At 61.6% G+C, this 56,336-nt stretch carries 54 protein-coding genes (2 of these 54 only partly in view); 21 read left to right on the top strand and 33 right to left on the bottom strand.

The window, feature by feature from the left end; translation table 11 throughout:
• The 3 genes from AC0KW6_RS15700 to AC0KW6_RS15690 all read right to left on the bottom strand — a co-directional run.
• Nucleotides 1–873, bottom strand: partial view of an ABC transporter substrate-binding protein gene (locus AC0KW6_RS15700; RefSeq protein ID WP_323776872.1) — the 5' portion only. It extends 411 nt beyond the left edge of the window; only the first 873 of its 1,284 coding nucleotides appear in the window; its start codon is at nt 871–873; the stop codon falls past the left edge of the window.
• A gap of 92 nt (nt 874–965) precedes the next feature.
• Entirely contained in the window at nt 966–2,042 is a 1,077-nt protein-coding gene (locus tag AC0KW6_RS15695; RefSeq protein ID WP_024088394.1) for a branched-chain amino acid ABC transporter permease, read from the bottom strand.
• 74 nt (nt 2,043–2,116) lie between these two features.
• On the bottom strand, nt 2,117–2,380 hold the full coding sequence (locus tag AC0KW6_RS15690; RefSeq protein WP_323776871.1) for a hypothetical protein: 264 nt from the start codon (nt 2,378–2,380) through the stop codon (nt 2,117–2,119).
• A 102-nt stretch (nt 2,381–2,482) separates the two neighbouring features.
• Here AC0KW6_RS15690 and AC0KW6_RS15685 point away from each other — a divergent pair, with 102 nt between their 5' ends.
• The gene (locus tag AC0KW6_RS15685; RefSeq protein ID WP_323776870.1) at nt 2,483–2,815 is read left to right on the top strand and encodes an SHOCT domain-containing protein; all 333 of its coding nucleotides are present in this window, start codon (nt 2,483–2,485) and stop codon (nt 2,813–2,815) included.
• A gap of 27 nt (nt 2,816–2,842) precedes the next feature.
• On the opposite strand, the gene AC0KW6_RS15680 is transcribed toward AC0KW6_RS15685, so the two are convergent.
• On the bottom strand, nt 2,843–3,829 hold the full coding sequence (locus tag AC0KW6_RS15680) for a branched-chain amino acid ABC transporter permease (RefSeq protein WP_323776869.1): 987 nt from the start codon (nt 3,827–3,829) through the stop codon (nt 2,843–2,845).
• Between the two features lie 102 nt (nt 3,830–3,931).
• The gene (locus AC0KW6_RS15675) at nt 3,932–4,750 is read right to left on the bottom strand and encodes an ABC transporter ATP-binding protein (protein WP_323776867.1); all 819 of its coding nucleotides are present in this window, start codon (nt 4,748–4,750) and stop codon (nt 3,932–3,934) included.
• A 55-nt stretch (nt 4,751–4,805) separates the two neighbouring features.
• On the opposite strand from AC0KW6_RS15675, the gene AC0KW6_RS15670 reads away from it, so the two are divergent.
• Entirely contained in the window at nt 4,806–5,024 is a 219-nt protein-coding gene (locus tag AC0KW6_RS15670) for a hypothetical protein (RefSeq protein WP_474035348.1), read from the top strand.
• Nucleotides 5,025–5,077: 53 nt separating this feature from the next.
• On the opposite strand, the gene AC0KW6_RS15665 is transcribed toward AC0KW6_RS15670, so the two are convergent.
• A complete protein-coding gene (locus AC0KW6_RS15665; protein ID WP_323776913.1) occupies nt 5,078–7,042 on the bottom strand; it encodes an AMP-binding protein in 1,965 nt (654 codons plus the stop codon).
• Between the two features lie 445 nt (nt 7,043–7,487).
• Here AC0KW6_RS15665 and AC0KW6_RS15660 point away from each other — a divergent pair, with 445 nt between their 5' ends.
• The 3 genes from AC0KW6_RS15660 to AC0KW6_RS15650 all read left to right on the top strand — a co-directional run bounded on the left by AC0KW6_RS15660 (nt 7,488) and on the right by AC0KW6_RS15650 (nt 10,595).
• Nucleotides 7,488–9,389, top strand: coding sequence for a hybrid sensor histidine kinase/response regulator (locus AC0KW6_RS15660; RefSeq protein WP_474035347.1), 1,902 nt, complete (start codon nt 7,488–7,490; stop codon nt 9,387–9,389).
• A complete protein-coding gene (locus AC0KW6_RS15655) occupies nt 9,386–10,090 on the top strand; it encodes a response regulator transcription factor (RefSeq protein WP_323776863.1) in 705 nt (234 codons plus the stop codon). The genes AC0KW6_RS15660 and AC0KW6_RS15655 overlap by 4 nt, the downstream gene beginning before the upstream one ends.
• A gap of 277 nt (nt 10,091–10,367) precedes the next feature.
• Complete coding sequence (locus AC0KW6_RS15650) at nt 10,368–10,595, top strand: WGR domain-containing protein (protein WP_474035346.1); 228 nt, start codon at nt 10,368–10,370, stop codon at nt 10,593–10,595.
• 84 nt (nt 10,596–10,679) lie between these two features.
• Here AC0KW6_RS15650 and AC0KW6_RS15645 read toward each other — a convergent pair whose 3' ends face one another.
• On the bottom strand, nt 10,680–11,879 hold the full coding sequence (locus tag AC0KW6_RS15645; RefSeq protein WP_323784126.1) for a hydantoinase/carbamoylase family amidase: 1,200 nt from the start codon (nt 11,877–11,879) through the stop codon (nt 10,680–10,682).
• A 144-nt stretch (nt 11,880–12,023) separates the two neighbouring features.
• Between AC0KW6_RS15645 and AC0KW6_RS15640 the strand changes: the two genes are divergently transcribed.
• The 4 genes from AC0KW6_RS15640 (at nt 12,024) to AC0KW6_RS15625 (ending at nt 15,657) form a co-directional block, all read left to right on the top strand.
• A complete protein-coding gene (locus tag AC0KW6_RS15640) occupies nt 12,024–12,674 on the top strand; it encodes a histidine phosphatase family protein (RefSeq protein ID WP_323784128.1) in 651 nt (216 codons plus the stop codon).
• Between the two features lie 23 nt (nt 12,675–12,697).
• Nucleotides 12,698–13,312, top strand: a complete 615-nt coding sequence (locus AC0KW6_RS15635) for a glutathione S-transferase family protein (protein WP_323784130.1) — start codon at nt 12,698–12,700, stop codon at nt 13,310–13,312.
• A gap of 11 nt (nt 13,313–13,323) precedes the next feature.
• Nucleotides 13,324–14,373: a saccharopine dehydrogenase gene (locus AC0KW6_RS15630; protein ID WP_474035345.1), complete on the top strand. Its 1,050-nt coding sequence runs from the start codon at nt 13,324–13,326 to the stop codon at nt 14,371–14,373.
• A 141-nt stretch (nt 14,374–14,514) separates the two neighbouring features.
• A complete protein-coding gene (locus tag AC0KW6_RS15625; protein WP_474035344.1) occupies nt 14,515–15,657 on the top strand; it encodes a saccharopine dehydrogenase family protein in 1,143 nt (380 codons plus the stop codon).
• Between the two features lie 67 nt (nt 15,658–15,724).
• Here AC0KW6_RS15625 and AC0KW6_RS15620 read toward each other — a convergent pair whose 3' ends face one another.
• From AC0KW6_RS15620 to mutL, 4 genes are all read right to left on the bottom strand, one after another.
• Nucleotides 15,725–16,048 (bottom strand): DUF3775 domain-containing protein, encoded by a 324-nt coding sequence (locus AC0KW6_RS15620; protein ID WP_323783347.1) that lies wholly within the window; start codon nt 16,046–16,048, stop codon nt 15,725–15,727.
• Nucleotides 16,049–16,135: 87 nt separating this feature from the next.
• Nucleotides 16,136–17,440, bottom strand: coding sequence for an adenylate/guanylate cyclase domain-containing protein (locus AC0KW6_RS15615; RefSeq protein ID WP_474035343.1), 1,305 nt, complete (start codon nt 17,438–17,440; stop codon nt 16,136–16,138).
• Entirely contained in the window at nt 17,441–18,823 is a 1,383-nt protein-coding gene (locus AC0KW6_RS15610) for a DNA recombination protein RmuC (RefSeq protein ID WP_323783351.1), read from the bottom strand.
• 31 nt (nt 18,824–18,854) lie between these two features.
• Nucleotides 18,855–20,786, bottom strand: a complete 1,932-nt coding sequence (gene mutL, locus AC0KW6_RS15605; RefSeq protein ID WP_323783353.1) for a DNA mismatch repair endonuclease MutL — start codon at nt 20,784–20,786, stop codon at nt 18,855–18,857.
• Nucleotides 20,787–21,026: 240 nt separating this feature from the next.
• Between mutL and deoC the strand changes: the two genes are divergently transcribed.
• Together deoC and AC0KW6_RS15595 are read left to right on the top strand one after the other, a co-directional pair.
• On the top strand, nt 21,027–22,016 hold the full coding sequence (gene deoC / locus AC0KW6_RS15600; RefSeq protein ID WP_474035342.1) for a deoxyribose-phosphate aldolase: 990 nt from the start codon (nt 21,027–21,029) through the stop codon (nt 22,014–22,016).
• 11 nt (nt 22,017–22,027) lie between these two features.
• A complete protein-coding gene (locus tag AC0KW6_RS15595; protein WP_474035341.1) occupies nt 22,028–24,364 on the top strand; it encodes an aldehyde dehydrogenase family protein in 2,337 nt (778 codons plus the stop codon).
• Between the two features lie 183 nt (nt 24,365–24,547).
• On the opposite strand, the gene rpsO is transcribed toward AC0KW6_RS15595, so the two are convergent.
• The 3 genes from rpsO to AC0KW6_RS15580 all read right to left on the bottom strand — a co-directional run bounded on the left by rpsO (nt 24,548) and on the right by AC0KW6_RS15580 (nt 26,583).
• Nucleotides 24,548–24,817: a 30S ribosomal protein S15 gene (gene rpsO, locus AC0KW6_RS15590; protein ID WP_024088374.1), complete on the bottom strand. Its 270-nt coding sequence runs from the start codon at nt 24,815–24,817 to the stop codon at nt 24,548–24,550.
• Nucleotides 24,818–24,978: 161 nt separating this feature from the next.
• A complete protein-coding gene (locus AC0KW6_RS15585) occupies nt 24,979–25,986 on the bottom strand; it encodes a calcium-binding protein (protein ID WP_474035340.1) in 1,008 nt (335 codons plus the stop codon).
• An 84-nt stretch (nt 25,987–26,070) separates the two neighbouring features.
• Nucleotides 26,071–26,583, bottom strand: coding sequence for a DUF1643 domain-containing protein (locus tag AC0KW6_RS15580; protein ID WP_323777910.1), 513 nt, complete (start codon nt 26,581–26,583; stop codon nt 26,071–26,073).
• Between the two features lie 126 nt (nt 26,584–26,709).
• Here AC0KW6_RS15580 and AC0KW6_RS15575 point away from each other — a divergent pair, with 126 nt between their 5' ends.
• A complete protein-coding gene (locus AC0KW6_RS15575; protein WP_323777876.1) occupies nt 26,710–26,904 on the top strand; it encodes a hypothetical protein in 195 nt (64 codons plus the stop codon).
• A 296-nt stretch (nt 26,905–27,200) separates the two neighbouring features.
• Here AC0KW6_RS15575 and truB read toward each other — a convergent pair whose 3' ends face one another.
• On the bottom strand, nt 27,201–28,112 hold the full coding sequence (gene truB, locus AC0KW6_RS15570) for a tRNA pseudouridine(55) synthase TruB (protein ID WP_323777878.1): 912 nt from the start codon (nt 28,110–28,112) through the stop codon (nt 27,201–27,203).
• Between the two features lie 159 nt (nt 28,113–28,271).
• Here truB and AC0KW6_RS15565 point away from each other — a divergent pair, with 159 nt between their 5' ends.
• The gene (locus AC0KW6_RS15565; RefSeq protein WP_323777880.1) at nt 28,272–28,925 is read left to right on the top strand and encodes an RluA family pseudouridine synthase; all 654 of its coding nucleotides are present in this window, start codon (nt 28,272–28,274) and stop codon (nt 28,923–28,925) included.
• Nucleotides 28,926–28,934: 9 nt separating this feature from the next.
• Here the strand turns inward: AC0KW6_RS15565 and AC0KW6_RS15560 are convergent, their stop codons facing one another.
• Nucleotides 28,935–29,483 (bottom strand): helix-turn-helix domain-containing protein, encoded by a 549-nt coding sequence (locus tag AC0KW6_RS15560; RefSeq protein ID WP_323777882.1) that lies wholly within the window; start codon nt 29,481–29,483, stop codon nt 28,935–28,937.
• 117 nt (nt 29,484–29,600) lie between these two features.
• Between AC0KW6_RS15560 and AC0KW6_RS15555 the strand changes: the two genes are divergently transcribed.
• Complete coding sequence (locus tag AC0KW6_RS15555; protein WP_323777911.1) at nt 29,601–30,308, top strand: AzlC family ABC transporter permease; 708 nt, start codon at nt 29,601–29,603, stop codon at nt 30,306–30,308.
• A complete protein-coding gene (locus AC0KW6_RS15550; RefSeq protein ID WP_323777884.1) occupies nt 30,301–30,594 on the top strand; it encodes an AzlD family protein in 294 nt (97 codons plus the stop codon). Before AC0KW6_RS15555 ends, AC0KW6_RS15550 begins: the two co-directional genes overlap by 8 nt.
• A gap of 298 nt (nt 30,595–30,892) precedes the next feature.
• Here AC0KW6_RS15550 and AC0KW6_RS15545 read toward each other — a convergent pair whose 3' ends face one another.
• Nucleotides 30,893–32,332 carry an aldehyde dehydrogenase family protein gene (locus AC0KW6_RS15545; RefSeq protein ID WP_323777886.1) on the bottom strand — a complete coding sequence of 480 codons (1,440 nt, stop codon included), beginning with the start codon at nt 32,330–32,332 and terminating at the stop codon, nt 30,893–30,895.
• A 288-nt stretch (nt 32,333–32,620) separates the two neighbouring features.
• Here AC0KW6_RS15545 and AC0KW6_RS15540 point away from each other — a divergent pair, with 288 nt between their 5' ends.
• Nucleotides 32,621–33,274 carry a peroxiredoxin gene (locus AC0KW6_RS15540; RefSeq protein WP_323777888.1) on the top strand — a complete coding sequence of 218 codons (654 nt, stop codon included), beginning with the start codon at nt 32,621–32,623 and terminating at the stop codon, nt 33,272–33,274.
• Between the two features lie 67 nt (nt 33,275–33,341).
• Here AC0KW6_RS15540 and AC0KW6_RS15535 read toward each other — a convergent pair whose 3' ends face one another.
• From AC0KW6_RS15535 to AC0KW6_RS15490, 10 genes are all read right to left on the bottom strand, one after another.
• Entirely contained in the window at nt 33,342–34,502 is a 1,161-nt protein-coding gene (locus AC0KW6_RS15535; RefSeq protein WP_323777890.1) for a rhamnan synthesis F family protein, read from the bottom strand.
• Between the two features lie 41 nt (nt 34,503–34,543).
• Nucleotides 34,544–35,404, bottom strand: coding sequence for a glycosyltransferase family 2 protein (locus AC0KW6_RS15530; RefSeq protein WP_323777892.1), 861 nt, complete (start codon nt 35,402–35,404; stop codon nt 34,544–34,546).
• 100 nt (nt 35,405–35,504) lie between these two features.
• On the bottom strand, nt 35,505–37,649 hold the full coding sequence (gene pnp, locus AC0KW6_RS15525; protein ID WP_323777894.1) for a polyribonucleotide nucleotidyltransferase: 2,145 nt from the start codon (nt 37,647–37,649) through the stop codon (nt 35,505–35,507).
• Nucleotides 37,650–37,893: 244 nt separating this feature from the next.
• Nucleotides 37,894–39,213 (bottom strand): M16 family metallopeptidase, encoded by a 1,320-nt coding sequence (locus AC0KW6_RS15520; protein WP_323777896.1) that lies wholly within the window; start codon nt 39,211–39,213, stop codon nt 37,894–37,896.
• Entirely contained in the window at nt 39,210–40,553 is a 1,344-nt protein-coding gene (locus AC0KW6_RS15515) for a M16 family metallopeptidase (protein ID WP_474035339.1), read from the bottom strand. Before AC0KW6_RS15515 ends, AC0KW6_RS15520 begins: the two co-directional genes overlap by 4 nt.
• Before the next feature lie 165 nt (nt 40,554–40,718).
• Nucleotides 40,719–41,240, bottom strand: coding sequence for a DUF3035 domain-containing protein (locus AC0KW6_RS15510; RefSeq protein WP_474035355.1), 522 nt, complete (start codon nt 41,238–41,240; stop codon nt 40,719–40,721).
• Between the two features lie 55 nt (nt 41,241–41,295).
• Nucleotides 41,296–41,778 carry a signal peptidase II gene (gene lspA / locus AC0KW6_RS15505; RefSeq protein WP_323777900.1) on the bottom strand — a complete coding sequence of 161 codons (483 nt, stop codon included), beginning with the start codon at nt 41,776–41,778 and terminating at the stop codon, nt 41,296–41,298.
• 17 nt (nt 41,779–41,795) lie between these two features.
• The gene (gene purH, locus AC0KW6_RS15500) at nt 41,796–43,385 is read right to left on the bottom strand and encodes a bifunctional phosphoribosylaminoimidazolecarboxamide formyltransferase/IMP cyclohydrolase (protein WP_474035338.1); all 1,590 of its coding nucleotides are present in this window, start codon (nt 43,383–43,385) and stop codon (nt 41,796–41,798) included.
• 24 nt (nt 43,386–43,409) lie between these two features.
• Entirely contained in the window at nt 43,410–45,152 is a 1,743-nt protein-coding gene (locus AC0KW6_RS15495; protein WP_474035337.1) for a heparinase II/III family protein, read from the bottom strand.
• A 100-nt stretch (nt 45,153–45,252) separates the two neighbouring features.
• Complete coding sequence (locus tag AC0KW6_RS15490) at nt 45,253–46,515, bottom strand: RsmB/NOP family class I SAM-dependent RNA methyltransferase (protein WP_474035336.1); 1,263 nt, start codon at nt 46,513–46,515, stop codon at nt 45,253–45,255.
• A gap of 78 nt (nt 46,516–46,593) precedes the next feature.
• Here AC0KW6_RS15490 and AC0KW6_RS15485 point away from each other — a divergent pair, with 78 nt between their 5' ends.
• Nucleotides 46,594–46,785, top strand: coding sequence for a DUF1674 domain-containing protein (locus tag AC0KW6_RS15485; protein ID WP_323777908.1), 192 nt, complete (start codon nt 46,594–46,596; stop codon nt 46,783–46,785).
• Between the two features lie 81 nt (nt 46,786–46,866).
• Here the strand turns inward: AC0KW6_RS15485 and dapB are convergent, their stop codons facing one another.
• On the bottom strand, nt 46,867–47,676 hold the full coding sequence (gene dapB, locus AC0KW6_RS15480; protein ID WP_323784386.1) for a 4-hydroxy-tetrahydrodipicolinate reductase: 810 nt from the start codon (nt 47,674–47,676) through the stop codon (nt 46,867–46,869).
• Nucleotides 47,677–47,762: 86 nt separating this feature from the next.
• Between dapB and rbfA the strand changes: the two genes are divergently transcribed.
• Both rbfA and AC0KW6_RS15470 read left to right on the top strand, forming a co-directional pair.
• The gene (gene rbfA / locus AC0KW6_RS15475; protein WP_024088352.1) at nt 47,763–48,158 is read left to right on the top strand and encodes a 30S ribosome-binding factor RbfA; all 396 of its coding nucleotides are present in this window, start codon (nt 47,763–47,765) and stop codon (nt 48,156–48,158) included.
• Nucleotides 48,155–48,904, top strand: coding sequence for a phosphodiester glycosidase family protein (locus AC0KW6_RS15470; RefSeq protein ID WP_474035335.1), 750 nt, complete (start codon nt 48,155–48,157; stop codon nt 48,902–48,904). Before rbfA ends, AC0KW6_RS15470 begins: the two co-directional genes overlap by 4 nt.
• 3 nt (nt 48,905–48,907) lie before the next feature.
• On the opposite strand, the gene rarD is transcribed toward AC0KW6_RS15470, so the two are convergent.
• The 5 genes from rarD to mutM all read right to left on the bottom strand — a co-directional run bounded on the left by rarD (nt 48,908) and on the right by mutM (nt 54,132).
• Nucleotides 48,908–49,810 (bottom strand): EamA family transporter RarD, encoded by a 903-nt coding sequence (gene rarD / locus AC0KW6_RS15465; RefSeq protein WP_323779587.1) that lies wholly within the window; start codon nt 49,808–49,810, stop codon nt 48,908–48,910.
• A 186-nt stretch (nt 49,811–49,996) separates the two neighbouring features.
• Entirely contained in the window at nt 49,997–51,412 is a 1,416-nt protein-coding gene (dnaA, locus tag AC0KW6_RS15460) for a chromosomal replication initiator protein DnaA (RefSeq protein WP_323779585.1), read from the bottom strand.
• 548 nt (nt 51,413–51,960) lie between these two features.
• Nucleotides 51,961–52,224 carry a 30S ribosomal protein S20 gene (gene rpsT, locus AC0KW6_RS15455; protein WP_323779583.1) on the bottom strand — a complete coding sequence of 88 codons (264 nt, stop codon included), beginning with the start codon at nt 52,222–52,224 and terminating at the stop codon, nt 51,961–51,963.
• A gap of 216 nt (nt 52,225–52,440) precedes the next feature.
• Nucleotides 52,441–53,217, bottom strand: a complete 777-nt coding sequence (locus AC0KW6_RS15450) for an enoyl-CoA hydratase (protein WP_323779581.1) — start codon at nt 53,215–53,217, stop codon at nt 52,441–52,443.
• A 63-nt stretch (nt 53,218–53,280) separates the two neighbouring features.
• Nucleotides 53,281–54,132 (bottom strand): bifunctional DNA-formamidopyrimidine glycosylase/DNA-(apurinic or apyrimidinic site) lyase, encoded by an 852-nt coding sequence (gene mutM, locus AC0KW6_RS15445; protein WP_323779579.1) that lies wholly within the window; start codon nt 54,130–54,132, stop codon nt 53,281–53,283.
• Between the two features lie 86 nt (nt 54,133–54,218).
• On the opposite strand from mutM, the gene ubiE reads away from it, so the two are divergent.
• Together ubiE and ubiB are read left to right on the top strand one after the other, a co-directional pair.
• A complete protein-coding gene (ubiE, locus tag AC0KW6_RS15440) occupies nt 54,219–54,971 on the top strand; it encodes a bifunctional demethylmenaquinone methyltransferase/2-methoxy-6-polyprenyl-1,4-benzoquinol methylase UbiE (RefSeq protein ID WP_323779577.1) in 753 nt (250 codons plus the stop codon).
• Between the two features lie 3 nt (nt 54,972–54,974).
• Nucleotides 54,975–56,336: the 5' portion of a 2-polyprenylphenol 6-hydroxylase gene (gene ubiB, locus AC0KW6_RS15435; RefSeq protein ID WP_323779575.1), read on the top strand. 168 nt of this gene lie beyond the right edge of the window; only the first 1,362 of its 1,530 coding nucleotides appear in the window; the start codon lies at nt 54,975–54,977; its stop codon lies beyond the right edge, outside the window.

The raw sequence follows: 56,336 nt of genomic DNA, 5'->3' as shown, positions 1-56,336 counted from the left end.
GACATACTTCTGAATGTCGTCGAACACCGGAAAGTTGCGGCCCACGTTGTGAAAGGTCACAGCTTTGTAACCATCGGCCTTGTCGCCCGCGGGCATTACGTCATGTTCCGCACCGGACCACCAAACGCCGATGAAGTTCTCCATCGGGAAACGAATGTTGGCGGCTTCCTGGATCGCCACCTGGTTCATTACACCCCAGCCCCACATCACGACATTGTCGGGACGCTCGCGGCGGATTTGCAGCCATTGCGATTTCTGCTCCTGGCCCGGGTGGTCCACCGGCAGGGTAACCAGCTCAAAGCCATGTTTCTTCGACAGTTCCTCCAGCGTGCGGATCGGCTCCTTGCCATAGGCGGAGTTGTGATAGACCAAAGCGATCTTCTTGCCGCTCAGATCACCGCCGTTTTCCTCCAACAAATAGCTGATCACCCCTGAGGCACCGTTCCAGTAGTTCGCCGGATAATTGAACACATGGCTGAACACTTCGCCGTTTGCAGCCGAGGTACGGCCGTAACCCATGGTGTGCAGCGGGATATTGTCAGCCGTCACCTTGGGGATCAGCTGGTAGGTGATGCCGGTGGACAGCGGTTGATAGATCAGTGCGCCCTGACCCTTGGTGGATTCATAGCATTCCACACCTTTTTCGGTGTTATAGCCGGTTTCGCATTCAATCACTTTGGCCGGCACGCCGCCGATGCCGCCATCGCGTTCATTCAGCAGGGTGAAATAGTCGTTGTAGCCGTCCGAAAACGGAATACCGCCAGCGGCATAAGGCCCGGTCCGATAGCTGAGATCCGGGAACACCAGGTCCGCCATTGCCGGACCGGCTGCCATCGCGGTGCCCAGCACCAGTGTGGTCAGTGTCTTTTTCATCGGCTTAAATCCTCCCTTTGGTCTTATCCGATGGTTTTCTAAAACGGGGGTGGTCTTGCCCTTCTCCCCGCCAGCGTTTGTACCGCCCCGCATCAATGCGGGAAGGGCCAGAGTCTCAGTTTCTCCTTGGCGACGCGCCACAGCTGCGCCATCCCGTGCGGCTCTGCGATCAGGAAAACGATGATCAGCGCCCCCACGATCACCAGCTGGAAATGCGCCACAATGTCAGTGGGCCAGTTCAGCAGGTCCACGCCCACCACCTTCAGGATCACCGGCAACAGCACTAGGAAGGCCGCGCCGGCGAAAGAGCCGAAGATCGAGCCCAGCCCCCCGATGATCACCATGAACAGCACCAGGAATGACTTGCTGATGCCGAACGCCTCGCCGACCTCAACCGCGCCCAGGTACACCGCAAAGAACAAGGCGCCGGAGATGCCGATGAAGAAGCCGGAGACGGCAAAGGCGGTCAGCTTGGCTTTCAGCGGGTTCACCCCGATGATCTCCGCCGCGATATCCATGTCCCGGATTGCCATCCAGCTTCGGCCAACGGTGCCGCGGGTCAGGTTGCGGGCAACCAGCGCGCAGAACGCCAGGAAGATCAGGCAGAAAAGATATGTGGCCCAGGCCGGTGCATTGGGGCCGGTGATCAAAATGCCAAAAGTATCCCGCTCTGGCGCGTTAATCTGCCCCGAAGCCGAATAGTTGTAGAACCAAGGCACCCGGTTGAACAGCCAGACCAGAAAGAACTGCGCCGCCAGCGTCGCCACCGCCAGGTAGAAGCCCTTTATGCGCAATGACGGCAGGCCGAAGGCAACACAGACCACTGCAGTAATGCCGCCTGCCAGCAGCACATGGATGAACATGCTGACCTCGGGAAAGGCAGTCATCAGCTTGTAGCAGGCGTAAGCCCCCACCGCCATGAACCCGCCGGTGCCCAAGGAGACCTGCCCGCAGTAACCCACTAGGATGTTCAGCCCGATTGCAGCGATCGAATAGATCAGGAATGGCAGCAGGATCGCATTGGCCCAGTAGTCGTTGATCAGGAAGGGGATGATGCCAAAGGCCACCGCCAGCACCGCGTAATAGCGGACACGGTCGAATTTGATCGGGAAGGTCTGGCTGTCATCGGCATAGGAGGTTTTGAAGTCTCCGGCTTCACGGTAGAACATGTCTCAGATGCTCCCTTTCTGTTGCAAACGGGGCCCGGTCCGGGTGTTTGTCTTGAATGTTTCAGCAGAGGCAGTCATTCGATCTGCCCCCATTGTGCCTGCGCCGCGTCGCGCTGCGCGCGGGTCATCCGGTTCGACGGTTTGGCATAACCGCTCTGCTCGCTGCCGCGCACCAGCCGCAAATAGGCGATGATCCCGGTGATCAGCCCCGCAGAAGCCAGCAGCGCAGCGGTCACGATCTGGGTTTCTGTAAACCCCTCCGCAGTCAGCGCCAGAAACCCAAATGCCCAAAATCCCGCCCAGGCGATCACGTTGATTATGGCAACCGCCTTGCTCATGCCGCACCGCCGGCGTTAACCAGTTTGTCAGAAATCCGTGCTTGGCCACATTTTGCCCATTTCTTTCTGCCACCCTTTGCTTGGGTAAAGTGAGTGGGATCAATGACCGCGATTTTCGAGGAAATCCGGCGGCTGGAGGCCGCGCGGAAGAAGGGTGATATAACTGCTGCCGCATTTGCAGAGGCCAAGGGCCGGCTGCTGGAAACGGTGGAAGACGCAACCGTGCTGCCGCCGTTCGAGCCGGCACCGCAACCGCGGCGGAGTGCCAGTGCCGCTCCGGGTCCTTGGGGGCTGATGCTGATGGGGCTTTGCGGTGCAGGGCTGCTGACATTTTTGACCGGGCGATTGATCGGTGACCTGACCATTGCCTTCACGCTGGTTGCCACAGTATTCGCCGCCATCGTCATCGCCGCCTTCCGCAAGCTGGAAGGCTGAGCAGGCAGGGAGCAGATCATATGAGCGTTAAACCCGTTCAATGATCTTCTCCCCGAACAGGCCCTGCGGGCGGAACACCAGGAAGATCAGCGCCAGCACATAGGCGAACCAGTTCTCGGTGGCACCGCCGACCATCGGGCCGATGGCGAATTCGAACAGCTTCTCGCCGACACCGATGATCAACCCGCCCACAATGGCGCCCGGGATCGAGGTGAAGCCGCCCAGCATCAGAACCGGCAGCGCCTTCAGAGCGATCAGCGACAGTGAGAACTGAACGCCGGACTTGGTGCCCCAGACGATGCCTGCTACCAGCGCCACGAAACCGGCGATTGACCAAACCAGCACCCAGATGAAGTTCAGCGAAATGCCGACCGACAGCGCCGCTTGGTGATCATCCGCAACCGCGCGCATCGCCCGGCCCTGCTTGGTGTACTGGGCAAAGCAAACCAGCCCGGCCACCAGCAGAGCGGCAATCACCGTCGCAACAATGTCCAGATTGTCGATAAAGAAGCCGTAGCCGAAAATGTTGAAGGTGACCTCGTCGAGCCACAGGTTGATCCCCTGCGGCAGGCCCACGTCCAGCGCCTTGATCTCGGAGCCCCACATCAGGTCGGCAACTCCTTCGAGGAAATAGGCAAGCCCAATAGTGGCCATGAACAGGATGATCGGTTCCTGCCCGACCAGATGCTTCATCACCAGCACTTGCACCAGCCAGGCCAGCAGCACCATCACCGCAACCGTCAGCGCAATTGCCAGCACGCCGGGCACGTTCCAGCCGAAATGGGTGATATGGCCGCCAAAGACCGCATTGATTACATGCGAGAACGGCACCTGCCCCTGCATGATCCCCACCAGCGTCATCGCCGCAAACAGCGCCATCACACCCTGGGCATAGTTGAAGATACCGGAGGCCTTGTAGATCAGGACAAACCCCAGCGCGACCAGCGCATAAAGCACGCCTGCCATCAGGCCGTTCAGCGTCACTTCCATCGCAAAGACGAGTTGTTCGGGCATTAGAGGCTCTCCTCGGAGTTCTGCGCTGCGGCGGTGCACAGGGGGTGCACAGGGGGTGTACGGGTGTCACCCCGCCGGAGCCGGGTGTTGCTGCATTGCAACTCAGTCATGGCTGACCCCCAGATAGGCGTCGATCACATCCTGGTTATTGCGCACCTCGTCGGGGGTGCCGTCGCCGATCTTCTTGCCGTAATCCATCACCACGACCCGGTCGCTGAGATCCATCACCACGCCCATGTCGTGTTCGATCAGGGCGATGGTGGTGCCGAATTCGTCGTTCACGTCCAGGATGAAGCGGGACATGTCCTCTTTCTCTTCGACGTTCATGCCGGCCATCGGCTCATCCAGCAGCAACAGCTTTGGCTCTGCCGCCAGCGCTCGGGCCAGCTCAACCCGCTTCTTCAGACCATAGGGCAACCGCGCGACCGGCGTCTTGCGGATATGCTGGATCTCCAGAAAGTCGATCACCCGCTCCACAACTTCGCGGTTTTCGGTCTCTTCCCGCTCGGCCTTCCCCTTCCACAGAGCCTGTGCAAAAAGACCTGTTTTCATATAGTTAAGGCGACCTGTCATAACGTTATCCAAAACACTCATGCCTTCAAACAGCGCGATGTTCTGAAAGGTGCGGGCGATACCCTGACGGGCCACCTCATAAGGGCGCATCGGCGGGCGCTTCTTGCCGTGAAACAGCACCTCGCCTTCCTGCGGCACGTAAAAGCCCGAAATCACGTTCAGCATAGAAGACTTGCCAGCACCATTAGGGCCGATAATTGCGCGGATTTCGCCCTCGCGGATGTCAAAGGAGATATCCTTGATCGCCACCACGCCGCCAAAGCGCAGGGTGATGTTTTTCATTTCCATCACCACACCGCCGATGGTGCGGCCGTCTTCGGTGACATAGCTTAAGGAATTGTCAAGCATAACAACGGCCTCCCTTTTTTTGCCACATAGAAATTTTAAGATATCCGTGCGATACTTGAAGAAAACGAGCAGCAAGGAGATCGAAGTTATGTTTGGCGAACTTGAGCATTCCTGCCTTTTGACAATGGCCATTGAATGCAAGCAGATGGGCCTGTCGCAATCCGAAAGCCTGGCCTCCATTCTCAAACAGACCCACGGGTTCAGCTCCACTTTCAAAATTCAACAGGTGGTCCACACGGCCTTCAACCCTGGACTCAATCCTGACCTGATCTGAGACCACCCGGACCTGCTGGGCACAGGGCGGGAAAGTATTCGGGCGCATGTGCATCATTCCGCGGCCACCTGGTGAATTGCCGCCGGCTTTACATCCGCATCGACAATTGTCAGCGTTGCGCTGATGGAGCCCTTGCGGCCATCCTCATAGGTCACTTCCGTAACTGTTGAGACCTGTTCCGAGCCGTTGTACAGCGCGGTGATTATATCGTCGAACTTCTCCTCAACGATTCGGCGGCGCACTTTACGAGTGCGGGTCATTTCGCCGTCATCCGCATCCAATTCCTTGTGCAGAACCACAAAGCGGTGAATCTGGCAGCCCGACAGCATCGGATCCTCAGCCACCGACTGGTTCACCGCCCCCACATGCCCGCGGATGCTTTCCAGAACCTTCGGATGACCGGCCAGTTCCTGATAGGAGGCATAGGCGATATTATTGCGTTCTGCCCAGTTGCCCACTGCCGTCAGGTCGATGTTGATAAAAGCAACGCAGCGGTCTCTGCCGTTGCCGAATAGTACTGCTTCCAGAATATCCGGATAAAATTTCAGCTTGTTTTCTACATACTTGGGCGCAAACATCGCACCGTCGGCCATCTTACCAACGTCCTTGGCACGGTCGATGATCCGCAGATGCCCTGACCCTTCCTCAAAGAAGCCGGCATCACCTGTGGCCACCCAGCCTTCGGCATCCTTGGTCGAGGCGGTGGACTCCGGGTTTTTGAAATACTCCACAAAAGTGCCCGGCGAACGGTAGAATATCTCGCCGTTATCGCCGATCTTGATCTCTACTTCCGGGGCCGGCACGCCCACGGTATCAGCCCGCACTTCGCCATCCGGCTGCACGGTGATGAACACGGTGGCTTCGGTCTGGCCGTAAAGCTGTTTCAGATTGATACCCAGCGAGCGGTAGAAATCAAAGATCTCCGGCCCGATCGCCTCCCCCGCCGTGTACCCCACGCGGATACGGCCATAGCCCAGCGTATCCTTCAGCGGCCCGTAAACCAGCAGATCGCCCAGCGCGTATTTCAGCCGGTCGATCAGACCCACCGGTTTGCCGTCCAGAATGTCGCCGCCGACCTTCTTCGCATGGGCCAGGAAATGATGGAACATCTTGCGCTTCAGCGCGCTTGCATCCTCCATCCGGATCATCACATTGGTCAGCTGGCCCTCGAACACGCGGGGCGGCGCGAAGAAATAGGTCGGACCGATCTCGCGCAGGTCGGTCATCATGGTGTCGGCGCTTTCCGGGCAGTTGACACAGAAGCCGCACCAATAGGCCTGGCCGATCGAGAAGATGAAATCCCCCACCCAGGCCATCGGCAGGTAGGACAGGATGTTTTCGCCCTGGGTCAGCCGGTCGAACTCGGCCGAGTTCTTGGCACTTTGGATCACGTTGCGGTTCGACAGCACCACACCCTTGGGCTTGCCGGTGGTGCCGGAGGTGTACAACATCACACAAGTGCTGTCGTACGTCAGCTTAGCCTGGCGCGCCTGCAGCTCGCTGGCCAGTTCGTCACGCGCCGAGCGGCCCTGATCCTGAATATGGCTGAACTGATGCAACTGCGTGTGGTCGTATTTCCGCATCCCGCGCGGATCAAGATAGATCATATGCTCAAATTGTTGCAGCTGATCCTGGATCTCGATCACCTTGTCTGCCTGCTCCTGATCACCCACAATCACAAAGCGCGCACCGCAGTGCCCCAGCACATAGGCCATCTCCTCAGCCACCGCATCCTGATAGAGCGGCACTGGAACAGCTCCAACGGCTTGCGCGGCGACCATCGACCAGTAGAGATAGGGGCGGTTCCGGCCGATGATGGCAACGAAATCGCCCTCGTTCACGCCAAGGTTGATGAAGCCCAGCGCCAGTGCCTCGATTTCCTTTGCCGTTTCGGCCCAGGTCCAGCATTGCCAAATGCCGAATTCCTTTTCCCGATAGGCCGGTGCACTTGCGAATTGCGCCGCATTGCGTTGAAGCAGCGCCGGCAGGGATAGTTTCCCTTCGGCGCCCATCTGCATCTGAGCCAACTTTTTTTCCTCCCTTTCCGGCTTTACTACCGGACCGACCGCTGGCCGCGGTTCTGCCCCGATTAGGGTCAACGACATGCTAGCCAGTCAACTTTTTCCTGAAGTTTTCCCAAATCTTACGAATTGTAACAGCCATCTCCTCCCTGTTTCACAGGCCAACGCACAAGGTGCCGTGGATCCGGACACAGAAAACCCTGCAGCAATTGCTGCGGCGCCATCGCAAAGCCCGCCGGATGCGCATGAATCGGCCGGAATCCGCTTCAAACGCAGCGGCCAGCCTCGCCAAATTCCGCATCTAATGCGCCATCTGCTGAATGCTGCGTCCGGCAATCAAAAGACAATTGGCGGCATTACACGGCGGTACGGTCTCCTCCCGCGGCCGAATAGCAATTTGCCCCGCTACCGCCGCGGTGCTAGCCATGAAGCGGGGAGAACCATGAACCGAACAAGCAAGCCGCACGCCGCCATGACCACCGCCGGGCTGAACCTGATCGCCCAGGCTCTGTCGATCTATGACAACGATTTGCGGCTCGCCGTCTGCAATCGCCGTTTCCAGGAAATGTTCAACCTGCCGGAGCACTTGGTGCAACCCGGCGCCGCCTTTGCCGAGACAATCCGCTTCCTGGCTGAAAACGGGGAATACGCGCCGGAAACGGATATCGAAGCGATCGTGCAAAGCCGGGTCGAGCAGGCTCTGGACTTCGTGCCCCACTACTTGGAGCGCGAACGCCCCAACGGGCAGATGATCTCCATCGAAGGCTCGCCGCTGCCACAGGGCGGTTGGGTCACGGTCTATACCGATATCACCCGCACCAAACAGGCCGAGCAGCTGCTGCGCTCCCGGTCGGAGGAACTGTCCGAGAAGCTGATCACCCATACCGAGGAGCTGTCTGCCGCCAACCGCCAGCTGGAGGCCACGAATACTGCGCTGGAAGAGGCCAAGCGCCAGCTGACAGAGATCGAAGGCCGTACCCGGCTCACGACGGAAATGATGCCCGCCCATATCGCCCACGTCGATGCGGACGGCTTTTACACCTATACCAACCGCCGTCTCAGCTCGGTGTTTCCCAGCCGCCCCTCTGATATCCTCGGTATGCATATTGCAGACGCACTGGGGGAGACTGCCTTTGAGCGGATCGAGCCGCATCTGCTGGCCGCTTACAAAGGTGGCAGCCCAGTTTTCGAATTTACTGAAAGCCACGGCAGCCGCCGCATTCGGGTGGCCTTCACCCCGGACCAGTGCGGCGGTGTCTATATCCTGTCGATGGATGTGACTGAAGAAACCCAGGCCCGGGTTGCCCTGCAGCAAGCTCGCCGCCGCGAGATGGCGGCGCAGATGACCAGCGGCCTGGCACATGACTTCTCCAACCTTCTGACTATAATTCTCGGGATGCAGAGCAAGCTGGAGAAAATGGGGCTGAGCAGCGAGGCAACCGAACTGGTTCAAGGCACGCTTTCCGCCGCAAAGCGCGGCGGCCGGCTGCTCCACCGGATTGCCGAAATGACCAGCCAACGCACCTTGCGCCCTCAAGCCGCCGACATGCACACGCTGCTGGGTGAATTGAAGATCCTCGCCTCTCCCTCACTGCCCCAGGGTATTGGGCTAAGTATCCTTGATAACATGCCGGACGAGGTCCTGCTTCTGGATAGCGGCAAACTGCAGGATGCGCTTTTAAACTTGATCCTGAACGCTCGCGACGCCTGTGGAACCTCGGGCCAGATAACTGTCAGCGCACATACTGTCGGGCGGACCTGGGTGGAAATCACGGTGACCGACACCGGGCCCGGCTTTTCTCCCGAAGCGCTGGACCACGCGTTGAATCCTTTCTTCACCACCAAAGGCAGTGAGGGCTCCGGCCTTGGCCTGCCAATGGTCTACGACATGGCCAAACTGGCGGGCGGCGACATGCGGATCGGCAACACCCAAACCGGCGCTTCGGTTACCCTGCGCCTGCCCTACCGGTTGGCACCGGATGCCAAGGGCGGCATGGCCCTGCTGGTCGAGGATAGCGAAGAACTACGCACCGCATTCCGCGATATGCTGATCGATCTTGGCTACACTGTCATAGAAGCAGCCAGCGTAGATGAGGCCAGTGCGCTCACCGCCGATTTGCCGGACATCGCGCTGGTGCTGACAGATATCAAGCTGAAGGGCACGGCCACCGGTATCGACCTGGCCACCCGGCTGGACGGCTCAAACCTGCCCTGCATTCTGATGACGTCCCTTCCCGTCAGCGACCCATTGTTCCGCAAGGCCTTGAAATGCGGCCCGGTTTTGCGCAAACCCTTTACCACGCACCAGTTGTCCGCGCTGATTAAACCGGAGCCCGCCGCATGACATCGCCCTTGGTCACCATCCTGGATGACGAGCCGGAGATCCGCCGGATCCTGACCGACACGCTGGAGGACGCAGGCTTCCGCACCCAAAGCTTTGCCCGCGCGCGCGAATTCGAGGCGGCCCTCAACCGGATGACACCCGACGTTTGCCTGGTTGATCTGTCGCTGCCTGACACCGACGGGCTGGCGCTTGTGCACCGGCTGGCTTTGGAACAAGGCGCGGCAGTCATTATCATCTCCGGCCGCGCCCAGGTGCAGGACCGGGTCACGGGGCTGGAGCTGGGCGCAGATGATTACATCACAAAGCCATTTGATCCGGCCGAAGTGGTCGCCCGTGTTCGCGCCCGGCTGCGCGGCGGCCCCCGCCTTGCAGCTGCCGTCAGCGACACTGCGCGTTTCTCCGGCTGGACCGCGCATTTCGACCGCTACGTGCTTGAGGATGACGCAGGCAGTGAAACGCCGTTTTCCCATGCCGAGGGCGAAGTGCTGCGGTTGTTCCTCGACAGCCCCAAGCGGCTGATTTCGCGCGCTCAGATGCAGGAATCGCTTGGCGGCGCGGCCGGCGAAAGCTTTGACCGGGCCATGGATGTGCGCGTCTCCCGTCTGCGCACCAAGCTGCGTGAAGACCCCAAAAACCCGCGTCTGATCAAGACGATTTATGGCGCGGGTTACATCTTTCTGGGCGATGTGGACTGGGGCTGACCCCGCTCCGCCAGAAGACCGAACTGTCCGCGCTACACTCATGCTTTCATGTAAGCCTAAAGAAAGACAACGCAGCTGTAGCATTTTGCCGCCTTTTCCGGACTGTGACTGGCGCCGGCCTGGCTGTGCGCTGCGTCGTCTACGCGATTGGCATTCCGGTTTTGCGCTGGTTGGTGTTCTCCGTGGCAGCGCAGTTTTCCGCACTCTTGGGATTCGCGCTCCGCGGCCGGGCACAGAGATTCTTGCCGAGGCGAATCGCATGGCGTAGAATCAAGAGATGGCCACCTGTCTGCTCTACCGCCAAGCCCCTTCGCGCCCGCCCCGGTTCTACCGCATTGAGCTGGCGATGAACCTGTTTTCCGAGGTTTCAGTGCTGCGCGAATGGGGCATAGCAGGCGGTAACGGGCACAGTGTCATCAACCTTTACGCCAATCTGCGCGAGGCTTCCCTGGCTGCCGACAAGCACCGCAACCGGATGCTCAAACGCGGCTACGGACGGGGCTGACAGCGCCGCGCCAGCGGCGCCCGGCCCAACGTGAAGGGCATCCGGAAGGATGATCAGGAACAGGCGGGAGCATCTGCCTGCAGATCACCCCGCCAACGCCCGGGCTGCGCGGTCCAGGACTTGCAGTCCCAGCACCAGATCCGCCTCCGGCGTGTCCTCGTCAAAGGCATGGCTGATACCGCCGGTCGAGGGCACAAACAGCATCCCCGCAGGCATCACCGTCGCAAGGTTGGCTGCATCATGCAATGCACCTGAAGGCATTTTCCGCCACTTACCCGGCGCGGACACCTCTGCAGCGGCCTCCAGTTCCGCCTGATACCGCGTATCCATCGCCGCCGGTTCTATGCCCATCACCGGGCCAAGCTCCGATGCCACGCCGTGATCAGCCGCAATCTCCCGCGCCGTCTCCTTGATAAGCGCCTCCATCCGCGCCAGCCGCTCTGCATCGGCATCGCGCCATTGCATCGAAAACTCGACGCACCCGGGCACGACGGAGGACGCATTGGGATGCAGCGCCACATGGCCGATGGTCCAGACCGTGGCAGGTGTCACCACATTTGCAAACCGGCTGTTCAGCGCCGCGTTGAATGCTGACAGCGCCTGAAACGCGTCCCGGCGCAGGTGCATCGGTGTGGTGCCTGCGTGGTTCTGCCGCCCCGAAAACGTGATCCGCATGTCCCGGATGCCAACGATATCGGTCACCACCCCAAGCCCCAGCCCAGTTTCCTCCAGATAGGGGCCTTGTTCAATATGCATTTCCAAAAAGCCGCTAAAGCGCTTATGCGGCAGAAAATCTCCCGTCAGCTCCGCCATCTGCACCCGCATCCCGGCAAGGGTATTGCCAGAGCTGTCGGTGAACCCATCCGCCTCATCCAGCGCCAGTTTGCCGGACCAGACATCGGACCCGGTCAGCACCCCGAACCGTCCCTCCTCATCCTGAAAGCTGACGCAGGAAATGAGCGGGCCGCCTGCCTCCCTGGCCGCACGGGCGATCTCCAGCCCGGCCACCACCCCAAGCGCGCCGTCCAGCCAGCCGCCCTCGGGTTGGCTGTCGCTGTGGGAGCCCACCAGAAGGCTCCGCTCCCCGGCCAGACCGAACAAGTTTCCAAGCGGGTCGAAATGCGGTTCCAGCCCGGCCTCTGCCATCCGTCCGGCCAGCCATTTCCGCGCCGCGATGTCTGCCTCGGAATAGGCCTGCCGCACCACCCCTTTGCCAACGCCCGATGCGCCAAAGCTGCGCAACATATGCAAATCATCAAGAAAACGCTGACGGTCTAGGGGCATGGCGGGTCTCCAAATTGACCGCTGCACAATGCGCCAAGTTTATTCAGCCCTCAATGACTTTGATAAGGCCAATTCCCAGCCCGGTCTTCCCTCTCCCCGGAACCTCCCCTAAGACTTCCCCGGAAACAACGGAGCCCCCTACCCATGTCCCACATCACGCTGATCCGCCACGGCCAGGCCAATACCGGCGCCCGGGACGAAGCCAGCTATGACCGTCTCAGCGATCTGGGCCACCAGCAGGCGGCCTGGCTGGGGAAACATCTGCGGGCCACTGACAGTCATCACCCCCGCGTCTATTGCGGCACCCTCACCCGCCATATCGAAACAGCCTCCTCGATGGGCTGCACTGATGTGGTGCAGGACCCGCGCCTGAACGAGATGGAGTATTTTACCCTCGCCGAGGCGATGCGTGACCAGCTCGGCCTGGCTATTCCGGAAGAGCGCGAGGGTTTTGTCGATCATTTGCCCAAGGTTTTTGCCGCTTGGGCCAAAGACGAAATCTCCGAACCCTACGAAAGCTGGGCCAGTTTTGAGACCCGCACCCAAGCAGCACTGAAAGAAATCGCTGCAGGCGACGGCCCAGCACTTGTGGTCACCTCCGGCGGGCTGATCGCGATGGCGCTGCGGCAGGCGATGGGGCTGGACACCGCGGGCATGGCCCGGCTTGCGCTGGCGATCATGAACACCTCGATGCACCGTCTGTTCCCGATCGGCGGCCACCTCAGCCCGGTTCTGTTCAACGCGGTGCCGCACCTGGAAGCCCCGGACCGGCATTTTGCCCAAACACATCTTTGAACGACCGCAAGGGAGGAAAAGACATGCAGCTTTATTACGCCCCCACTACAATTTCCGTGGCCGTGGCCATCGCGCTGGAAGAAGCCGGGATGGAATACGAGGCGGTGAAGATCGACTTTGCCGCCAAGGAACAGACCGGTCCGGCCTATACCCAGATCAACCCCAAGGGCCGGGTGCCCGCCCTGGCGGTTGAAGGCGGCATCCTGACCGAGACCGGCGCGCTGCTGGAATATATCGCTGATAAGGCGCCGGAAGCCGGCTTGCGCCCGCAGGACCCGGTGCTGAAGGCGCGGATGCGCGAGGTGATGTTCTACCTCGCCTCGACCATGCATGTGAACCACGCCCATATGCGGCGCGGCGCCCGCTGGGCCAGCAAGACCTCCAGTTACAAGGACATGCAGGCCAAGGTGCCGCAGACCATGACGGCCTCCTGCGAGTACATCAGCCAAGCCGGCCTGCGCGGACCCTTTGTGCTGGGCGATAGGGTCAGCCTTGCCGATTGCTACCTCTATGTGATCTGCACCTGGCTGGCGGGTGACGGGGTGAAAGTGGACAACTTCCCCAAAATCCAGAATTTCATGACGGCAATGGAGCAGCGCGAGTCGATCCGCGCAGTCTATGCCAAGGAAATGCTTTGAAGGGCACGACGATGACGCATCTGTGGGTACGGGCCGAACAGCGCCCGAATGAGGAGCGGGTGGGCTTGACCCCCGAAGGCGCCAGGGCGCTGCTGTCAGGCGGCATCAGGGTCACGGTGGAGGAAAGCTCGGTCCGGGCCATTCCGCTGCAGGGCTACATTGATGCAGGCTGTGAAATTGCGCCGGAAAACTCCTGGCCCGAGGCGCCGGCAGATGCGATCATCTTCGGCCTCAAGGAACTGCCCGAGGACGGCACCCCGCTGCCGCACCGCCACATTATGTTCGGCCATGCCTTCAAGGGCCAGCATTCCGGCAAGGCGCTGCTGGAGCGGTTCAAGGCTGGCGGCGGCACGCTCTATGATCTGGAGTATCTGGTCGATGAGACCGGCCGCCGGGTTGCTGCCTTTGGCTACTGGGCGGGCTATGCCGGCGCGGCAGTCACACTGAAAGCATGGGCCGCCCAGCAGCGCGGAGAACTTTGCGGCCCGGTTGGCGTCTACGGCGGCAAGGATGCCTTGCTGGCAGATCTCGGAGCGGAACTCGATGGGCTGAACACAGGCCGTCCTACTGCCATCGTCATCGGCGCGCTTGGCCGGGTTGGAACCGGTGCCGCTGACCTCTGCGAGACGATGGGTGTGCAGGTCACAAAGTGGGACATGGCCGAAACCGCAAACGGCGGCCCTTTCCCGGAGATCCTGGCCCATGACCTTTTCCTGAACTGTATCTTCGCTCGCCCCGGCACGCCTGTCTTTGTCCCGCGCGAAGCGCTGAGCGCAGACCGCAAGCTGACCGCCATCGGTGATGTCGCTTGCGACCCGGACAGTGACTACAATCCGGTGCCGGTCTATGACCGCGCGACCTCTTGGGACCAGCCTGCCCTGCGCGTGGCTGGCAACCCGGTGCTGGACGTGACAGCAATCGACAACCTGCCATCGATGCTGCCGCTGGAAAGCTCGGAAGATTACGCCGCCCAGCTGCTGCCATCGCTGCAGACCCTGACCGATCTGAACAGCGGCGTCTGGGGCCGGGCCAAGGCGGTTTTCGAACAGAATTTACCGTAACGCTGCCAGGGCAGCGCCCGGCTGCAGGCGGAAACCAAGAGCCCGTCCATGGGGCCGGTCGGGCACCGCCCGGCACGCCGCCGGGCAAAAAACCTGATTTTCCAGCGCTCATCCAAGCGCGACGACCTAGGGAGATATCTCATGACAATTCACTGGTGCGGCACCGGCCTCTCTGCAATTCCCGGCCTGCGCCGCCTCTTGGAGGCGGGCCATGACGTGGCGGTCTGGAACCGGACCACAGACAAGGCGCGCGAAGCCGTCGGCGACCTGACCACCAACATTCACGCCTTCAGCCTCGCCAATCTGGGCCAGATGCTGAGCCCGAAAGACGTGATCGTCTCCATGCTGCCGGGCGACTGGCATGTGCCGCTGGCGGAGCTGGCAATTGAGCATGGTGCGCATTTCGTTTCCTCCTCCTACATCGCGCCGGAAATGCGCGCGCTGGACCAAAGGGCCAAAGATGCCGGCGTCTGCCTGATCAATGAAGTCGGCCTGGATCCCGGCATTGACCACCTTATGGCGCATGCGCTGGTGGAGGATTACAAAGCATCGCAAGCCTTTGACGCGGGAAACGAGATCAGCTTCATCTCCTATTGCGGCGGCATCCCCAAAACCCCAAACCCGTTCCGCTACAAATTCAGCTGGTCGCCGCTGGGCGTCCTGAAGGCGCTGCGGTCGCCGTCAAAATCGATCCGCGACTTCAAGGAACTGAAGGTCGCCCGCCCTTGGGACGCAATCTCCTCCTACGACGCGCCGCTGCCCGCCCCGGAAAGCTTCGAAGTCTACCCGAACCGCGACTCGATCCCCTTCATCGGCCAGTACGAGTTCGGCGAGGACTGGAAGGTAAAGGAATTCGTCCGCGGCACCCTGCGCCTAAACGGCTGGGCCGATGCCTGGGCGGATGTCTTCAAGGAGGTCGAAACCCTCACCGGCCTCGAAGGCGACGCCCGCCTCAAGGAGATGTCTGATCAGTTCTGGACCGAAAACGCCTATGACGAAGGCGAGCCGGACCGGGTGGTGCTCTGCGTCGGCCTGAAGGCCGAGAAAGACGGCGCCGAGGTCTGGCACAAGACTTATGTGATGGACGCCTGGGGTGACGCGCGCGGCACCGCAATGGCGCGTCTGGTCTCCTATCCGGTGTCCTTTGCCATCGAGGCTGCCATGAACGGCAAGATCGCTGCCGGCGTTCACGCCGCCCCCAGCGACCTGGGCCTGGTCGAAAAATGGATGGGTGAGATCGGCAAACTGGCTCAGCACCTTGAGGTCGTCGACAGCAAGGCCTGATGGATGCTTGAAACAACGAAGGGCGCCAGATCGCGGCGCCCTTTTACTGTGCAGAGCAGCGCGGCCCCTAGCGGCCGATCACATCGTCCTCAACATCGTTCACATCTATTCCCAGCGCCTCCAGGCCGGCTTCCAGATTGTCAGCCAGATGCGGCGTTCCGAGCAGGTAATCGACGGTCGGCGTTGTCGCTTCCTGCCGGGCGGTATAAATCGCCTCGCCCAGCTCCTCCGGCTCGAAACTGCCGCGGCCGACCCACATAATGCCGACTAGCTCCGCCTGCTGGTCCTCGCCCATCCGGTCGATGAAAGCGCGCAGCTCACCTTCGGCGCGGCCCAATTCCCTGGCCATCATCGCCACCTGTGCCACCTTGCGGGCTGAGATCTCCAGCATTGGTCCATTCCTTCTGTTCGCTGCCTCAGCATAGCAAACAGCAGGGCAAACGCCTAAGTCTTTGATCTGAGCCAAATGGAACTCTGCTTAGCCCAGCATCTTTCCGAACAGCGCAAGCCCGCTGCGGCGCCCGCGCAAATGCTCCGCCGGCAGCGTAACCAAGCCTCGGCGCGCGGGCTCTATCCCGGCTTCCTTCAATAAGGCTGAAGACGCGATCAGCGCCATGCCGGTCGTCTTTGTCAGCTGCACCAGCCGCGCAGCAGCGTTCACCGTGTCTCCGAACACGGAATACTCCAGCCGGGCCTGTGTGCCGGTGACACCTGAAAACACCTCGCCCCAATGTACTCCGATCCCTGCAGCCAGGCCGGTTTCTCCAACGGCCTCCCGTTTCTGGCGCCAGTCCTCCATCTCTGCAAGCAGCCCTTCGGCGCAGTCGAGCGCCCGCACCGCGGCCCGGTCCCCCTCAAACAGGATCATCGCTGCGTCGCCGATGTATTTGTCGATCAGCCCGCCAGTCCGGCCCGCCACCATTTCGACACGGGTGCGGAACTCGGTGATCAGGCCACTGACCTCCTGCGGCTCGCGGCCTTCACACCAGCTGGTGAAACCGCGGATATCTATGAACAGGATCGCCATTTTCTGCTGGCGGCCTTCCTGCAACGCCTGCAGCCCGCCGCCTGCCAGACGGCCTGCCATCTGGGCCGGCAGGTAGCGGGTCAGATTGGCCTTCTGCCGCGCCTCCTCGATCGACCGGTGCAGCAGCCCGCGCATCCGCAGGGCTGCAACGATCAGCACCGCCCCAGCCAGCGTTATCATCAGAACCCGCATCAGATTGGGCGGCGTAGCCAACGACAGGTGAACACGCTGTACCGCATCTGCAGAGATGTAAGCAGGTTCCCATAGGACCAGCCACAGGAACCCCGCTGCAACCAGCAGCACCTGGTAGCCCAGCAGCAGCGGATTAAAGCGCAGCACACCAAAGGCCAGGATCAGCGGCGCCATCCATGTGGCTGGCATGGAAAAGACAACCTCGCCCGAAAGCCCGGAATTCAACAGCGACAGCCAGGCGTTCAAGAACAGGAACACCCCGTCTGCCGTAACCGCGGCCCAGATCATCCAGCGCCGGAAAACGCCTTGGCGGATTGCCGCAAAGCTTAAAACCCCTACCGCCATATAGGCCAGCATTGTTGCCGCCGCGAGACCGATCTGGTGCCACAGATAATCCTGCTCTACCGTCTGCACCGCATCAACCGCCAGCACCAATGCCGCCAGCAGCCCGCCCGAGACCGCTATCCGCAACAGCGCCACAATACGCTCGGCCTCGACCTCCGCTGCCCGCAGCAGCGAGGCCTCCCCGGTAGCGCCCGCGCGCCAGATCAGCGGCAGCTGCATCTATTCGTCTGCCAGCAGGGCCACCTGGCGCGGTTCAGTTTCCACCTGTCCGGGGGCCTCTAACTCCGCGTCTTGCGCAACAACGCCCATGGCTTCGAACTTGCGGGCCGAAGGCAGCACCCGCGCTTCCAGAGAACCCACTGCCTTGTTGTAACTATTTACCGAGGACGACAGCGACCGGCCGACTGACGCCAGGTTTCTGGAGAACGTCGACAGCCGGTCGTACAGCTCCTTCGCGGTCTTTTGCACCTCAACGGCGTTTTCCGCCATCTTTTCCTGCTGCCAGCCATAGGCAATCGATTTGACCAGCGCCATCAGGGTGGTTGGCGTGGCGATCAGGACCTTGTTTTCAAACGCATATTCAATCAGTCCGGGATCCGCCTCCACCGCCGCGGACACAAACGTCTCACCGGGGATGAACATCACCACAAAGTCCGGCGTCTCGCCCAGCGCGCTTTGATAGGATTTCGACGCAAGCTGACGCACATGGGATTTCACATGGCCCGAATGACGCAGCAGCGCCGCCTGCTGCTGATCGGGCGTCTCCGCTTCCAGCGCATCCAGATAACCCTCCAAAGGGGTCTTGGCGTCCACAACAATGCTCTTGCCGCCGGGGATGCGCACCACCGCATCGGGGCGGCGCAGCCCGTCATCCGTGCCAACGCTTTTCTCCAGCTCATAATCCACATGCTCGGCCATGCCGGCCATCTCGAACACCTGGCGCAGCTGCATCTCGCCCCAGCGGCCGCGGGTCTTGGGCGCCCGCAGCGCCTGCACCAGCTTGCGGGTTTCGCCGCCCAGCATGGCTTGGCCCTCGGCCAGATGCTTCACCTGTGTCTGGATCGCGCCGTAGGCCTCATTGCGGGCTTTCTCGATTTCCTTGATCCGCTCACCGAACTGGCCCAGCTTCTGATCCAGCGGCTTTACCAGTCCCTCAATTGCAGCGTGGCGCTTGGCCAGATCCGCATCCGCGGATTTGCTGTGCGCCTGAAACCGCTCGCTGACCAGGCTCAGGAAGTTTTCCGAGTTCTGCTTCAGCACGCCTGAGGCCAAGGAGGCAAACTTGTGCTCCATCTGGCTATTCATCTGTTTCAGCTCTTCCAGCCGCGCCGTGTGCTCCGCCTTAAGCGCCTGCACCTGGGCCTCTGCCTGGTAACGGGCAGTGCGCTCATTCTCGCTGGTGCGGCGCAAAGTGGACAGCTCATCCGCCAGCTCCGGAAGCCGCGCAACCTCGGCTTTCAGCCCTGCATTGTGACTGCGAAGATCACCGTTGGCCTGTTCTAGCTGCCGGGCGGCGCCTCGCAGCCGCAGCCCCGCCAAGGCCAGAACCGCGGCCAGCCCAGCCAGCGCGTAAATGGCCCATTGGGCCTGTTCCAGTGTCACTGCTCGTCCTCCCTTTACCGGGGGTTCTTGTTCAACTGCGCCCGAACAGGCGCTCGATATCAGCCAGTTTCAGTTCCACATAAGTGGGGCGGCCATGATTGCACTGGCCGGAATGAGGCGTTGCCTCCATCTCGCGCAGCAGTGCATTCATCTCCTCGCCCCGCATCCGCCTGCCTGAACGGATCGAGCCATGGCAGGCCACCCGGCTCAGGATTGCTTCGATCTTGACCTGCACCAGCTGGCTTTCACCCTGGTCCGACAGTTCATCCAGAATGTCCTTGATCATTGCTTCGGCGTTGACCTCGCCCAGGATCGCCGGGGTTTCCCGCACGGCAACAGCGTTACCGCCAAAGGCCTCGATGCCAAGGCCGAATTTCGCCAATTCCTCTGCCACGCTTAAAAGGCACGCGCAGTCATTGTCGCTCAGCTCGACAATCTCCGGAATCAACAGCGCCTGGGCCGCAACGCCAGTCTCTGTCATCTGCTGTTTCAGTTTCTCATAGACCAGCCGCTCATGCGCGGCGTGCTGGTCGACGATCACCATGCCGTCGGCAGTCTGGGCGATAATGTAGTTTTCATGCACCTGGCCGCGCGCCGCACCCAGCGGCAGCTGCTCGGCCCCGGGCGCGGCGGCTTCGGACGCAGCTGGCAGCTGACCCGGGGCCGTTGAACCCGTCAAAGGCTCTGTGACACGCCCGCTGTAGGCCGTCTGCAATTCTGCAAAGCCTGGCGATGGCGGCGCATCAAAGGAAGACGTTGGCGGCAAACCGGGGGATTGCGCCGCGTAAGCACTGTTGCGTGCGCCCAACGACGGCCGGTCCATCTGATAGATCCGCGGCGCGCCGGTGGCCGTAGGCTGTTCCGGCTTCATCGCCCCCAGCGTGGCGCCGGCCACAGTGGTTGAGGCCCGGTGCCCGGCCTCTGCCAGCGCATGACGCAGGGCTGAAACAATCAGCCCGCGCGCCAGCCCCGGATCCCGGAAGCGCACTTCGGATTTGGCGGGGTGCACGTTCACGTCGACCAGTTGCGGGTCGCAATCGATGAACAGCGCCGCCGCAGGGTGCCGGTCGCGGCTGAGGAAATCATAATAGGCGGCCCGAAGCGCGCCGGTCAGCGTCTTATCCTTCACCGGCCGGGTGTTGACAAACAGGAACTGCGCCACCGCCGCCCCGCGCGAATAGGTCGGCAGTGCCGCATAGCCAAAAAGCCGGATCCCCTCGCGGGTGGCATCAATCTTCAACGCGTTCTCTGCAAATTCGCGCCCCAGAACCGAGGCGAGCCGCCCGTGCAGCGCATCAAACAAATCCCCCGGCAATGGATCGGCGCGAAAGGTCACCCGGCCCTCACCGCCTCCGGACACGTCGCGCATGGTAAAGCCAACCGCAGGCTCCGCCATTGCCAGCCGTTTCACCGTGTCGGAGATCGCCTGGCTCTCGGCCCGGTCAGTGCGCATGAACTTGAGCCGCGCCGGGGTGGCAAAAAACAAATCGCGCAGTTCGACAATGGTGCCCATCCGCAAAGCGGCCGGCTTCACCGGTTCCAGCCTGCCGCCGGAGACGCGGATCTGCGCCGCCTCATGCCCGGCTGCCCGGCTGGTGATCGTCAGCCGCCCCACAGCCCCCAGCGACGGCAGCGCCTCGCCGCGGAACCCGAAGGTATGGATGTTCAACAAGTCCGAACCGTCGATTTTGGAGGTCGCATGGCGCGAGAGCGCCAAAGGCAGGTCCTCCGGCGCCATGCCGCAACCGTCATCCGTTACCCGGATCAGCGTCTTGCCGCCATCTGCGATTTCCACGGTGACGCGGGTGGCGCCGGCATCAATGGCGTTTTCCACCAGCTCCTTGACCGCCGAAGCGGGCCGTTCCACCACCTCGCCAGCGGCAATCCGGTTGATGGCGCTGTCATCCAGCTGGCGGATGATTGAACGGGTACTTTCGCTGATATGGGGTTCTGCACTGCTCATACCGCTAAATTTAGCATGCGGAGCTGATTCTGCCACAGGAATGCGCGCGGCTTCGGCAGGTGAAGCGTGAAAAAAATTTATACCGCACCACCTGTTTCCCCCGGTTTTCAAGGTGCCAGCAAAGCCCGGACACCAATAATTTGTCCAATCAGTCAAAAACCGGCGGCGCTGGTTGGCTTCGCTTGCCAATATACCGCACCCGTGCGAATTTCGCACGGAACTCTGCTGAGGACTCCCCGAATGGAAAGCCAAACCGCTGAACGAAGCGCGCAGCTGCCGCAACTGGCCGAACCGCGCAATCCGGGCATGGCGCTGGACCTGGACTGGGTCGCTGCCGTACAGGCCAATACGTCCGCCATCGAACGCCGCTGTGCCACCCTGCCGGGCCGCCGCAGCGTGAAGAAAGACCACCAGGCGGCATGGCTGCTGAAAGCCATCAGCCTCATTGACCTCACCACGCTCTCTGGCGATGACACCGAGGGCCGTGTCCGCCGCCTGTGCGCCAAGGCCCGTCAGCCGGTCACCGCCGATGTACTGCGCACACTGGGGATGGAAGGTCTCACCACCGGGGCGGTCTGCGTTTACCACGACATGATCCCCACCGCGGTTGCCGCATTGCAAGGCACTGGCATTCCGGTGGCCGCGGTCTCCACCGGTTTCCCGGCAGGCCTGTCCCCCTTCCACCTGCGGCTGGCGGAGATTGAGGAAAGCGTCAAGGCAGGCGCTGCGGAGATCGACATCGTGATCTCCCGCCGCCATGTTCTGACCGGCAATTGGCAGGCGTTGTATGACGAGGTGAAAGCCTTCCGCCAGGCCTGCGGCGACGCCCATGTAAAGGCGATCCTGGCGACCGGCGAACTGGGCTCTTTGCGCAACGTGGCACGTGCCTCGCTGGTCTGCATGATGGCGGGTGCCGATTTCATCAAAACGTCAACCGGTAAGGAAAGCGTCAACGCCACCCTGCCCGTCAGCCTAGTGATGATCCGTGCCATCCGCGACTATTGCGACCATACCGGCTGCCGCGTCGGCTACAAACCCGCGGGCGGCATCTCCAAAGCCAAGAACGCGCTGGTGTACCTTGCACTGATAAAAGATGAGCTGGGCGACCGCTGGCTGCAGCCCGACCTGTTCCGTTTTGGCGCCTCCTCGCTGCTGGGCGATATCGAGCGCCAGCTGGAGCATCATGTCACCGGGGCATACTCCGCCGGTTACCGCCACGCGATGGGCTGAGGGCTGACATTATGACCATCAAAGAGATTTTTGACACCATGGACTACGGCCCCGCCCCCGAAAGCGCCGCCGAGGCACTGGCCTGGCTGGTCGATCAGGGCAGCCGGTTCGGCCATTTCATCAACGGCGAATTCACCGCTCCCGGCGACGGATTTGACAGCCGGAATCCCGCCACCGGAGAGGTGCTGGCCACCCTGACTCAGGCCACCCAAAAGGACGTGGACGCCGCAGTTGAAGCCGCCCGCAAGGCGCAAGGCAAATGGCAGGAGCTTGGCGGTCCGGGCCGAGCCAAATACCTCTATGCCATTGCCCGGCTGCTGCAGAAGCATTCCCGCCTGTTTGCAGTGCTGGAAACGCTCGATAACGGCAAGCCGATCCGCGAATCCCGCGACATCGACGTCCCGCTGGCCCAACGGCATTTCTACTATCACGCAGGCATGGCCCAGCTGATGGAAAGCGAACTGCCGGACGCCGAGGCCTTGGGCGTCTGCGGTCAGATCATCCCTTGGAATTTCCCGCTCCTGATGCTGGCCTGGAAGATCGCGCCTGCAATTGCGATGGGCAACACGGTGGTGCTGAAACCGGCGGAATACACCTCGCTCACAGCGCTTTTGTTTGCCGATATCTGCCGACAGGCCGGCCTGCCCGACGGCGTTGTCAATATTGTCACCGGCGACGGCGCGGCGGGAGAGATGATCACCGCGGCAGACGTGGACAAGATCGCCTTCACCGGCTCCACGTCGGTCGGCCGCCGGATCCGCGAGGCCACCGCAGGCAGCAGCAAGGCACTGACGCTCGAACTCGGCGGCAAGTCCCCCTACATTGTCTTTGACGATGCCGATATCGACAGCGCCATCGAAGGTCTTGTTGATGCGATCTGGTTCAACCAGGGTCAGGTCTGCTGTGCAGGCTCGCGCCTGTTGGTGCAGGAAGGCATTGCCGGGCGGTTCCATACCAAGCTGAAGACCAGAATGGACGGCTTGCGGATTGGCAACCCTCTGGACAAATGCATCGACGTGGGCGCCGTGGTCGACCCGGTGCAGCTGGACACCATTTCCCGCCTGGTCGCAGCCAACCAGGCGGGCACCATGCATCAGGCCCAAGTGGAAATGCCTGAAAGCGGCTGTTTCTACCCGCCGACGCTGATTGAAGGCCTGTCGCCTGCCGATCCGCTGATGCAGGAAGAAATCTTTGGCCCGGTGCTGGTCTCCTGCACTTTCCGCACCCCCGCCGAGGCGGTGGAGCTGGCCAACAACACCCGTTACGGGCTGGCGGCAACGGTCTGGACCGAGAACCTGAACCTGGCGCTCGACATGGCGCCGAAACTGGCAGCCGGCGTCGTCTGGATCAACGGCACCAACATGTTCGATGCTGCGGCCGGCTTCGGCGGCGTGCGCGAAAGCGGCTTTGGCCGCGAGGGCGGCTGGGAGGGCTTGACCGCATACACCCGCTCCAAAGCCAAGACAAAACCGCTGGCCAAAGCAGAACCGTTTGACGGCAACGGCGCGCCGGCAGATCCGCTGGACCGCACCGCCAAACTGTACATCGGCGGGAAGCAGGCCCGCCCGGACAGCGGTTATTCCCAGGCGGTCTACAGCAAGTCCGGAACGCTTTTGGGCCATGCCGGCCTTGCCAGCCGCAAGGACGTCCGCAACGCAGTCGAAGCCGCTGCGGACGCAAATGGCTGGTCCAGGACCACAGGGCATTTACGGGCGCAAATCCTCTATTACATCGGTGAAAACCTTTCAGCCCGCGCCGCGGAATTTGCCGCCCGCATCGACGCGATGACGGGCAAGAAGACCGGCACGGCTGAGGTTGAAACCTCGATCCAGCGCTTGTTCACCGCGGCTGCCTGGGCCGACAAATACGACGGCCTGATCCACGGCGTGCCGATCCGCGGCGTGGCACTTGCAATGAAGGAACCTGCGGGTGTGATTGGCGCGCTTTGCGCCGATGAGGCGCCGCTGCTGGGTTTGGTCTCGGCAATGGCCCCTGCAATGGCTATGGGCAACCGGATGGTACTGGCGGCCTCCGAGCCCTTTCCGCTGGCGGCCACCGACTTCTACCAGGTTCTGGAGACATCAGACGTGCCTGCAGGCGTGGTCAACATCCTGACCGGCAGACACACCGAGCTGGCCAAACCGCTGGCCTCGCATCTGAACGTGGATGCGGTCTGGAGCTTCTCCTCCACCGATCTGTCAGCGGCGATCGAGGCCGCATCGGCAGGTAATCTGAAACGGACCTGGGTCAACAACGGCACCGCCACCGACTGGACGCAGGACCACACCAAACGGTTTTTGCAGGAAGCCACCGAGATAAAGAACATCTGGGTGCCTTACGGCGAGTGAAGCACAGGTCCCCAGCGCCTGCCTGTTTCTGGTCAAGACCTAACGCGCCGCTCCTTCCGGGGCGGCGTTTTCCATGCAGCCCTGCCCGCATGCCAGGCCCAAACCCAAGCCCACAACGGGACTTGCGGACAAAAAAACGCCCGCTCCTTACGGAACGGGCGCAAAATCCGGGATAAGCGCGGATTAGCGGCGGATGCCGAGGCGCTTGATCAGGTCCTGGTAACGGGCCTCATCCTTGCCTTTGGTGTAGTCCAGCAGCTTGCGGCGCTGAGCAACCATCTTCAGAAGGCCACGGCGGCCGTGGTTGTCCTTCTTGTGGGTTTTGAAGTGCTCAGTCAGGGTGTTGATGCGCGAGGTCAGGATTGCAACCTGGACTTCCGGCGAACCGGTGTCGCCGTCCTTGGTCGCGAATTCTTTCATCAGGCGTGTTTTTTCTTCTGCAGTGATCGACATCGGGGTCTCCTTAAAAGGTTAGAGTGGATGGCACAGGCCGGGATGTCGTCCAGCACAGGCCCATGGAGGAACCTGCCGCAGAATCGCAGCAGATGCGGGCGTATATGATGTTTCGGTATTAAAGGCAAAGATTAACTGCCAGCGGGTGGTTCCGTGCGGGCCTACTGCGGCAGCAACCCGGTTGCAACGGCAGAGGCTGGGTCGATCAGGACCAGATCCGCCGCTGTCATCCCCTTGGCTCCGATGAGCCGCAAGGCCGGCTCGCCGTTGACAAGGATAACTTGCTCGTCTTCTGCCCCGGGGGTTTGACGCAATTCTACCGAAGGTTCTTCGCCGTCTTCGAAATCCCAGACCAGCACCAGCTTATCTTCATGTGAATCGAAATCCACCAGGTGCACGGCATCTTCGGTCCCGGTCCAGTGGCCCGCCATGAACTGATCATCGCCGGCACCGCCGGTCAGCACATCCCCGGTCCCGGCAATCAGTGTGTCATCACCGGCTCCACCATTGACATAGTCCTGGTCCGCGCCGTCCCCGGCACCGGAAACGACATCATTTCCATAACCGCCATACAGCGCATCCCCGCCGCCGCCGCCAACAAGGCTGTCATTGCTGTCATTTCCATGCAGCGTGTCGTGGCCCTGACCGCCTTCGAGCCAATCTTCGCCCTGTCCGCCGTGCAGCAGATCCGCACCGCCGCCGCCCTGCAGCATGTCATCTCCGAAATGCCCAAAGAGACTGTCCTCTCCAGCGCCGCCCTGCAGCACGTCCGCACCGTCTTCGCCATGCAGCAGGTCCTGGCCTGGGCCGCCGGACAGGCTGTCATCTCCGCTATCGCCATGCAAAACGTCGTTGCCCTGGCCCCCGCCGATCCAGTCATTACCGCTGTAGCCGCCAAGCTGGTCATCGCCATCACCGCCGCCAAGGCTGTCAGCCGCCCCGGATCCCGCAATGATGTCATTGTCATCGGTACCGGTTACGGTGCTGCCATCCGGTTCGATATATCCGCCGGCCAGCCCATCCCCGCCGGTATCCGCCTCCGGACCGGGCCCGGAGGACGTTTCGTCGCCCTCCGGGGTTTCGTTATCAACCAGGACCGCGCTGCCCACCGCAACAAGACCAAGAACACTCGCCAGCCACAACATTGCCCGCTCTACCTCAACAAACACTTATACCCACCCGCACGATCACACGCGGTGATTGCGAATGCAAAACAAATGGAGAACATCAGTTAACGGGCCTTGAAGATACCGCTATCGCTGAAGCCAAAGCTCTGGTTGCCGGGTGTAGGCGATATAAAGCGGGTGCTTCGGATGGCCTGCCTTGCTGAGCCCGAGGTGGTGCAACGGCTTTCCGGTTGCGCGCAGCGCCGCAGTAACCCGCGCCCCTTGCCCGCAATGCTCGCCATGGGTGCCCCAAGCGCAAATAACCATATCGGCCCACTCCATTCCTTGCAGTATGGCCGGCATGTTGTCCGGGCCCTCTGGTTCCTCCAGCTGCCGCATCCCGCGCGGATCGGTGACCCGGCAGGCAAAGATGTTTGTGGCCCTGAAGCCGCCGAACCCCAATACCCGTGCACGGCGTTCGCAGCGTTCGATGGTGGGATCGTTCTGCACCTCGGTTGCAGTAGAAGGATTGAGCATCACGAACATCACCCGCGGCCCGGCAGGGTTCCAGACCCGGGTCAGGCTGTAGCGGTAGGTTTCGCAATCCGAATAAACGGCAGTTGAGGGCGCATCGCCCTTGGTGTGGCTGCGGATGATCATCATCCGCCTTTAACAAAACTGTTCCGCCCGTCCAAGTTTCCAGACCAGCGGACCACGTCCTTGAAGTGAATTGCCCGGTATCATGGCACATTAAAGACGTCAGCGAACGCACATGCTTTTCCGGCCTTGAACGATGTGCCACTGGGCGACGCCGAAACCCGTAAGGCCGAAGTCTATGGCGCAGATCTGAAAGACAGTCCTGATAGCCGCCGTATCGGGCCCTTCTCGAATGCAGCCCCCGCACATTTCGACGCGATCCTCAGCCAGACAATACCGCCATTGCTGCGCTGCCTGGCGGCCAGTCAGCATTGCCTTTTATGACAAGTGCTCAATTGATGAAGACGGGTGGCGGTATGCAGCCGGAAATCCGATCACACCGGAGCAAGGCACGGCAGCCAATGTGATATTGACGTCGCAACAGGATCAATATGTATCAGCCACCAGTTACGATGCCGACCCGGTCTGACGCCATAAGCAGGCGTGCGGGTGAAGTAAATCATCCCTGGAAAGAATGGGTCAGCAATTCTGGCCCAATGTTTCGCGCGCGAAACATTTAGTCATAGCTACTGACCTATTGGAAACCGCTCCGGTTCGCCTCAGCCCGGCCGTTCAGCGGATCACTCCGGCTGCACGAAAACCCGGCTCGGGTGCAATTCACCGGCTTTGTAGACCCCCACAGCCACTGCCTGACCATCCAGCGACGCCCAGGCTTCATCGCCGTACTCCACATCCGCGGCCATCACCATGCCCGGATTGCCATTACGCAGGCGCACCGCACCCTGTGGAGTGCATTTCAGCTCGGGCAGGTCGGCGAGCCCTTCTTCCAGCGGCCGCAGATACTGGTCCAGGTCAGTGGATTTCGCCAGCTCGTCCACCAGCTCCAGAGTGATACCGTCCTCGGCATCAAACGGGCCGGACCAGATCCGCCGCAGTTGCTTCACATGGCCATAGCAGCCCAGCGCCGCACCCAGATCGCGGGCGATCGAGCGCACGTAGCCGCCCTTGCCGCAGGTCATTTCCAGCACAACGTGATCCTCATCAGGACGGTCCAGCAGGACCAGCTCTTCGACCCACAGCGGGCGGGCAGCAAGCTCGACCTCTTCACCGTCACGCGCCAGTTTATAGGCACGCTGGCCGTCGATTTTCACCGCTGAAAACTTGGGCGGCACCTGCATGATCTCGCCCAGGAAGGGTTGCAGCGCTTCTTTGATCTGCGCGTCGGCGGGGCGTTCATCGCTGGCCGCAATCACCTCGCCCTCGGCGTCGTCGGTATTGGTCGCCGCGCCCAGCCGCACAGTGAAGGTATAGGCCTTCAGCGCGTCGGTGATATAGGGCACGGTCTTGGTTGCCTCCCCCAGTGCCACGGCCAGAACACCGGTTGCCTCGGGGTCCAGGGTTCCGGCATGGCCTGCTTTTTTGGCATCCAGCGCCCAGCGCACCTTGTTCACAACCGCCGTGCTGGTCAGCCCCGCGGGCTTGTCCACCACCAGCCAGCCGGAAATATCGCGCCCTTTGCGTTTGCGTGCCATGCCTAGTCCCCATGTGTACGTGAGGCGCGCCGGTTACCGGATCGCCGGGACAGTGTCAATTTAGCAAATGAACGGTCCCAATGGGAAGCCCGGAGAGAAAACCGATGCCGGCCCGGCCTGTGCTTGCCCCCGCCTGCCTGCGGCGCTAGGCAGGCGCTTATGGCCGTTTCAAGCGAATACACTCCGCCGCAAGACCCGCTGGCGATCCTGCACCGCGATGCCGAGCTGCTGGCGGTGACCAAGCCTGCCGGGCTGCTGTCGGTACCGGGACGCGGCCCGCATCTGGCCGATTGCCTGATTACCCGCATCCAGGCGATGTTCCCCGAAGCGCTGCTGGTGCACCGGCTGGACCGCGATACCTCCGGCGTGATGGTATTCGGCCTCACCCCGCATGCCCAGCGGCACCTGTCGATGCAGTTTGAAAAACGCACCGCAAAGAAGGCTTATGTGGCACGGGTGTCCGGCCGGCTGGAGCCGCGGAGCGGCACAGTGGATTTGCCGCTGATCGTCGATTGGCCGAACCGGCCGAAACAGATGGTCTGCCATGAGACCGGAAAACCCGCCGTCACCGGCTGGCGGGTAATGAAATATGAGGACGGTTCCACGCGGGTGCGGCTGACACCGAAAACCGGTCGTTCACACCAGCTGCGTGTGCATATGCTGTCGCTGGGCCATCCGATCCTGGGCGATCCGCTCTATGCTAGCGGTGCAGCGCTGGAGCATCCCCGGCTGATGCTGCACTCCGAGGAACTGCGGATCAAACACCCCGACAGCGGCGAGTCGCTGAAATTCCGGGTGAAGCCGGAGTTCTGAGGTCCCGGCTCAGGGCGCCTCCATCACCATCGTGAACAGCGTGTCCGGCTGCAGTGCCTCGTAACTGTGCGGATGGTCGCCGGGATAGGTGTAATAGTCGCCGGCGCTCAGCACTTGCTCCTGTCCCTCCGGCCCGGCACGCATCTGCCCGGTGCAGACCAGCATATGCTCCACCGTGCCGCGCGGATGCGGCTGGGCGCGGCGGATCTCCCCCGGCTGCATCACCACCCGGTAGACATCCCGGCGCACATTGGGCGGGCAGCGCGACAGCAGCACCGCGGTGAAATCGGATTGCTCCGATTCCAGAACTTCGCCTTCTCCCGCCCGGATCAGCCTGGTGGCCGGCGCTTCGGTCTCGAACAGCAGGCTCAGAGGGACGTCCAGCGCAGCAGCCAGCGCCCAAAGCGTCTCTACACTGGGGTTTCCGTTGCCTGCCTCCAGCTGCGACAGCGTCGACTTGGCAATGCCGGCGTCGGCAGCAAGCCCCGAGAGCGACTTACCCGCACGGCTGCGCTCGCGCTGGATGGCGGCGGCGATCATCTGATGGGGGGCTGACATGTTCTGTATTTCATCCTTTCGTTCGGCTTGACGAACGAACGAATCGTTCGGTATAGAAGACTCTCGTTCGGTATAGGTGAACGGCCGCCCCGCATCCATAGGAACTCTCACGTGTCCATGCAGGAAACTTCCGCAAGCCCGCCCTTCCGCAACCAGCTGACTGCGGGCCTGCGGGATATCCTGCCGCTGGCGATTGGCGTTGGCGTCTACGGGCTGGCCTTCGGGCTGCTGGCAGCGCAGGCTCAGATGGACGGGTTGCAGACCGGGGTGATGGGGACCATCGTTTTTGCCGGCTCTTCGCAGATCATCGCGGTTGAGCGGCTGATGGCAGGTGCCGGCGCCGGCGCCGCCGTTCTGGCCGGGCTGGCGCTGAACCTCCGGCTGCTGCTGATCACCGCCTCGCTGCAGCAGGACTTCGCCGGGCGGCCCTGGTGGCAGGTTCTGCTGGGGGTGCACCTGGCCACGGATGAGAACTGGGCGCTGATGCACGCGATGCGCGCCCGCGGCCGCCGTGCAGGCTACTGGTACCTGGTGGGTGGCGGCCTCGGGCTGGCGGCGGTCTGGGTGCTGGCCACAGTGGCTGGGGCAACATTTGCCACGGCGGTGCCGGAGCCGCGCTCCCTCGGCATGGATTTCGCCTTCACCGCCGCCTTCATCGCCATCCTGCGTTCGCTGTGGAGCGGCAGCGTGATGCTGCTGCCTTGGGGAGCATCCATCGCCATCGTGCTGCTGGCAGGCCTGCTCACCCCGCTGGACCCAACCTGGACCCTGATCCTGGGCGGCCTTGGCGGCGCCGCAATTGCCGGAGTGCTGGGCGATGACTGAAACATGGGCTCTGATCTTCGCCCTGGCAGCGGCAACCTTTGCCATCCGCCTCTCCGGCTACATGCTGGGCCGCCGGCTGCCGGACCATGGCCCTTGGGCACGGGGCCTGCAGGCTTTGCCTGGCTGTCTGATCCTGTCGCTGGTTACCTATCTGCTGATGCAAGGAGGCCCGCAGGAATGGGTGGCCGGCGCCGTTGCCCTCGCCGTTGCTCTTGCCACCCGGAGCCTGCCGCTGACCATGGCTGCCGGAATCGCCGCAATCTGCCTGATTAGAGCCTTTCTTTAACCTCACCATATCCGGGTCTGCCGCGGGTCAAGGGCCGCGCCAACGGCCGCACGGTTCACCCTTGAGGCGCGGCAGACCGTTCCTACAATGGATCAGGCGTCTTGAGAGGCACTGGTGTCTCTCAAGCGCTTTTCAGCTCTTTTTGCCCGTGCGCAGCACGGGCCGCGCCCAAGGCTGAGGGCCGTCCGGCGCAGCCGGGGGGCTAGCAAGCGCGGGAGCCCCTCCGCTCCGGGACAATAACGGTGCAAAAAGAAAGCCGCCTCAAGAGGCGGCTCTCCAAAACGCTCTGACAGACGGCTTATTCCGCTGCCCAGCCGCCGACGGCTTTGACTTCCAGGAAATCCTCGATCCCCCACTTGCCCCCCTCGCGGCCTTTGCCGGACTGTTTCATGCCGCCAAAGGGCGAGCCCGCGGAACGCGACTTGCCGTTCATTTCCACCATGCCGGAGCGCAGCGCGCGGGCCATGCGGTTGGCGCGGGCGCCATCCTGGGTCTGCACATAGTTGGTGAGCCCGTAAGGCGTATCATTGGCGATCCCGATCGCCTCTTCCTCGTCCTCAAACGGGATGATCGACAGAACCGGGCCAAAGATCTCCTCGCGGGCGATGGTCATCTGGTTGTTCACATCTGCGAAAACGGTGGGTTTCACATAGTAGCCCTTGTTGAGCCCCTCCGGACGGCCGGTGCCGCCAGCCACCAGTTTGGCGCCTTCGTCGATACCCTGCTGGATCAGATCCTGGATCTTGTTCCATTGCAGCTCGTTCACCACTGGGCCGATGTGGCGGCCTTCCTGGCTGGCCGGGCCGACCTCGACCTTGGCGGCCACTTCAGCCGCCTCAGCAACCACGCGGTCATAGACGCTGTTCTGCACCAGCATCCGGCTGGGCGCGTTGCAGCTCTGACCGGTGTTCTGCATCATGTGCAGCACGCCGCGCTTTACCGCTTTTTCGTCGGCATCCTCAAAGATCACATTGGCGCCCTTGCCGCCAAGTTCCAGATCCACTTTCTTCAGGGTCGGCGCCGCAGCCTGGGTGATCGCAATGCCCGCCCGTGTCGAGCCGGTGAAGGAGATCATGTCCACATCCGGATGCGTGGTCAGCTGCGAGCCAACGCCCATACCGTCACCATTCACCAGGTTAAAGACCCCCGCAGGGAAGCCGGCCTCGTGCATCAGCTCGGCAAAGATCATCGCATTCAGCGGGCTTTGCTCGGAGGGCTTCAGCACCATAGTGCAGCCGGCCACCGCCGCTGCGCCGACCTTGAGCGTCACCTGGTTCATCGGCCAGTTCCACGGCGTGATCAGCGCGCAGACGCCTACCGCCTCGTGAATGATGCGGTCGTTGGGGCTGCGCTCGTTCAACGGAGCGTCAAAGTCGAATTCCTTGGCTGCGGCGATGAAGTTGCGCAGGTGCCAGCTGCCGGCACCGACTTGCGACGTGCGCGACAAGTCGATCGGTGCGCCCATTTCCAGCGACATCGCCTGAGCCAGGTCCTCGGCGCGTGCCTCATAGACATCAACCAGCTTTTCCACCAGCGCGATGCGGTCTGCCACCGGGGTGTTCATCCAGCCTGGCAGCGCTGCTTTGGCGGCAGCCACAGCGGCGTTGGTGTCCGCTTCGGAGCCCAGAGAAATGACAGCGCAGGGTTCTTCGGTCGAGGGGTTGATCACCTCAAAGTCATGGGAGGCCACAGGGGCGACCCACTGGCCGTTGATATAAAATTCGCGTTTCTCGAGCATCTCGGGATCTCCCAAATCAGAGGTATTCTGGTTGCCGCCTTGTCGGTTTCGCGGCCACTGTGTCACCGCTCCGGCACGGGGGCAAGGGCGGGGCAAGGGTGTCGCCGCATAATTTGATCAAATTATTGCACGCATTGTCAATGGCCGCTTGGACCGGCTGCAATCTTTCGCCTCGGCGGCTGGCGCCGATTTTTCGTGGTTTCCCGGTACGGGGGCTGTATCGTTGCGTTAGACTACCTAAGTTGCAGTCGAGACGACTCAAAACTCATCTGAAAAGGAGATACGGCCATGGGTTTGCGCATTAACGACACGGTCCCCGATTTTACTGCGGAAACGGATCAGGGCACCATCACCTTTCATGATTGGATCGGCGACAGCTGGGCGATTCTGTTCTCGCACCCCAAGGATTTCACCCCGGTCTGCACCACTGAGTTTTCCGCAGTGGCGCAGCTGAGCGAGGAATGGAAAAAGCGCAACACCAAGGTCCTTGGCGTTTCGGTTGATGGGGTCGAGGACCACAAGAAGTGGAAAAAGGACATCGAGGAATACGGCAACGCGGCGCCGGGCTTCCCGATCATCGCAGATGACGGTCTGGCAGTTTCCAAAGCCTTCGACATGCTGCCCGCCGAAGCCTATCTGCCCGATGGCCGCACGCCTGCAGACAGCGCTACCGTGCGGTCGGTGTTCATCATCGGCCCGGACAAGCAGCTGAAACTGTCGATGACCTATCCGATGACCGTGGGCCGCAACTTTGCCGAGATCCTGCGGGCGCTGGACGGTTTGCAAATGTCGCTGGGCAAGGGTGTTGCCACACCGGCGAACTGGATGCCCGGCGAGGATGTGATCATTCCGCCCACCGTGTCGAACGAGGACGCAAAGGCGAAGTTCGGCGAATTCAAGACCATCTTCCCCTACCTGCGCAAGACCAAGGCACCGGAGTAACCGGCGTTCTCAACTGCAATGCTTGCAAGCCGCCGTCGGGCGGCTTGTTTTTTGTATATTGCTGAGGTCAGTCCGGAGCCGGTGGAAAGTCCGGCGCCCGGCTTTGACGTAATTGACAGGCCTCTGCGGCGAAGACCTGACCAGCTTCGCCCTTCAGCCCGGCCGCAAAACGCAGAGTGATGTCCGACCCGTCCCGGGTCAGCCAGCAGGGCGATTTCTTGAGGAAGGCGAACCCTGCCGCGGCATGCAAGTAGGCAGGCAGCGTATAGCTGACGCCTTGAGTGGCAACGGCGGTCAGGATGAAGGACAGGTAATCTTCCGCGGGGGCGCCGTTTGACAGCAGCCTGGCCTTCAGCGCCGCCAGGCTGGGGCGGCCGAAGATGACCGTTTCTTCGGCGACCTGCCGGATTTCGTCCGGTGGCAGCTGCGCCAGCCGCTGATCCAAATCTGCGGTCTTCAGCACGGCACCATGCGAAAACCCATGTGCCAGCACCCACTGGGTAAGGCCGGTTTCACCCCGCCGGACAATGAATTTCTTGTTGTTGGTCAGCGGGAAGCGCTTCCAGAACTTGATGAAATTCGGATCAGCCATCAGGCCGCCTGACAGCATCAGCGCAAAGGAGCAGTACTGGAAATTCCGGCTGGCGGTAGAATAGCCCCAGTTGATGCTGCGGAAGCGTTCAGCCTCCACCCGCGGATGGCCGTAGTTGCAGGCGGCAGCCGCGAAATCCGCATTCAGTGCTTCGGCCTCCGCCAGCCAGTCGCCTGCACCCGGCAGCGGAAACCACGAGGAATCATTCAGAAGCACCAGCCGGTCAATGCGCTTCAGCCGCGTATGGGCCGTCAGCAGCCCGTCGCGATAGCCGCCGAAGTCATATCCGAAATTCGGGCGTTCAATGCACAGCCAGCAGACTTTGCTCAGCCGCTGCCGATCGGCATCGCCAAGCGGGATGTTGGAGACCACAACCGGGGCAAAACCGCTGTCGATCAGATAGCGCAGAGCGATGAAGTGGGAATCTTGCAGGCCCTGACTGGGGAAAATCAGGTAGACCGCAGGCTGCGGTCCAGCCGGTATGGCGCCCTCGGTGCAGCGGATCTTGCGGGCCAGGACTGCGTCATAATACCAGCGGCCCAGCAGCAGCGAGCCGAGGCGGCTGGGCAGCTGAGTGATCTGCTGCAACGGGCGTTTCAGCTCTCGGGTGATTTTCCAAAGCGGGGGCCGTTTCATGCGGGACGCCTGTAAATTGCAACCATTGTGTGCCAGCCAGATCAGTCTTGCTGCCAAGGCGGCGGGCGGTCCGCGGACTGCTGGCCTGCGCTGCTGAGGATAGCGCGGAAATAGTACCAGTTCTTGGACCGTTTGCGCGCCGACACCAGGTTCAGCGGTGAGATCAGCTGCAGCGACGCTTCCCCCAAGGCCCGCAGGAAGCCAAAAGGCAAGCCGTGCTTGCGGGCGCCGTAGACCCGCGACTGGCCCATGTACCAGGCCTTGAGCGCCGCCGTGCGCGCCGAACGTTCGGTAGCATGGCCCAGAAGGTGCTTCACCTTGGCGCCAAAGACATAGCGCAGCGGCCCGCATTCCGACTTCAGGCGCAGACTGAGGTCGTCGTCCTCGTGGAACAGGAAGATTTTCGGGTCAAAGCCACCGACGTGGTCAAAGGCCGATTTGCGCACCAGCAGCGCACCGCCCGACAGCACCGGAACCTCGCCGTCCTGCTTCGCGGCGTTGCGGCCCAGCCAAAGCGATTTCGGGATCAGCTTACTGCGGCGTTTGAAGAACAGCGACCCGTCGTCTTTGACAATACGGGTGTTGAAAGCGGACGCCTTTGGGTGGGCATCGGCAGCAGCCAACAGATGCTCCAGCGTGTCTTCGAACAGTTCGGCATCAGGGTTCACGAAAAATAGAAACTCAGTGTCCGCCTGTGCCGCCCCCTGATTGCAGGCGGGGCCAAAGCCGGTGTTTTGCGGGTTCGCAATGAATGAGGCGCCATATGCTGCAGCCAGCGAACGGGTGTCCGCCGCATCCCGGGAGGCGTTGTCGACCAGAATGCACGGCACCGAAGAGGGAATGGAGCGTAATAGGCTCTCAACAACGGCGGAAGAATTATAGGTGACCGTTATGATGGTCACACGGGGCGGCAAAGACTGTTCCATGTACGTCCCGGCGGAAATGGAAAACCCGGGGCGCGGATCGCGCGCCCCGGGCTGTTTATGTGCAGTCAGACAGGGATCAGTCCTGCTCTGCTTTTTCTTTCTTTTCCGGCGCGATTTCTTCGCCGGTTTCCTGATCAACGATTTTCATCGACAGGCGGACCTTGCCGCGGTCATCGAAGCCCAGCAGCTTGACCTTCACTTCCTGGCCTTCCTTCAGAACGTCCGAAGGATGGTTCAGGCGACGGTTCTCGATCTGCGAGACGTGCACCAGGCCGTCGCGCTTGCCAAAGAAGTTCACAAATGCGCCGAAGTCGACGATCTTCACAACCTTGCCTGTGTAGACTTGGCCTTCTTCCGGCTCTGCCACGATCGAATGGATCATGTCATAGGCCTTCTTGATGGCCTCGCCGTTCGGGCTGGCGATCTTGATCACGCCATCGTCGTTGATGTCGACCTTGGCGCCGGACACTTCGACGATCTCTCGGATCACCTTGCCGCCGGAGCCGATCACTTCACGGATCTTGTCGGTCGGGATCTGCATGGTCTCGATACGCGGAGCGTGGACCGAGAACTCGGACGCTTCGGTCAGGGCTTTCGCCATCTCGCCGAGGATGTGGATCCGGCCGTCTTTGGCTTGCGCCAGGGCTTTCTCCATGATCTCGGGTGTGATGCCTGCAACCTTGATGTCCATCTGCAGCGAGGTGATGCCGTTTTCGGTGCCTGCCACTTTGAAGTCCATGTCGCCCAGGTGGTCTTCGTCACCCAGGATGTCGGACAGGATCGCGTAGGAGCCGTCGTCTTCCAGGATCAGCCCCATGGCGACACCGGCCACCGGCGCCTTCAGCGGCACGCCCGCATCCATCATTGACAGCGAGCCGCCGCAGACCGAGGCCATCGAGGACGAACCGTTCGATTCGGTGATCTCGGAGACCAGGCGGATAGTGTAGGGGAAGTCGGTTGCCGCAGGCAGAACCGCCTGCAAAGCACGCCAGGCCAGCTTACCGTGGCCGATTTCGCGGCGGCCGGGGCCGCCGACACGGCCGACTTCACCCACCGAGTAGGGCGGGAAGTTGTAGTGCAGCAGGAAGTTGGACTTGAAGTTGCCGTGCAGCGCGTCGATGAACTGCTCGTCGTCGCCGGTGCCCAGCGTGGTCACGACTAGGCCCTGGGTTTCGCCACGGGTGAACAGCGCCGAACCATGGGTCCGCGGCAGCAGGCCGGTTTCGGACACGATCGCACGGATCTCGTCAGTCGCACGGCCGTCGATACGCTTGCCGGTTTTGACAACGTCGCCACGCAGAATGCCGGCTTCCAGCTTTTTCAGCGCGGAACCCAGGTTTGCGTCGCCCAGTTGCTCTTCAGTCAGAGCGGCTTTGATGGTTTCGCGTGCCGCGGCAACAGCGGCGGTGCGCTCCTGCTTGTCGCTGATCGCGAATGCGGCGCGCATCTCGGTTTCGCCGGCCGCTTTGACCGCTTCATATAGCTCGGAGTAATCCGGCGCTTGGAAGTCGAACGGCTCTTTCGCAGCTTCTTCAGCCAGCGAAATGATCAGGTCGATTACCGGCTGGATCTGTTCGTGGGCAAATTTCACCGCACCCAGCATTTCAGCTTCGGACAGTTCGTAGGCTTCCGATTCCACCATCATCACGGCATCTTTGGTACCTGCAACAACCAGGTCCAGACGCTGCTCGGGGTTCAGGCGCAGGTCCTGCATGTCGTCCACGGTCGGGTTCAGAACGTACTCGCCGTCCTCGAAGCCAACGCGGCAGCCTGCGATCGGACCCATGAACGGTGCGCCCGACAGGGTCAGCGCAGCGGAGGCGGCGATCATTGCAACCATGTCCGGGTCGTTGACCAGGTCGTGGCTCAGCACGGTGCACATCACCAGGACTTCGTTCTTGAAGCCGGGAACAAACAGCGGACGGATCGGACGGTCGATCAGGCGCGCGGTCAGGGTTTCTTTTTCGGTCGGACGCGCTTCGCGCTTGAAGAAGCCGCCGGGCACTTTGCCCGCAGCGTAGTATTTTTCCTGGTAATGCACGGTCAGCGGGAAGAAGTCCTGGCCGGGCTTCTGCTGTCGGGCAAAGGTCACGTTGGCCATGACCGAGGTTTCGCCCAGCGTGGCAATCACAGAGCCATCAGCCTGGCGGGCAACCTTGCCGGTTTCCAGTGTGAGCGTCTCTTCGCCCCACTGCATCGATTTTTTCGAAACGTTAAACATCTAGCGTATCCTAAATGGGAGCACTCCCGGCCCTCCGGGTCTCCCGTTGCGTGGCGGCCCCATTGCCGCCGGCCCCATCTATCTTGCTTTCGCGTGCCGGGGCCTGGCACATCGTCTCAGACAAGCTCGCCCTTACATGAGTTTGGGCTAAATTGAAAGGGAAAGCGGCAAGCGCCCGCTGCCGTGCGCGGCAGTGTGCTGTGCAGGATGGCAAGCGGGGCATCGCGGCCCCGCCTGAGGGCTGTCAGTTGGTGGAGGCCAGACCCTCGGGGCGTCCCGCAATGGCGAAATGCAAGCCGTCAGGATCCAAGAATTCCGCGGCAAAGCGGTTCACGTCGTCCAATGTAACCGCATTGATACGGTCATTGCGGGTTTCCACATAGCTGATCGGCAAGTGGTCCATCTGCATGCCAGCGAGGATCGACGCAATACGGCCATTGCCGTCAAAGCGCAGCGGATAGGCGCCGGTCAGATAGGTCTGCGCATCCTTCAGCTCTTTTTCGGTCACGCCCTGTTCGGCCATGCGGCGCCATTCATTGCGGATCACCTCGACCGCTTCGGCCATTTTGCTGTTGGCCGACGCCACCGATCCCATGTAGACCGCCGCCAGATCACGCGGCACCAGATAGGAATAAACGCCGTAGGTCAGCCCGCGATTTTCCCGCACCTCGGTCATCAGCCGGGTTTCGAAAGACCCGCCACCCAGGATCTGATTCATCACATAAGCCGTGAAGAAATTCGGGTCTTCGCGCTTGATTCCCTTTTGGCCGAACAGAGCCACAGATTGCGGGGTATCGAAATCCACAACAGTGACGCCGCCCGTGATGGCGACCTCAGCAGGCCCCGGGATTGGTCCGCCCTCGGCAGGCAAGGCACCCAGAAGCTCATCCAGCAGCAAGCCAAGCTCCTCGGCGGTGATATCCCCCACCGCGCTGACGTACAGCCTATCACGGGCAAAAACCGCCTCATAGGCATCGAAAATATCCTGCCGGCTGAGCGCGGAAACCGACTCCAGCGTCCCCTTGCCGTCACTGGCATAGGGGTGATCGCCATAGGCCATCCGCGAGAAGGCCTCGCCCGCGATCGTGTTCGGGTTCTTGGCATCAGAACGCAGCCCCGCCAGCACCTGGGCCCGGACCCGGTCCAGCGCATCCTGGTCGAACCGCGGCTCAAACAGTGTCTGGCGCAACAGGGCCACCGCATCCTCGCGGTTTTCAGTCAGAAAACGGGCGGAAACGGACACTGAATCCTTGTCGGCATCATAGGAAAACTCCGCCGCCAGGGTTTCCAGTGCGCGGGCGTAATCCTGCGCGCGCAGATCGCCGGAGCCTTCCTCCAGCAATCCGGTCATCATGTGCACCGCCCCGCGTTTCCCCGGGGCATCCAATGAAGTGCCGCCGCGAAAGCGCAGCTCAAGAGCCGAGAAGGGAATCGCATGGTCCTCGACCAGCCAGGCAGTGATGCCGCCAGGAGACGTGACTTCCTCGATCTTAATTCCAGCCCAAGCGGGCAGCGCCAACACAAAAGCCACCAATGATGCCGCAATGAATTTAAGCGAAGTCATTGGGTTACCTCCTGGCTGCGGGTCATCCAGCCTGTAACTGACGTTTCAGGCCGCAGAACCTCCTTTGCGGCGGCGATGATCTCATCCGCCGTGACCGATTGCAGAATCTTGGGCCAGTCCTGCACATCCTGCACGGTCAGCCCGATGCTGAGTGCCTGGCCATAGCGGTTGGCAATTCCGTTCACGTTGTCACGGTTGTATGTTTCTGAAGCGCGCAACTGCAGCTTGATGCGCTCCAGCTGAGCCTCGTCCACGCCCGCCTCCAGGAAGCGGGCAATAGTAGCGTCCAGCGCCTCCTCCGCTTGCTGCATGCTGACGCCTTCGGCCGGAACCACCAGAACAGTGAACGACGTATCGTCCAGCGAGCTGCCCGAATAGAAGGCGCCGGAGTAGACAGCGACCTGCTGGTCGAATTGCAGCGCATCTGCCAGGTAGGAAGTATTGCCGCCACCCAGAAGTTCCGCCAGCAAGTACAGGGCTGCGGCTTTCTGCTGGGCGCCGCTGTCGCGTTCTGGCGCCAGATAGGAACGTTGCACATAAGGCTGGGCGACCCGCGGATCCTCGAAAGTCAGGCGGCGGGCTGCAGTCTGCGGCGGCTCTTGGCTGCGGAAGCGCTCCGGCAGTTCCGGGTTTGCCGGGATCACGCCGTAATACTCCTCGGCAAGCGCCTTCACATCGTCCGGTCCGACATCACCGGAGACCACCAGTATGGCGTTATTGGGCGCATAGTAAGTCTGGTAGAAGGACAGCGCGTCCTCCATATCAAGGCTCTCCATCTCATGGCGCCAGCCAATCACCGGCTGGCCGTAACGGTGATTCAGATATTGCACCGCCTGCAGCTGTTCGCGGAACAAAGCCACCGGATCATTGTCGGTGCGCTGGTTGCGCTCTTCCAGGATAACTTCCCGCTCGGTGGCGATATCCTCTTCGCCGAGCCGCAGATTGGTCATCCTGTCGCTTTCCATCTGCATCATCAGTTCCAACCTGTCGGCGGCGACACGCTGAAAATAGGCAGTGTAGTCATAGCTGGTGAAGGCATTGTCTTGCCCGCCATTGGCCCGCACGGTAGCCGACAGCTCACCCGGCGCCAGTTTATCGGTGCCCTTGAACAACAAATGCTCCAGGAAGTGGGCAACCCCGGACTGGCCCGGCGGCTCGTCAGCAGAGCCGGCCCGGTACCAGACCATCTGCTGCACCACCGGCGCGCGATGGTCCTCAATCACAACCACCTCCATGCCGTTGTCGAGGGTGAACGCCGTCACCGCCTCATTTTCTGCCCGCAGCGGGCCAGTCAGGGCAGCAGTCAGCGCTGCGGCGGCCAATGTGATCCTCTGGATCATCTGGCATCCTCCAATTTCTGCACTTCTGCCCTTGCCTGGCACAGTGCGGTTACTGCTCGTAGATTTAATGCAGCCACAATTCGCCACCCATTGCCATCAGAAAGAGTGCCGATAACCTACGCTGCTGCTGGCGTCTTACAAGACTGGCTGGCAGAAACGTGAGGATCAGAGACCGTCAACCGGCGGAGCAGATGGGGTAGCAGCTCCGGCACGGCGGAATTGTTCGTTGGCGGCGTGCGGGTCCAGCGTCTGTTTTTTGTAAAGCTGCTCGTAGCGATCGACCGGCAACAGTTTGATCCGGCCCACACGACGATTGCGGTGGCGGAATTTTGCATCCTCTTCGGCGACTGTTTCGCGCACGCCCGGTTCCACACCATAGCGGCTGGAAGCTGTTAAAAGGGCCGCATCGCTGGCGGGAATACCATTGCCCGGAACCAGCGCACCGGGCTTGCCGCCGAGGGCGGCAACCGCTTCGGCTTGCGGGTTGGGATCCGTCAGATTGACTCCGCCCGGTGTCGGGGCCGGCAGGCTGCTGTAGTTTTCCGGTGTGCTCAGCGGTTTAGAGGGCAAGACCAGGAATTCATCCGGGCCCGTGCCCGGCTTCTGAATAAGGCGCAGCCCTTTTTGCCCGCAGCCGACCACGGCCAGTGCGCCTGCCAGAACAATCACTCCGAACGGGATCCGCATTACCCCTAACTCCTGCCTGTTTCTCAGCGCTTTTAGCGCAATTGCCGAGCGAGGTCTACGCAGGCTTTTTGCGCCGCCCGTCAAAGAAGATCAGCCCGGCTGCGCCTGCAAAGATGAAGATATCGGCAACATTGAACACAAACGGGTTCTGGATGCCGCAGCATGAAGTGTTCAGGAAATCCAGCACGTAGCCGTACAACAGCCGGTCCGCGACATTGCCGAGCGCACCGCCTATCACCAGTCCGGCTGACAGCTGCATGCCCCGCGACGCCTTCGGCGCGCGGGCGATCCAGACGACAAGGGCCAGGCAAATCGCCAGTGACATCCCGATTAGAATCCAGCGGGATGCTTCGTCGCCGCCGCCGAACAGGCCGAAGTTGATACCGGTGTTCTCGCCGTAGCGGAAGTTCAGAAACGGCGGCAGCACGTCGATCCGGTGGCGCTGGTCCAACCCCATCCAATGGATCACCAGGTATTTGCTGGCCTGATCCGCCAGAAACGAAAGGCCGGCGCCCCAGATCATCCAACGTGCTGCCATGTCGTAAAAGCCCCGGCTTAGTGGCGGAAGTGGCGCATGCCGGTGAAGACCATAGCCAGACCGGCGTCATTCGCCGCCTTGATCACCTCGTCGTCACGCATCGAGCCGCCCGGTTGGATCACGCAGGCCCCGCCTGCGGCAGCCGCTTCCAGCAGACCGTCCGCGAAGGGAAAGAACGCATCCGAAGCCACCGCGCAGCCCTTGGCGAGGCTTTCTTCCAGGCCCAGCTCCGCTGCCATGCGGCCGGCCTTGGCGGCGGCCACATTGGCGCTGTCCAAGCGGCTCATCTGGCCGGCGCCGACGCCAACGGTGGCGCTGTCCTTCACATAGACAATGGCGTTGGATTTCACATGCTTGGCAACCTTCCAGGCAAACAGCATGTCCTGCATCTGCGCTTCAGACGGGGCCGTCTTGGTCACCACCTTCAGATCGCCCATATCGACGTAGCCGACGTCCTTGTCCTGCACCAGCATACCGCCAGCCACCTGTTTGTAGGCGGTGATGGCCTTGCGCGGGTCCGGCAAACCATCGGTCAGCAGCAAACGCAGGTTCTTCTTGGCGGCAAAGATCTCTTTCGCTTGCTCCGACGCGCCCGGCGCAATGACCACTTCGGTAAAGATCTCCACAATCTTGGCCGCGGTGTCCGCGTCAAGCGGCTGGTTCAGTGCAACAATACCGCCAAAGGCCGAGGTGCGGTCGCAGTCGAATGCCTTTTGGTACGCCTCGGCCAGGGTCGCCCCCTTGGCCACGCCGCAGGGGTTGGCGTGTTTGATAATGGCGACGGCGGCGCTGTCGGCAGGATCGAACTCCGCCACCAGTTCATAGGCCGCGTCGGTGTCGTTGATGTTGTTGTAGGACAGTTCCTTGCCCTGCAACTGCTGCGCGGTGGCGACGCCGGGGCGGTTGCTGCCGTCGGTATAGAAGGCCGCTTCCTGATGACTGTTCTCACCGTAACGCAAAGTCTGTTTCAGCTCTCCGGCGAAGGCGCGGCGGCGCGGAGTTTTCTCTTCAATCGCCGAGGCCATCCAGTTCGACACAGCGGCATCATAGGCTGCGGTGCGGGCATAGGCTGTCTGCGACAGGCGTTGGCGGAATGCATAGGAGGTCTGACCGTCGTTCCGGTCCAGCTCTGCTAGCAGTGCCTCATAGTCCTGAACGTCGGTCACGACGTTCACAAACAGGTGGTTCTTGGAGGCCGCCCGGATCATTGCCGGCCCGCCGATGTCGATGTTTTCGATCATCTCGTCATAACCGGCACCGCGCGCAAGGGCGGCTTCGAACGGGTAGAGATTCACCACCAGCAGGTCGATGGCGCCGATACCATGTTCGTTCATCGCAGCGACATGGGTGTCATTGTCGCGCAGCGCCAACAAGCCGCCATGCACCATCGGGTGCAGGGTCTTCACGCGTCCGTCCATCATTTCCGGAAAACCGGTCACTTCCGAGACATCCTTGACAGTCAGACCCGCATCGCGCAGCGCCTTGGCAGACCCGCCTGTCGACAGCAGTTCAACACCGCGTTCGGACAGCGCCTTGCCTAACTCAGTCAGGCCGGTCTTGTCGGATACGGAAAGCAGCGCACGGCGTACGGGGTGTAGGTCGGTCATGGCAGGGCGGTCCTTTTCAAAGGCTCAGTCAAACGTCTCGGGTTCGTCCCGGTTCAGGTCTCGCACGGCAACCGCAGTCTCCTGCGCTTTGCTCAGCGTCCACCGGATGCGTGTCGCATACTCTATCGCGCGCCCGGATAAAACGATCTGCTTTGCCGCACGCGGCTTCAAGCGGGTCTTTTCTAGGAAAACGCTCGGTTCCAGCCGCAACTGGCAGGTTCCGTCATGGCGGAACACCCAGATTTCCCCGCTCTTGAGCGCCATGGATACCGCGGCGCCGCCCAAGTCAAGGGCCGCATCCACCTCAGGGTGCAGATGCAGGCGGAGGGCAAAGCCGATGCCGCCCTCCGCACTGGCATCCCGCACCTTAGCGAACCGGCGTTTGGCGGCATCATCCAGCGCCACCAGCATGTCCTCGCCGCTGAGCGCCCGCCCGTCAAACGACAAATCCAAGGTGCGGGCATGGGTCAGCCCGAAATGGGCAGCATACCCATTGTGCCCGCCTTGGAACCGGCAGCCATCCGCCAGGTCGCTGACCTCCAGCGGCACCTCATCAGGAGCTTCGATCAATTCCTCATGGCCGGTGGTCTTGTGCGGAGCAGCCAGCCGGGCGCTGGAATGCCTCTCGATGCACAGCGTGGAATGCGAAGGCGTGGCGCGCCCGGCCCGGCGCCATTCGGCGCCGAAGGTTTCGCCCGATCCGCAATTCACAATCAGAGGCCGCCGCCCTGACGTCAGTTCAAACGCCAGGGTCGAGGCATGGCCGCAGTTGGACGCCTTGCCCCTGGGAGGGGCCGAGGCATCGACAATGACCGAGGTCCGCCGCGCCGACAGCCGGGCAAACCCCATCGCCAGCCCGTCCGCGTGGCGCACTGCCACATGACTGGCCGCGAGGGCATGGTCCAGCCGCCCTTCCAATCCGCGGCCGCCGCCGTGGAACCGAGCCAGCCCGCCGTCGCTGTGGCGCAAGGTACGCAAAGTAGGGGCGATCCGCTCAATAGCATTGATATGCGCGGGCGGCACTGCGCGCCCGGCTTCATGCAGGGCCGCCGCGGCCCAGGTCAGCAGGGTGAATACTTCCAGCAGTTCCTCGGGGTTGCGGGTCGGCAACCCGCCCTGATCATCAATCTGCGCCTCGCATTCTGCCGCCAGCGCGCGGACCGCCGGATCGGCCAGTTCTTCGCGTCCCTGCAGGGCAAGGCCGGCGTAGATCAGCCCGCATAGGGCCTCGAAACGCGGCAGGCCGGGCGCGGCCCCCTGCCAGCGCTGCGCCAGATACCAGGTCTGCCGCGACAGGGAGCCATAAAAAGCCTCGGTCTCGGCCCGGTCCTTACCGCTTAGCAGGAACAGCGCGTGATTGATCCAGCGGATCACCCGCCGCCCGGTCAGGTCGGGCAGCCAGGCCAGCCCGCCGCTGCGCCCGTGCTGCCGGATCCAGCCCCAGACCCATTTCTGTGCTTTGGCTCGGGCCTTGAAATCCCCGACAGCAGCCAGATCATCGAGCCAGGAGAACCCCTGCCGCTCCGCATCAAACGCCGCATCCGGGGCGGCAACCTCCCACAATCCGGTGTCAGGCGATTCGACCAAATAACCGGCAAACAGCAGGTTACCGGCCACCAGCTGCCGGCCGCGGGCAAAGCTGCCGATGGTGCGCGGCTCGGGTTGCGAGACAAAGCCGGTAGCAGCCGGCTGGCTGCGCGCCCGCCAGGCGTAATAGCTGTTCAGCAGCCGGGTGCCGCGGCCGGCCATTCTGTCAAAAGTGGACATGCTCTTTTTGCCTCACGCCAGATTTTGCCAGGGCGTTTTGGCGCGAGCATAACGCGGGGGGCGGATCAAGTCACCGGCGAATACCGGAGACGCCCCGGGGTCACGCGGATTTGCGCAAGAGGGCCATATAAAACCCATCCATGCCGCCGCGTTCAGACCAGAAATCAGGACGCAACCGCAAGCCGCCCTCTTCGCTGATCCAGTCCTGATCCACGCCGGGAACCCGCAATCCTTCGCGGTCGATTGACATCTCCTGATACATGTCCAGCGCTTCCTCGACCTGGCATTCGCCCTCATCCGGCAGCAGGGAGCAGGTGCAGAACATCAGCCGCCCGCCGGGCTTCACCAAGGTCCAGGCGTGGGCCAGCATGTGCGCCTGCAGTTCGATCAGGGCACCAAAGTCACTGCCATCTTTGGCCATTGGCAAATCCGGGTGGCGGCGGATTGTGCCAGTGGCAGAACAAGGGGCGTCCAGCAGCACGGCATCGAACTGCCCCTCTTGCTTCAGTGCGTCACCCACAATCAGCTCCGCTTGCAATCCAGTGCGGGTCAGGTTGTCCTGAAGCCTGGACATGCGGTTTTCCGAAACATCCACTGCGGTCACATTGGCACCTGCGGCCGCCATCTGCATGGTTTTGCCGCCCGGCGCCGCGCACAGTTCCAGCACATGCTCTCCCGGCTGGACATTCAGTATGCGGGCGGGCAACGCGGCAGCAGCATCCTGGATCCACCAGTCGCCGGCCTCATATCCCGGAAGCGCCGATACCTGCCCTGCACTGGCAATACGTACAGAGCCGGTGGGCAATGGTTCCCCGTTCAAAGCGCTTAGATCCGCATCGGGCTTCGCAGTAACATCCAGCGGGGCCCCCGCGAAATGCGCAGCCTCCATTCCCAGCATCGCCTCAGCGCCCCAGGCCTGCACCAGGGGTTTGCGCAACCAGTTCGGCAAGCGCGGCACACGCAGCTTGGCCCATTCCGCCGGACCGTCCTCTGCCACCTTGCGCAATACCGCATTGACCAGCCCCTTGAGTTGCCCATGACGCCGGTGCTTGGAGACAATGGCCACCATTGCGTTCACCACGCCGTGCGCCGCGCCGCCCGAACACAGCTCCACCGTTCCCAGCCGCAGCGCATTCAGCACAGTTATTGGCGGTGTTTTTTTCAGATGCTTCTTCAGCACCCGGTCGGCGCGTTCGAGGTTGCGCAAGGTTTCCACTGCCAGCCGCTGTGCCCGCGCCCGGTCTTCCGGAGCCAGCTTTTCCAGCGCACCTCCGGCATAGCATTCCGCCAGCAGACGCCCCTCTCCCATGACCTGATCCAGCAGGTAAACCGCGGTGCGGCGGGCGTGATTGCTATCGGACATCTGGCAACTCCTACGGGCGCTGGGTTGTTTGCGCGGGACAGGGGCGTATATCATGGCCCGAGCATAAAGGAACCCGCGATGAGCGAAGAGACTGCGCCCGAAACGAAAGACCTGCCACCTGCCGCCCGGCGCGCCTTGGCCGAGGCCGAGGAACGCCGCAAGGCCGCTGAAGCGCAGAGCCCGCCCCCCAAGGAACTGGGCGGCCGCGAGGGCCCCGACCCAGCCCGTTACGGCGACTGGGAGAAGAAAGGCATCGCCGTCGATTTCTGAGCGGCGTTGAGAAAGCTTTGGCTTCTCTTTTGCAAACTGCTCTTGCCGGAGGCAGCGGCCCGCAAGGGCCGCTTTTTCGCGTCAAAGTCCCAGCACATCCACCATGTCATACTGGCCGGGCTCTTTGCCTTGCCCCCACAGGGCGGCTTTCAGCGCGCCGCGGGCAAAGATTGCGCGGTCGCTGGCCAGATGGCGCAGCACAATGCGCTCACCAGCTGCTGCAAACAGCACGTCATGCTCGCCCACAATGTCGCCGCCGCGGATTGCGGTGAATCCGATATCGCCGCGTTTGCGAGCGCCGGTAATGCCATCACGGCCGGAATCACGCACATCCGCCAGTTTCACGCCGCGCCCTTCCGCGGCGGCTTCCCCTAGCATCAGCGCGGTGCCCGAGGGCGCATCCACCTTGTGGTGGTGATGCGCTTCAACCACCTCGATATCGAAATCTTCGTCCAATGCCGCGGCGACCTTCTTGGTCAGCTGAACCAGAAGGTTCACCCCAAGGCTCATGTTGCCAGCCCGCACAATCACCGCGTGGCGCGAGGCCGGTTCCAGCTGGGAAATCTGCTCATCGCTCATACCTGTCGTACCGATCACATGCACCGCGCGGGCTTGGGCTGCCAGTTTGGAAAAATTCAGCGTTGCCTCCGGCGACGTGAAATCAATCACCGCTTGCGCTTTGGAAAATGCCTCCAGCGCATCCGTCGTCACGGTAACGCCAACAGGCGCCCCGCCCATTGCTTCGCCCACATCGCGGCCGGCCCATGCGTGGCCGTCGCGCTCCACCGCGCCCGCCAGTGTGGCCTGATCGCTTTCCAGCACCGTCTTAATCAGCATCTGCCCCATGCGGCCCGATGCGCCGGCAATCACGATCCCTGGTTTGTGAGTCATTGAACAATTCCCCTATTCAAGCTGGATTTGTCCTACATCGCCGGGCAGCGCTTGGCAAAGCCCGCAATCCGGCATAGATCGGAAATATGGCAAAGAACAAATTCCACGACGGCCCCGGGCCCTCCCAGCGCCAGCTTCGCGTCGGCGAACTGATCCGTCGCTCCCTCTCCGAGGTGCTGGCGCGCGGCGATGTGCATGACCCGGATCTGAACCGCATGTCGATCACCGTGGGCGAGGTGCGCACCTCGCCGGACCTGAAAATCGCCACTGCCTTTGTGCTGCCTTTGGGCGGCAAGGGACAGGAGGATGTGCTGAAGCTCCTCGCCCGGAACAAGGGGGAGCTGCGCCGCGCGGTCGGCAAAAAACTGGGACTGAAGTTCGCCCCGGATCTACGCTTCCGGCTGGATGAAACGTTTGATCAGATGGACGAGACCCGCCGGATGCTGTCCCAGGACGCGGTGCGCCGCGACACGGAAGAGTGATCCGCAAGGCCGCCTTGCTGCTGGCCGCGCTCTGGGCCGCTCCGGCCGTCAGTGCGGTGGAATGCAGCGATGCGGCCTATAAAGGCAACCGGTATTCGATCTGCGAAGTAGATGCGTCAGAGGAGCAGCTGCGGCTGTTCCTGCGTGATGGCGACGGGCAGGTCTACGGGCATTTCTCTTCTCTGGACACAGCACTGGCAGAGGAGGGCAAGGCGCTGGCCTTTGCCACCAATGCCGGGATGTATCACAGCGACCGGTCTCCCGTAGGCCTCTATGTCGAGGACGGCGCCAAGGAAATGCGGCTGGTAACCAATGCAGGCCCGGGCAACTTCGGCCTGCTGCCCAATGGCGTGTTTTGCATCCGCGAGGCCCGGGCTGATGTATTCGAAACATTGGCTTTTGCCGAAGCCGCCCCCGCCTGCACCTACGCCACCCAATCCGGGCCGATGCTGGTGATCGATGGAGAGCTGCACCCGCGCTTCCTGCCCGATTCGGACAGCTATTATGTAAGGAACGGGGTCGGAACCTCAGCCGATGGCCGCCGTGCGGTCTTTGCCATCTCGCGCAATGCGGTGACGTTTCACCAGTTCGGCAGCCTCTTCCGGGATTACCTTAAGCTGCCCAATGCGCTGTATTTCGACGGCAATATCTCGCGCCTGCACGCGCCTGAGCTGGGCCGCAGCGATGCGGGCTTCATGATGGGGCCTGTTGCCGGCGTGGTCGAGGATGCTCCTGCCGGCGAATAACCCCTAACCCGCACGTTTGCGCATCTGCCGCATCATCGGAACCGAGTAGATAACCAAAGCGGCCCAGATCATCGGAAAGGCGATCATCCTGGCACGGCCGAACTCCTCTCCAAACAGAAGCACCGCGGCCAGCATGATCATCGTCGGCGCGATGTATTGCAGGATGCCAATGGTCGAAAGCCGCACCAGCTTGGCCCCATTGGCATAAACGATCAGCGGCACCGCGGTGACGACACCGCACCCCAGAAGCAGCGCGGTATCGTTTAGAGAGACACCAAAGCTGCTGGTTCCGGTTGCGGTGAGATAGGCGAGATAGCCCAGGGCCGGCAGCAGCAGTATCAACACCTCCAGCAAGAAGCCCTGATTTGGACCGATCGGCAGAGATTTTTTGAAAAACGCATAAAATCCCCAAGAAAGCGTCAGCCCGACCGAGACCCACGGCACGCTGCCGGCCTCGACCGTCAGAACCACTACAGCAGCGGCGGCCAAGGCGACGGCGGCCATTTGCGCCTTGGTCAGCGGCTCCCGCAGCAGGAAAGCACCCAGGGCAATGCTGAATAACGGATTGATGTAGTATCCCAATGCTGCGTCCAATGCCCGGCCAGAGGCAATCGACCAGACATAGATTCCCCAGTTCACTGAAATCAGCGCCGCAGTGATACAGGCCATACCCAGCATGCTGGGGTTCTTCAACGCCGCCTGCAGATCCTTTGTCCGCCGCAGGAATAGCAGAAGCGCCGCTGCGATTGGCACCGACCAGACCACCCGGTGGGAAACGACCTCAACTGCGGGAATATGCGCCAGTGCTTTCATGTAAAGCGGCAGGAACCCCCACATAAGATAGGCAGCGGTGGCAAAGGCCAGCCCGCGGGGAGTGTCCATGTTTTCGGGGGGCAGCTGTTTCATGCGGAGCTCCTGTACAGGGCGCCGTTATCGCCGGTTTTGATCGGATTGAAACTGTGTTTTCTGTGATATCGGGTATTCACAGGCTTTATGGGTGTGACGGCCTGCCCTTTGGGATGCAAAAGAACGGCCCCGGAAACCGGGGCCGCAGTGTCATTTGGGGTCTGCAGTCTGGGCTGGAACTGCGCGTCAGGCCTCCAGAGACCGGCGCAGCATTTCGACATCTTCGGCAATTTGGCCGTCAGTGGTCTTAAGCTCCTCAATACGCTTTACACCATGCATGACGGTGGTGTGGTCGCGCCCGCCAAAGCGGCGGCCGATCTCTGGCAGCGACCGGCTGGTCAGCTGCTTGCACAGATACATCGCCACTTGGCGCGGGCGTGCATAAGAGCGCAAGCGTTTGGGGCCGATGATGTCCGACATTCGGATGTTGTAATATTCGGAAACTTTGCGCTGGATCTCTTCAACAGTGATCTTGCGCTCGGAAGCCCGCAGCACATCGGCCAGGCAGTCCTGCGTCAGATCCATGTCGATCTCGCGGCCCACCAGCGAAGCAAAGGCAAACAAGCGGGTAAGAGCGCCTTCAAGAACGCGAACATTGGTCGAGATACGGTGTGCCAGAAACTCCAGCACGCCATCGGCAATGCGCAGATCCGGATAGGTTTGCCGCTGTTGCTCTACTTTGGTTTGCAGAATGCCCAGGCGAAGTTCATAGTCCGTCGGGTGCAGATCCACAACCAAGCCGCACTGCAGACGGGATTTCACCCGGTCTTCCAGGTCCTTGATCTCACCCGGGGCACGGTCGGCAGAGATGATGATCTGTTTATTTTGATCCACCAGCGCGTTGAAGGTGTGAAAGAATTCCTCTTGGGTCGAATCCTTTCCGGCGATGAACTGCACGTCATCCACCATCAGCACGTCAACTGAACGGAACAGGTGCTTGAAGTCCATCATCTTGCGCTCGCGCAGGGCCTGCACAAAGCGATACATGAATTGCTCTGCCGACAGGTACAACACGTTGAGCGACGGGTTCTTTTCCTTCAGTTCCCAGGCGATGGCGTGCATCAGGTGGGTCTTACCCAGGCCGACGCCCCCATAAAGCACCAGCGGGTTGAAGGTGACCGGACCACCTTCGCCAACGCGGCGCGCGGCGGCATGGGCCAGTTCGTTCGGCTTGCCCACTACAAAGCTGTCGAAGGTGAAGCGCGGGTCCAGCGGAGCCGCCTGCAACGCTTCCAGCGTGTCCCTGCCACCCGCCGATGCCGCAGCCGCAGCAGGTGCTGTCATGACTGCCACGTCGTTGTGTTCACCGCCATAGGTGTCAGCCGTCCCGGCAGTTTCTGCGGAACGGGCCGGGCTGTAGTTGGCCGCGACCCGGAAGGCCAGGCGCTGGACCGGCTCGCCGGACATTGTCAGCTCATGCAGAATAAGATCCGCAAAATTCTGGCTGACGTAATTTCCCATGAAATTCGTCGGCACCTTGAAGACGGCAACGCCGCCCTCCACGGTGTCAAATTCCAGAGGCTCAATCCAGGTCGTAAAGTTGTTCTGGCCTACCGTCTTCAACAGCCGGTTTCTGAGCTGTCCCCATTTTTCTTCTGTCATGCTGCGCCTCACGCGTCCCCAAAAAAGCAGCGGCCCATTGGCCGGGCCAATTCTATCTTTACCCCCAACGAATCGGGGGGCATTCACCCACAAGTTTATTGTGTGCGGACCAGCAGCGGCCGCATTACCCGAAGGTTGAAGGTTCGTGCAAAACAGCAAAATCAGCCGCAGGACGCGGCAGAGCTGCCTTCACGAACAGTATCGCACACAATTGAGACAAGGCTGCTGTCCATAACCGATACAGCAGTAGATGCCGGCCAGAACAAAGCACAAAAGTACCGTCTGCACCGAGCAACCTGGCAACCTTGATGCCCGTCAAGATTGCCGCAAGCAGCCTGTCCCCCCAGCGAGTGAATCGCTGTCTTATTGGTAGCAATTTGAGGGGGGCGGCAGCAACGAAACTATGATGTTGACTCTGTCTTTGCCGGCAAAGAATCCCTCGCATCTGCAGCACGCCGCCGAGGGTTTACCCAAAAAACAAGGCGCTGCAATCTGCAGCGCCCTGACAACATTTCAACTGTTCTGAAGCCCGCTCAGTGGAGCGAATCTCAGGCCAGTGCCTTCACGCGTGCGGACAGGCGCGAGATTTTCCGGGAAGCGGTGTTTTTGTGATACACGCCCTTGGTGACGCCGCGCATCAGTTCCGGCTGGGCTGCGCGCAGAGCGGCAGATGCAGCTTCCTTGTCGCCGGAGGCGATAGCTTCTTCAACTTTACGCAGATAAGTGCGGATGCGCGAACGACGGGCTTTGTTGACGGCAAAGCGCTTTTCGTTCTGACGTGCGCGCTTCTTGGCCTGGGGCGAATTTGCCATGGTGTTTGACCTTATCTCGGGTTCTGTTTCAATCGGACGCAATGCCAGCCGAACCCGGGTCACTAAACCGGTGTGATTCTAGCCAGAGCGGGCTGCACGCGCATGTATGAGGCGGCTGATACCCAACCCGGCGCAGAATTGCAAGGGCACCGGTCCGGTCAGAAAGACGGCGGGCCTATCTGCCCGCCGCTTCGTTACTCCAATCCCCAGCTAGCCTCACTTATCCCGGAACTGCGCTTCGCGCTTTTCCAGGAAGGCTGCCATGCCTTCTTTCTGGTCTTCGGTGGCGAACATCGAGTGGAACACACGGCGCTCAAACAGCAGCCCCTCGCTCAGCGGCAGCTCGTAAGAGCGGTTCACCGTTTCCTTGACCGCCATCGCTGTCAGCAGCGATTTTTCGGCAATCTTCTGCGCTGCTGCAGTAGCTTCCTCGACCAGCTTCTTGGCCGGCACCACTCGCGACACCAGGCCGGCGCGTTCGGCTTCCTCGGCGTTCATGAAGCGACCGGTGAGGTTCATGTCCATCGATTTCGACTTGCCCACAAACCGGGTCAAACGCTGAGTGCCACCGATTCCCGCAACGACGCCAAGGTTGATCTCAGGCTGGCCGAACTTGGCGGTTTCTGCTGCGATGATGAAATCGCACAGCATTGCCAGCTCGCAGCCGCCGCCCAGCGCATAGCCTGCGACCGCCGCGATCACCGGTTTGCGGATTGCGGAAATGCGGTCGTTGGCATCGGCGAACAGGTTGGTGGAGAACACTTCGGTGAAACTCATCTCCGACATCTCCTTGATGTCAGCGCCGGCGGCAAAAGCCTTTTCCGACCCGGTGAGAACGATACAGCGCACCTTGTCGCTGGCATCGGCCTCTTCCAAAGCGGCGCACAACTCGCCGATAAGTTCCTTGTTGAGCGCGTTCATCGCCTCTGGGCGGTTCAGTTTTATGAGGCAAACGTGGTCCTGCACATCGACGTTGATCGTCTCGTAGGCCATGATTTCTCTTTCGGTTGTTCCGTTCAAATCCGAGTCCTTACCAAAAGGGGCACTCTGATCAAGCTATCTTTGGCACTTTACACAATAGAAGGTGGAGCGTCCTGACTGAGTGATTCTGACAATTGACCCGTCGCAACCCGCGCGGTGGCAGGGTTCGCCCTCACGCCCGTAGGCATCGAAACTGTGTTGGAAATATCCAAGTTCACCAGAGGCTTGCCGAAAATCCTTGAGAGAAGCTCCCCCGGCGCGGATGGCATCTTGCAGCACTTGGCGGATGATCGGTACCAGCGCGGCAACCCGGTGCGCAGCAATCTGCCCAGCCTTGCGGCGTGGCGAAATTCCCGCACGGAACAACGCTTCACAGACATAGATGTTACCAAGTCCAGCAATGATTCCCTGATCCAGTAATGCGGATTTCACCGGCGTGTTACGGCCCTGGAAAGCGGCCACCAAGTGATCTTCGTGGAAATCATTACCCAACGGCTCCGGTCCCAGCACCGCCAGCAGTTTGTGATTCCCGGCAGTCGCAGTGTCCAGCAAATCCATCGCCCCGAACCGGCGCGGATCGTTGAAGGTGATGCGGGCATCGTTGTCCATGTCGAACACCACATGGTCGTGCTTTTCCGCCTGCGGGTGCTCATGCGTGAACTGCCCCAGCGGATCGCCCGACACGGTCATCCGCCCGGACATGCCAAGGTGAATGAGCAATGTCTCATCCGTGTCGAGGTCGGCAAGAATGTATTTCGACCGCCGCCGCAAACCCTTCACCCGCGCACCGGTAAGCCGTTCGGCCATCCGCTCTGGAAACGGCCAGCGCAGACCAGGCCGGTTCACCGACGCATTTATGATCACCGCCCCCTCCATGGCCGGTGCCAATCCGCGTTTCACCGTCTCGACCTCGGGCAATTCTGGCATTACACCCCTCCTGAAACAACGGGCCGCATTGTGCCTGCCCCACAGCGCCTTATAACAAGGGCGGAAATCAGCAAACGGCAAGCCTCATGAGCGATAGCAGCGACAATACCACCCATTTCGGGTTCGAAACCGTCCGCGAGGCGGAGAAGGCGGGCCGGGTGCAGGGGGTCTTCAACTCGGTCGCTTCGAAATACGACATCATGAACGATGTGATGAGTGTTGGCATCCACCGGGTCTGGAAAGACGCGATGATGGATTGGCTGGCGCCGCGCCCCGGCCAGCGGCTGCTGGATGTGGCGGGCGGTACCGGCGACATTTCTTTCCGCTTCCTGAAACGCGCAGGCCACGGCCATTCCACCGTGCTGGATCTGACCCGCCCGATGCTGGAGGAAGGCCGCAAGCGCGCCGAAGCCGAACAGATGGCCGGCAGCCTCGACTGGGTCACCGGCGACGCTATGAAGCTGCCGTTCAAGGACAACACTTTCGACGTCTACACCATTTCCTTCGGCATCCGGAACGTGACCCGGCCGCAGGACGCGCTGAACGAGGCCTACCGGGTACTGCGCCCCGGCGGGCGGCTGATGGTGCTGGAATTCTCACAGCTGCCGAACGACGGGCTGCAGAAACTTTATGATCTTTATTCCTTCAACGTGATCCCGCGGATGGGGCAAATGATTGCCGGCGATTACGACAGCTACCAGTATCTGGTGGAATCGATCCGCAACTTCCCGGATCAGGAGACCTTCCTGGGCATGGTCAAACAGGCGGGTTTTGAGAACGCCAAGTACCGCAACCTGTCGCTGGGCATCGCCTGCTTGCATTCCGGCTGGAAAATCTGACCCATGCGCGGCCCTCATAATATTTTGCGCCTGATCCGCACAGGCGCCACTTTCGAGCGCACCGGTGCCATGCATTCGGTGCTGGAAGCGTTCGAGGCGCCCAAGCCGCTGCGCATTCTCGCCCGGACCCTGGGCTGGCCGTTCAAATGGATGGGGTACAAGGGCGATCCATCAATGCCGCCCGAGACCCGGGCGCTGAACGCCCTGGGGCCTGCCTACATCAAGTTCGGGCAAGTGCTCTCGACCAGGCCGGATGTGGTGGGCAAGGATCTGGCCCGCCAGTTGCGCGTTTTGCAGGACAAACTGCCGCCGTTCTCCCGCGCTGAGGCCCTGGCCGAAGTGGAAAAGGAACTGGGCCGCCCCGTCTCCGAGATATTTTCGGACTTCAGTGACCCGATTGCCGCCGCCTCCATCGCCCAGGTGCACCGCGCAACACTGGCCGAAACCGGCGAGGAAGTTGCCGTCAAGGTGCTGCGCCCGGGTATCGAGCGCGCTTTCAACAAGGACGTGGACGCCTTCTATTTCGCCGCCCGAATCGTGGACTTGTTCGCGCCCGGCGCCCGCCGCCTGAAACCGATGGACGTGATCGAACATTTCGACGGCGTGGTGCAAGGGGAATTAGACCTGCGGCTTGAGAGCGCCGCCGCGTCGGAATTTGCCGCCAATACCGTGAATGACGAAGGCTTCCAGCTGCCTGAAATCCGCTGGGGCTATTCCGCCCGCCGGGTGATGACGATGGGCTGGGCGGACGGCGTCGCGCTTGGCGACAATGACGCGCTGGATGCCGCCGGACACGACCGCCGGGTGCTGGCCGACCGGGTACTGTCGCTGTTTTTGCGCCATGCGCTGCGCGACGGTTTTTTCCACGCCGACATGCATCAAGGCAACCTGAAGGTCGCCGCCAATGGTGACATCATCGCCTATGACTTCGGCATCATGGGCCACATTGATGAGTACACGCGACGGGTTTATGCCGAGATCCTCTACGGCTTCATCAAACGCGATTACAAACGCGTCGCCGAGGTGCATTTCGAAGCCGGTTATGTATCCGCATCCCACGACGTAGACGAATTCGCCCGCGCCCTGCGCGCGGTGGGAGAGCCAATCTTCGGCATGGATGCATCGCAGATCTCAATGGGGCGGCTGCTGAACTATCTGTTTGAAGTGACAGAGCGTTTCGGAATGGAAACCCGCACCGAACTGATCCTGCTGCAGCGCACCATGGTGGTGGTCGAAGGCGTTGCCCGGTCGCTGGATCCGCATATCAACATCTGGGAGGCCGCCCGCCCGGTGGTTGAGGGTTACATCAAGAAATCCATCGGTCCTCGTGCGGTGGTAAGCGACCTTCTGGACACCGCCAAGGTG

The organism is Leisingera sp. SA215 (genome assembly GCF_055902035.1).
Note: the sequence above shows the minus strand (reverse complement) of the source record. Positions and strands in the feature narration are given on the sequence as shown.

Coding starts and splice junctions, on each gene's coding strand:
- AC0KW6_RS15490 (WP_474035336.1), bottom strand. CDS start 46,515: ATGTCCGATAGCAATCACGCCCGCCGCACCGCGGTTTACCTGCTGGAT.
- rpsT (WP_323779583.1), bottom strand. CDS start 52,224: ATGGCAAATTCGCCCCAGGCCAAGAAGCGCGCACGTCAGAACGAAAAG.
- AC0KW6_RS15645 (WP_323784126.1), bottom strand. CDS start 11,879: ATGCCCCTAGACCGTCAGCGTTTTCTTGATGATTTGCATATGTTGCGC.
- AC0KW6_RS15485 (WP_323777908.1), top strand. CDS start 46,594: ATGAGCGAAGAGACTGCGCCCGAAACGAAAGACCTGCCACCTGCCGCC.
- dnaA (WP_323779585.1), bottom strand. CDS start 51,412: ATGACAGAAGAAAAATGGGGACAGCTCAGAAACCGGCTGTTGAAGACG.
- AC0KW6_RS15685 (WP_323776870.1), top strand. CDS start 2,483: ATGACCGCGATTTTCGAGGAAATCCGGCGGCTGGAGGCCGCGCGGAAG.
- lspA (WP_323777900.1), bottom strand. CDS start 41,778: ATGGCAGCACGTTGGATGATCTGGGGCGCCGGCCTTTCGTTTCTGGCG.
- ubiE (WP_323779577.1), top strand. CDS start 54,219: ATGAGCGATAGCAGCGACAATACCACCCATTTCGGGTTCGAAACCGTC.
- AC0KW6_RS15695 (WP_024088394.1), bottom strand. CDS start 2,042: ATGTTCTACCGTGAAGCCGGAGACTTCAAAACCTCCTATGCCGATGAC.
- AC0KW6_RS15520 (WP_323777896.1), bottom strand. CDS start 39,213: ATGACTTCGCTTAAATTCATTGCGGCATCATTGGTGGCTTTTGTGTTG.
- AC0KW6_RS15620 (WP_323783347.1), bottom strand. CDS start 16,048: ATGCTGGAGATCTCAGCCCGCAAGGTGGCACAGGTGGCGATGATGGCC.
- AC0KW6_RS15640 (WP_323784128.1), top strand. CDS start 12,024: ATGTCCCACATCACGCTGATCCGCCACGGCCAGGCCAATACCGGCGCC.
- AC0KW6_RS15535 (WP_323777890.1), bottom strand. CDS start 34,502: ATGAAACGGCCCCCGCTTTGGAAAATCACCCGAGAGCTGAAACGCCCG.
- mutL (WP_323783353.1), bottom strand. CDS start 20,786: ATGAGCAGTGCAGAACCCCATATCAGCGAAAGTACCCGTTCAATCATC.
- AC0KW6_RS15515 (WP_474035339.1), bottom strand. CDS start 40,553: ATGATCCAGAGGATCACATTGGCCGCCGCAGCGCTGACTGCTGCCCTG.
- AC0KW6_RS15495 (WP_474035337.1), bottom strand. CDS start 45,152: ATGTCCACTTTTGACAGAATGGCCGGCCGCGGCACCCGGCTGCTGAAC.
- AC0KW6_RS15660 (WP_474035347.1), top strand. CDS start 7,488: ATGAACCGAACAAGCAAGCCGCACGCCGCCATGACCACCGCCGGGCTG.
- AC0KW6_RS15650 (WP_474035346.1), top strand. CDS start 10,368: ATGGCCACCTGTCTGCTCTACCGCCAAGCCCCTTCGCGCCCGCCCCGG.
- rpsO (WP_024088374.1), bottom strand. CDS start 24,817: ATGTCGATCACTGCAGAAGAAAAAACACGCCTGATGAAAGAATTCGCG.
- AC0KW6_RS15655 (WP_323776863.1), top strand. CDS start 9,386: ATGACATCGCCCTTGGTCACCATCCTGGATGACGAGCCGGAGATCCGC.
- AC0KW6_RS15675 (WP_323776867.1), bottom strand. CDS start 4,750: ATGCTTGACAATTCCTTAAGCTATGTCACCGAAGACGGCCGCACCATC.
- AC0KW6_RS15625 (WP_474035344.1), top strand. CDS start 14,515: ATGACAATTCACTGGTGCGGCACCGGCCTCTCTGCAATTCCCGGCCTG.
- AC0KW6_RS15565 (WP_323777880.1), top strand. CDS start 28,272: ATGGCCGTTTCAAGCGAATACACTCCGCCGCAAGACCCGCTGGCGATC.
- deoC (WP_474035342.1), top strand. CDS start 21,027: ATGGAAAGCCAAACCGCTGAACGAAGCGCGCAGCTGCCGCAACTGGCC.
- AC0KW6_RS15510 (WP_474035355.1), bottom strand. CDS start 41,240: ATGCGGATCCCGTTCGGAGTGATTGTTCTGGCAGGCGCACTGGCCGTG.
- AC0KW6_RS15580 (WP_323777910.1), bottom strand. CDS start 26,583: ATGATCATCCGCAGCCACACCAAGGGCGATGCGCCCTCAACTGCCGTT.
- AC0KW6_RS15665 (WP_323776913.1), bottom strand. CDS start 7,042: ATGCAGATGGGCGCCGAAGGGAAACTATCCCTGCCGGCGCTGCTTCAA.
- AC0KW6_RS15630 (WP_474035345.1), top strand. CDS start 13,324: ATGACGCATCTGTGGGTACGGGCCGAACAGCGCCCGAATGAGGAGCGG.
- mutM (WP_323779579.1), bottom strand. CDS start 54,132: ATGCCAGAATTGCCCGAGGTCGAGACGGTGAAACGCGGATTGGCACCG.
- AC0KW6_RS15560 (WP_323777882.1), bottom strand. CDS start 29,483: ATGTCAGCCCCCCATCAGATGATCGCCGCCGCCATCCAGCGCGAGCGC.
- AC0KW6_RS15680 (WP_323776869.1), bottom strand. CDS start 3,829: ATGCCCGAACAACTCGTCTTTGCGATGGAAGTGACGCTGAACGGCCTG.
- AC0KW6_RS15540 (WP_323777888.1), top strand. CDS start 32,621: ATGGGTTTGCGCATTAACGACACGGTCCCCGATTTTACTGCGGAAACG.
- AC0KW6_RS15545 (WP_323777886.1), bottom strand. CDS start 32,332: ATGCTCGAGAAACGCGAATTTTATATCAACGGCCAGTGGGTCGCCCCT.
- AC0KW6_RS15615 (WP_474035343.1), bottom strand. CDS start 17,440: ATGCAGCTGCCGCTGATCTGGCGCGCGGGCGCTACCGGGGAGGCCTCG.
- rarD (WP_323779587.1), bottom strand. CDS start 49,810: ATGAAACAGCTGCCCCCCGAAAACATGGACACTCCCCGCGGGCTGGCC.
- pnp (WP_323777894.1), bottom strand. CDS start 37,649: ATGTTTAACGTTTCGAAAAAATCGATGCAGTGGGGCGAAGAGACGCTC.
- purH (WP_474035338.1), bottom strand. CDS start 43,385: ATGACCGACCTACACCCCGTACGCCGTGCGCTGCTTTCCGTATCCGAC.
- AC0KW6_RS15450 (WP_323779581.1), bottom strand. CDS start 53,217: ATGGCCTACGAGACGATCAACGTCGATGTGCAGGACCACGTTTGCCTC.
- AC0KW6_RS15595 (WP_474035341.1), top strand. CDS start 22,028: ATGACCATCAAAGAGATTTTTGACACCATGGACTACGGCCCCGCCCCC.
- AC0KW6_RS15550 (WP_323777884.1), top strand. CDS start 30,301: ATGACTGAAACATGGGCTCTGATCTTCGCCCTGGCAGCGGCAACCTTT.
- rbfA (WP_024088352.1), top strand. CDS start 47,763: ATGGCAAAGAACAAATTCCACGACGGCCCCGGGCCCTCCCAGCGCCAG.
- truB (WP_323777878.1), bottom strand. CDS start 28,112: ATGGCACGCAAACGCAAAGGGCGCGATATTTCCGGCTGGCTGGTGGTG.
- dapB (WP_323784386.1), bottom strand. CDS start 47,676: ATGACTCACAAACCAGGGATCGTGATTGCCGGCGCATCGGGCCGCATG.
- AC0KW6_RS15690 (WP_323776871.1), bottom strand. CDS start 2,380: ATGAGCAAGGCGGTTGCCATAATCAACGTGATCGCCTGGGCGGGATTT.
- AC0KW6_RS15635 (WP_323784130.1), top strand. CDS start 12,698: ATGCAGCTTTATTACGCCCCCACTACAATTTCCGTGGCCGTGGCCATC.
- AC0KW6_RS15555 (WP_323777911.1), top strand. CDS start 29,601: ATGCAGGAAACTTCCGCAAGCCCGCCCTTCCGCAACCAGCTGACTGCG.